This window comes from Neopusillimonas maritima (assembly GCF_003576595.1).
Taxonomy (GTDB): Bacteria; Pseudomonadota; Gammaproteobacteria; order Burkholderiales; family Burkholderiaceae_B; genus Neopusillimonas; species Neopusillimonas maritima.
In genome coordinates, this window is the sequence record NZ_NQOU01000005.1 from 55,289 (window position 1) to 112,959 (window position 57,671).

At 53.6% G+C, this 57,671-nt stretch carries 51 protein-coding genes (2 of these 51 running past the window's edge); 37 read left to right on the forward strand and 14 right to left on the reverse strand.

The genetic code is table 11. The features are described from left to right. From CJO09_RS12410 to CJO09_RS12435, 6 genes are all read left to right on the forward strand, one after another. Nucleotides 1–130, forward strand: the 3' end of a protein-coding gene (locus CJO09_RS12410; RefSeq protein WP_119442627.1) for an efflux RND transporter periplasmic adaptor subunit. Its footprint begins 1,121 nt before the window's first position; only the last 130 of its 1,251 coding nucleotides appear in the window; its start codon lies off the left edge, out of view; it ends in the stop codon at nucleotides 128–130. Between the two features lie 63 nt (nucleotides 131–193). Then, nucleotides 194–3,364 (forward strand): efflux RND transporter permease subunit, encoded by a 3,171-nt coding sequence (locus CJO09_RS12415; RefSeq protein WP_119442628.1) that lies wholly within the window; start codon nucleotides 194–196, stop codon nucleotides 3,362–3,364. Next, nucleotides 3,361–4,815 (forward strand): efflux transporter outer membrane subunit, encoded by a 1,455-nt coding sequence (locus CJO09_RS12420; RefSeq protein WP_119442629.1) that lies wholly within the window; start codon nucleotides 3,361–3,363, stop codon nucleotides 4,813–4,815. The genes CJO09_RS12415 and CJO09_RS12420 overlap by 4 nt, the downstream gene beginning before the upstream one ends. Further along, complete coding sequence (locus CJO09_RS12425) at nucleotides 4,812–5,543, forward strand: pyridoxine 5'-phosphate synthase (protein ID WP_119442630.1); 732 nt, start codon at nucleotides 4,812–4,814, stop codon at nucleotides 5,541–5,543. The genes CJO09_RS12420 and CJO09_RS12425 overlap by 4 nt, the downstream gene beginning before the upstream one ends. Before the next feature lie 36 nt (nucleotides 5,544–5,579). Continuing rightward, the gene (locus CJO09_RS12430; protein WP_114421668.1) at nucleotides 5,580–6,152 is read left to right on the forward strand and encodes a nitroreductase family protein; all 573 of its coding nucleotides are present in this window, start codon (nucleotides 5,580–5,582) and stop codon (nucleotides 6,150–6,152) included. After that, nucleotides 6,149–7,567, forward strand: a complete 1,419-nt coding sequence (locus tag CJO09_RS12435; RefSeq protein WP_119442631.1) for a dihydrolipoyl dehydrogenase — start codon at nucleotides 6,149–6,151, stop codon at nucleotides 7,565–7,567. Before CJO09_RS12430 ends, CJO09_RS12435 begins: the two co-directional genes overlap by 4 nt. A 5-nt stretch (nucleotides 7,568–7,572) precedes the next feature. Here the strand turns inward: CJO09_RS12435 and CJO09_RS12440 are convergent, their stop codons facing one another. Genes CJO09_RS12440 through CJO09_RS12460 form a run of 5 tightly spaced genes read right to left on the reverse strand, consistent with a single transcriptional unit; the run spans nucleotide 7,573 to nucleotide 13,562 of the window. Beyond that, a complete protein-coding gene (locus CJO09_RS12440; RefSeq protein WP_119442632.1) occupies nucleotides 7,573–8,232 on the reverse strand; it encodes an SCO family protein in 660 nt (219 codons plus the stop codon). 2 nt (nucleotides 8,233–8,234) lie between these two features. Next, a complete protein-coding gene (locus CJO09_RS12445; protein WP_119442633.1) occupies nucleotides 8,235–10,304 on the reverse strand; it encodes a M3 family metallopeptidase in 2,070 nt (689 codons plus the stop codon). Beyond that, on the reverse strand, nucleotides 10,304–11,176 hold the full coding sequence (gene folD, locus CJO09_RS12450; RefSeq protein WP_119442634.1) for a bifunctional methylenetetrahydrofolate dehydrogenase/methenyltetrahydrofolate cyclohydrolase FolD: 873 nt from the start codon (nucleotides 11,174–11,176) through the stop codon (nucleotides 10,304–10,306). Before folD ends, CJO09_RS12445 begins: the two co-directional genes overlap by 1 nt. Further along, nucleotides 11,173–11,802 (reverse strand): response regulator transcription factor, encoded by a 630-nt coding sequence (locus CJO09_RS12455; RefSeq protein ID WP_114421673.1) that lies wholly within the window; start codon nucleotides 11,800–11,802, stop codon nucleotides 11,173–11,175. Before CJO09_RS12455 ends, folD begins: the two co-directional genes overlap by 4 nt. Beyond that, the gene (locus tag CJO09_RS12460; protein ID WP_119442741.1) at nucleotides 11,799–13,562 is read right to left on the reverse strand and encodes a PAS domain-containing sensor histidine kinase; all 1,764 of its coding nucleotides are present in this window, start codon (nucleotides 13,560–13,562) and stop codon (nucleotides 11,799–11,801) included. The genes CJO09_RS12455 and CJO09_RS12460 overlap by 4 nt, the downstream gene beginning before the upstream one ends. A gap of 272 nt (nucleotides 13,563–13,834) precedes the next feature. On the opposite strand from CJO09_RS12460, the gene aceE reads away from it, so the two are divergent. The 9 genes from aceE to CJO09_RS12505 all read left to right on the forward strand — a co-directional run bounded on the left by aceE (nucleotide 13,835) and on the right by CJO09_RS12505 (nucleotide 26,463). Then, nucleotides 13,835–16,549 (forward strand): pyruvate dehydrogenase (acetyl-transferring), homodimeric type, encoded by a 2,715-nt coding sequence (aceE, locus tag CJO09_RS12465; RefSeq protein ID WP_119442635.1) that lies wholly within the window; start codon nucleotides 13,835–13,837, stop codon nucleotides 16,547–16,549. A 14-nt stretch (nucleotides 16,550–16,563) separates the two neighbouring features. After that, nucleotides 16,564–18,294: a dihydrolipoyllysine-residue acetyltransferase gene (aceF, locus tag CJO09_RS12470; protein WP_119442636.1), complete on the forward strand. Its 1,731-nt coding sequence runs from the start codon at nucleotides 16,564–16,566 to the stop codon at nucleotides 18,292–18,294. A 9-nt stretch (nucleotides 18,295–18,303) separates the two neighbouring features. Then, on the forward strand, nucleotides 18,304–20,133 hold the full coding sequence (lpdA, locus tag CJO09_RS12475; protein ID WP_119442637.1) for a dihydrolipoyl dehydrogenase: 1,830 nt from the start codon (nucleotides 18,304–18,306) through the stop codon (nucleotides 20,131–20,133). A 12-nt stretch (nucleotides 20,134–20,145) separates the two neighbouring features. Beyond that, nucleotides 20,146–21,453, forward strand: coding sequence for a bifunctional tetrahydrofolate synthase/dihydrofolate synthase (gene folC / locus CJO09_RS12480; RefSeq protein WP_119442638.1), 1,308 nt, complete (start codon nucleotides 20,146–20,148; stop codon nucleotides 21,451–21,453). Between the two features lie 47 nt (nucleotides 21,454–21,500). Continuing rightward, a complete protein-coding gene (locus tag CJO09_RS12485) occupies nucleotides 21,501–22,352 on the forward strand; it encodes an SPOR domain-containing protein (protein WP_119442639.1) in 852 nt (283 codons plus the stop codon). Continuing rightward, on the forward strand, nucleotides 22,349–22,837 hold the full coding sequence (locus CJO09_RS12490) for a CvpA family protein (RefSeq protein ID WP_114421679.1): 489 nt from the start codon (nucleotides 22,349–22,351) through the stop codon (nucleotides 22,835–22,837). The genes CJO09_RS12485 and CJO09_RS12490 overlap by 4 nt, the downstream gene beginning before the upstream one ends. Nucleotides 22,838–22,861: 24 nt before the next feature. Further along, nucleotides 22,862–24,364: an amidophosphoribosyltransferase gene (gene purF, locus CJO09_RS12495; protein WP_119442640.1), complete on the forward strand. Its 1,503-nt coding sequence runs from the start codon at nucleotides 22,862–22,864 to the stop codon at nucleotides 24,362–24,364. A 158-nt stretch (nucleotides 24,365–24,522) separates the two neighbouring features. Further along, a complete protein-coding gene (locus tag CJO09_RS12500; protein ID WP_119442641.1) occupies nucleotides 24,523–25,656 on the forward strand; it encodes an FAD-dependent monooxygenase in 1,134 nt (377 codons plus the stop codon). A gap of 6 nt (nucleotides 25,657–25,662) precedes the next feature. After that, nucleotides 25,663–26,463 (forward strand): IclR family transcriptional regulator, encoded by an 801-nt coding sequence (locus CJO09_RS12505; protein ID WP_119442642.1) that lies wholly within the window; start codon nucleotides 25,663–25,665, stop codon nucleotides 26,461–26,463. Between the two features lie 16 nt (nucleotides 26,464–26,479). On the opposite strand, the gene CJO09_RS12510 is transcribed toward CJO09_RS12505, so the two are convergent. From CJO09_RS12510 to CJO09_RS12530, 5 genes are read right to left on the reverse strand one after another with little or no spacing between them, the layout of a single operon-like run. Beyond that, entirely contained in the window at nucleotides 26,480–27,268 is a 789-nt protein-coding gene (locus tag CJO09_RS12510) for an IclR family transcriptional regulator (RefSeq protein ID WP_119442643.1), read from the reverse strand. Between the two features lie 28 nt (nucleotides 27,269–27,296). Beyond that, complete coding sequence (locus CJO09_RS12515) at nucleotides 27,297–27,731, reverse strand: RidA family protein (protein WP_119442742.1); 435 nt, start codon at nucleotides 27,729–27,731, stop codon at nucleotides 27,297–27,299. Nucleotides 27,732–27,736: 5 nt separating this feature from the next. Further along, nucleotides 27,737–28,771 (reverse strand): aromatic ring-hydroxylating oxygenase subunit alpha, encoded by a 1,035-nt coding sequence (locus tag CJO09_RS12520; protein ID WP_119442644.1) that lies wholly within the window; start codon nucleotides 28,769–28,771, stop codon nucleotides 27,737–27,739. A 21-nt stretch (nucleotides 28,772–28,792) separates the two neighbouring features. Continuing rightward, entirely contained in the window at nucleotides 28,793–29,029 is a 237-nt protein-coding gene (locus CJO09_RS12525; RefSeq protein ID WP_114421685.1) for a recombinase-like helix-turn-helix domain-containing protein, read from the reverse strand. Continuing rightward, nucleotides 29,029–29,349: a hypothetical protein gene (locus CJO09_RS12530; protein ID WP_119442645.1), complete on the reverse strand. Its 321-nt coding sequence runs from the start codon at nucleotides 29,347–29,349 to the stop codon at nucleotides 29,029–29,031. Before CJO09_RS12530 ends, CJO09_RS12525 begins: the two co-directional genes overlap by 1 nt. A 358-nt stretch (nucleotides 29,350–29,707) precedes the next feature. Here CJO09_RS12530 and CJO09_RS12535 point away from each other — a divergent pair, with 358 nt between their 5' ends. The 12 genes from CJO09_RS12535 to CJO09_RS12590 all read left to right on the forward strand — a co-directional run bounded on the left by CJO09_RS12535 (nucleotide 29,708) and on the right by CJO09_RS12590 (nucleotide 41,311). Further along, nucleotides 29,708–30,490 carry an ABC transporter ATP-binding protein gene (locus CJO09_RS12535; RefSeq protein WP_119442646.1) on the forward strand — a complete coding sequence of 261 codons (783 nt, stop codon included), beginning with the start codon at nucleotides 29,708–29,710 and terminating at the stop codon, nucleotides 30,488–30,490. Between the two features lie 66 nt (nucleotides 30,491–30,556). Further along, nucleotides 30,557–31,552: an ABC transporter substrate-binding protein gene (locus tag CJO09_RS12540; protein ID WP_114421688.1), complete on the forward strand. Its 996-nt coding sequence runs from the start codon at nucleotides 30,557–30,559 to the stop codon at nucleotides 31,550–31,552. Between the two features lie 104 nt (nucleotides 31,553–31,656). Then, nucleotides 31,657–32,433, forward strand: coding sequence for an ABC transporter permease (locus CJO09_RS12545; RefSeq protein WP_370523855.1), 777 nt, complete (start codon nucleotides 31,657–31,659; stop codon nucleotides 32,431–32,433). Between the two features lie 11 nt (nucleotides 32,434–32,444). Continuing rightward, entirely contained in the window at nucleotides 32,445–33,227 is a 783-nt protein-coding gene (locus tag CJO09_RS12550; protein ID WP_119442647.1) for an SDR family oxidoreductase, read from the forward strand. A gap of 17 nt (nucleotides 33,228–33,244) precedes the next feature. Beyond that, the gene (locus tag CJO09_RS12555; protein WP_114421690.1) at nucleotides 33,245–33,775 is read left to right on the forward strand and encodes a cupin domain-containing protein; all 531 of its coding nucleotides are present in this window, start codon (nucleotides 33,245–33,247) and stop codon (nucleotides 33,773–33,775) included. A gap of 25 nt (nucleotides 33,776–33,800) precedes the next feature. Beyond that, nucleotides 33,801–34,655 (forward strand): alpha/beta fold hydrolase, encoded by an 855-nt coding sequence (locus CJO09_RS12560; protein ID WP_119442648.1) that lies wholly within the window; start codon nucleotides 33,801–33,803, stop codon nucleotides 34,653–34,655. Nucleotides 34,656–34,657: 2 nt separating this feature from the next. Next, on the forward strand, nucleotides 34,658–35,461 hold the full coding sequence (locus CJO09_RS12565; RefSeq protein WP_119442649.1) for an IclR family transcriptional regulator: 804 nt from the start codon (nucleotides 34,658–34,660) through the stop codon (nucleotides 35,459–35,461). 32 nt (nucleotides 35,462–35,493) lie between these two features. Continuing rightward, on the forward strand, nucleotides 35,494–36,285 hold the full coding sequence (locus CJO09_RS12570) for an SDR family oxidoreductase (protein WP_119442650.1): 792 nt from the start codon (nucleotides 35,494–35,496) through the stop codon (nucleotides 36,283–36,285). Further along, nucleotides 36,278–37,963, forward strand: coding sequence for a thiamine pyrophosphate-binding protein (locus CJO09_RS12575; protein ID WP_119442651.1), 1,686 nt, complete (start codon nucleotides 36,278–36,280; stop codon nucleotides 37,961–37,963). The genes CJO09_RS12570 and CJO09_RS12575 overlap by 8 nt, the downstream gene beginning before the upstream one ends. A gap of 13 nt (nucleotides 37,964–37,976) precedes the next feature. Then, on the forward strand, nucleotides 37,977–38,792 hold the full coding sequence (locus CJO09_RS12580) for an aspartate dehydrogenase (RefSeq protein WP_119442652.1): 816 nt from the start codon (nucleotides 37,977–37,979) through the stop codon (nucleotides 38,790–38,792). Between the two features lie 68 nt (nucleotides 38,793–38,860). Then, nucleotides 38,861–40,336, forward strand: coding sequence for an aldehyde dehydrogenase (locus CJO09_RS12585; RefSeq protein WP_119442653.1), 1,476 nt, complete (start codon nucleotides 38,861–38,863; stop codon nucleotides 40,334–40,336). Nucleotides 40,337–40,348: 12 nt separating this feature from the next. Beyond that, complete coding sequence (locus tag CJO09_RS12590) at nucleotides 40,349–41,311, forward strand: VOC family protein (RefSeq protein ID WP_119442654.1); 963 nt, start codon at nucleotides 40,349–40,351, stop codon at nucleotides 41,309–41,311. Nucleotides 41,312–41,587: 276 nt separating this feature from the next. Here the strand turns inward: CJO09_RS12590 and CJO09_RS12595 are convergent, their stop codons facing one another. The 4 genes from CJO09_RS12595 to map form a co-directional block, all read right to left on the reverse strand. After that, entirely contained in the window at nucleotides 41,588–42,739 is a 1,152-nt protein-coding gene (locus CJO09_RS12595; protein WP_119442655.1) for a porin, read from the reverse strand. Nucleotides 42,740–43,171: 432 nt separating this feature from the next. Beyond that, nucleotides 43,172–43,648, reverse strand: coding sequence for a disulfide bond formation protein B (locus tag CJO09_RS12600; protein WP_119442656.1), 477 nt, complete (start codon nucleotides 43,646–43,648; stop codon nucleotides 43,172–43,174). 15 nt (nucleotides 43,649–43,663) lie between these two features. Further along, nucleotides 43,664–46,264 carry a [protein-PII] uridylyltransferase gene (locus CJO09_RS12605; RefSeq protein ID WP_119442657.1) on the reverse strand — a complete coding sequence of 867 codons (2,601 nt, stop codon included), beginning with the start codon at nucleotides 46,262–46,264 and terminating at the stop codon, nucleotides 43,664–43,666. Between the two features lie 24 nt (nucleotides 46,265–46,288). Further along, complete coding sequence (map, locus tag CJO09_RS12610; protein ID WP_119442744.1) at nucleotides 46,289–47,110, reverse strand: type I methionyl aminopeptidase; 822 nt, start codon at nucleotides 47,108–47,110, stop codon at nucleotides 46,289–46,291. Between the two features lie 224 nt (nucleotides 47,111–47,334). Between map and rpsB the strand changes: the two genes are divergently transcribed. The 10 genes from rpsB to CJO09_RS12660 all read left to right on the forward strand — a co-directional run. Then, nucleotides 47,335–48,090: a 30S ribosomal protein S2 gene (rpsB, locus tag CJO09_RS12615; protein WP_114421702.1), complete on the forward strand. Its 756-nt coding sequence runs from the start codon at nucleotides 47,335–47,337 to the stop codon at nucleotides 48,088–48,090. Nucleotides 48,091–48,185: 95 nt separating this feature from the next. Next, on the forward strand, nucleotides 48,186–49,061 hold the full coding sequence (tsf, locus tag CJO09_RS12620) for a translation elongation factor Ts (protein ID WP_119442658.1): 876 nt from the start codon (nucleotides 48,186–48,188) through the stop codon (nucleotides 49,059–49,061). Nucleotides 49,062–49,182: 121 nt separating this feature from the next. Then, entirely contained in the window at nucleotides 49,183–49,905 is a 723-nt protein-coding gene (gene pyrH / locus CJO09_RS12625) for a UMP kinase (protein ID WP_119442659.1), read from the forward strand. Nucleotides 49,906–49,925: 20 nt separating this feature from the next. Then, the gene (gene frr / locus CJO09_RS12630) at nucleotides 49,926–50,486 is read left to right on the forward strand and encodes a ribosome recycling factor (RefSeq protein ID WP_114421705.1); all 561 of its coding nucleotides are present in this window, start codon (nucleotides 49,926–49,928) and stop codon (nucleotides 50,484–50,486) included. 27 nt (nucleotides 50,487–50,513) lie between these two features. Then, entirely contained in the window at nucleotides 50,514–51,275 is a 762-nt protein-coding gene (uppS, locus tag CJO09_RS12635) for a polyprenyl diphosphate synthase (protein ID WP_119442660.1), read from the forward strand. Between the two features lie 14 nt (nucleotides 51,276–51,289). Further along, nucleotides 51,290–52,141: a phosphatidate cytidylyltransferase gene (locus CJO09_RS12640; RefSeq protein ID WP_119442661.1), complete on the forward strand. Its 852-nt coding sequence runs from the start codon at nucleotides 51,290–51,292 to the stop codon at nucleotides 52,139–52,141. A gap of 8 nt (nucleotides 52,142–52,149) precedes the next feature. After that, nucleotides 52,150–53,367: a 1-deoxy-D-xylulose-5-phosphate reductoisomerase gene (gene ispC, locus CJO09_RS12645; protein ID WP_119442745.1), complete on the forward strand. Its 1,218-nt coding sequence runs from the start codon at nucleotides 52,150–52,152 to the stop codon at nucleotides 53,365–53,367. Nucleotides 53,368–53,412: 45 nt separating this feature from the next. Further along, nucleotides 53,413–54,747, forward strand: coding sequence for an RIP metalloprotease RseP (rseP, locus tag CJO09_RS12650; RefSeq protein WP_119442662.1), 1,335 nt, complete (start codon nucleotides 53,413–53,415; stop codon nucleotides 54,745–54,747). 53 nt (nucleotides 54,748–54,800) lie between these two features. Next, nucleotides 54,801–57,137, forward strand: a complete 2,337-nt coding sequence (bamA, locus tag CJO09_RS12655; protein WP_119442663.1) for an outer membrane protein assembly factor BamA — start codon at nucleotides 54,801–54,803, stop codon at nucleotides 57,135–57,137. Nucleotides 57,138–57,199: 62 nt separating this feature from the next. Then, nucleotides 57,200–57,671, forward strand: partial view of an OmpH/Skp family outer membrane protein gene (locus tag CJO09_RS12660; protein WP_114421711.1) — the 5' portion only. Its footprint extends 86 nt past the window's final position; the window shows 472 of its 558 coding nt (coding positions 1–472); it begins with the start codon at nucleotides 57,200–57,202; its stop codon lies beyond the right edge, outside the window.

The following is a 57,671-nucleotide window of genomic DNA, read 5'->3' on the forward strand; positions in this document are numbered from 1 at the left end:
GCAGCCGATTCCCTGGAATCCTGATCAACCGGCGGGTGCGGCGGCAGGGCAACAGGCTAATGGCGCGGCCAAGGCCACCCCTAAAGAGGGTGGCGGGCCTTCCGGTACCCCGGGCGAGTCCTCCAAATAACGCACAGCAACCCATGCGGGCGTCTTAGTATCGGCGCTCGGCGGACAGACAGAGATCCAGCAAATGCCTCAGTTTTTTATTGAAAGACCTATTTTTGCGTGGGTGGTTGCGTTGGCCATCACCCTGGCCGGCCTGGTCGCGATTCCGAATATGGCGGTTTCGCAATACCCGGAAGTGGCGCCACCTGAAATTAGCATCCGTGCAACCTATCCAGGGGCATCGGCTGAAGATGTGTCAACCACGGTTGCCAGCGTTATTGAAGATGAGCTTAACGGCGCCACCGGGCTGATTTATTACGAGTCAGTTAGTGATTCTTACGGTTCTGCTGAAATTACCGCCACGTTTGCTCCTGGTACTGATCCTGACATGGCGCAGGTTGATGTACAGAATCGTATCTCTAATGTTACGGCGCAGTTACCCGGGGCGGTAACGCAACAGGGTTTGCAGATTCGCAAAAGTAACTCTAACTTTTTGCTGGTGGTGGCGCTGTCGTCCGATGATGGCTCCATGAGTCAGGTTGAGTTGGCTGATTACATCACCCGCAATATCCAGAATCCCATTTCAAGGGTGCCGGGCGTAGGTGATTTCCGCTTGTTTGCGGCGCCCCGTGCGATGCGCATTTGGGTCGATCCCCACAAACTCGTGGGCTTTAATTTAAGCATGGCTGAAGTGAATGCCGCTGTGGCTTCGCAGAATACGCTTGTTTCGGCGGGTATTCTGGGTGCGCCACCCAACCCTAATTCACAGAGGGTGTCTGCTCCAATTGTCGTGAACGGTGAGTTGAAATCGGTTGAGCAGTTTGAAAATATTGTGTTGCGCTCAACTCTGGATGGTGCAACCGTCAAGCTCAAAGACGTTGCGCGCGTTGAGATTGGTGAAGATAACTATCAGTTCGGTGCGCGTTTGAACGGCAAGCCAACAGCCGCCTTTGCTATTTCGTTGGCCACCAACGCCAACGCTTTGTCGACTGCGGAAGGCATTAAACAAACGATGAAAGAGCTCGAGCAGTTCTTTCCTGTCGGGGTGTCCTATTCCATTCCTTACGACACGACGCCCTATGTCCAGCTTTCCATTGAACAGGTCGTGTATACCTTGTTCGAAGCCATGGTGCTTGTGTTTCTTGTGATGTTCCTGTTCCTGCAGAACGTGCGTTACACGCTGATTCCGGCACTGGTGGTGCCGGTGGCCGTGCTGGGCGCGTTTGCAGTTATGCTGGCGCTGGGCTTCTCAATTAATGTTCTGACCATGTTTGCCATGGTGCTGGCAATCGGTATTCTCGTTGACGACGCCATTGTGGTGGTCGAAAACGTTGAAAGGGTGATGGTGGAGACCGGCAAGTCACCCAAAGAGGCAACGCGTCTTGCTATGCCTCAAATTAGCGGGGCTGTGGTCGGCATGACGCTGGTATTGTCCACGGTCTTTTTCCCACTCGCTTTCATGAGTGGTTCCGTCGGCATTATTTATCGGCAGTTCGCTATCGCCATGGCGGTATCCATTTTGTTTTCCGGTTTTCTGGCACTCAGTTTTACGCCGGCTTTATGCGGCACCATTTTAAAGCCCGTTGCCAAGGGTTCACACCAGGAAAAGAAAGGGTTTTTCGGCTGGTTTAATCGATCGTTCGACCGCGTAACGCACCGCTATGAAGGTTGGGTTGGGCGCAGCTTAAAACGCACCGGCCGCCTCATGATTGTGTACCTTGTCCTCCTCGGCGCGCTGGGCTTTATGTACGATAAATTGCCAACGTCGTTTTTGCCTGATGAAGACCAGGGTTACTTGATTACGAATATCGAACTGCCATCGGGTGCCACGGCCAACCGCTCAATGGACATCATTGAAAAAGTTGAAAAATATTTCAGTGAACAGCCGCAAGTGGCAAATATCGTTACAGTTCAGGGGTTCAGCTTTAACGGTAACGGTTTGAATGCCGCGTTGGCGTTCGTTCCGCTCAAGCCGTTCGATGAGCGTCCCGGGCCGGAGAACTCGGCCCAGGCGGTGGCTGGGAAAGCCACCCAGTCGCTCTTGTTCGGCTTGCCCGATTCCATGGTGTTTTCGTTGGTTCCCCCGGCAATTTCGTCATTGGGCAACGCAACGGGTTTCGACTTGCGTTTGCAGGACCGGGGCGGCTTAGGGCAGGCAACGTTAATGCAGTCGGCACAGCAACTATTGCAACTCGCCAACGAAAGTTCGATATTAACGGACACCCGCATTACGGGGCTGAGTCCCGGTCCGCAATTGAAGATTTCAATCGATCGGGATAAGGCAGCGGCGTTAGGGGTCAGTTTCAGCGAGGTTTCGACGATGCTCAGCACCGCGTTGGGCTCGTCTTATGTGTCCAAATTCCCGAATCAGGGGCGCATGCAGAATGTTTGGGTTCAGGCAGAGGCTGATCACCGCATGAATATTAACGACATCATGACGCTGAATGTGAAGAATGCCCAGGGCGGCATGGTTCCGATGTCGGCACTGGTTGATGTCGAGTGGGACCAAGGGCCCGTGCAGGTGGTGCGCTATAACAGTTATGAGTCCGTGCGAATCGGTGGGGGTGCCGCGGCGGGTTACTCCACGGGTGAGGCCATGGCGGAGGTGGAACGCTTGATTCAACAATTGCCGCCGGGTATTGGCTTTGAGTGGACGGGTCTGTCTTATCAGGAAAGGCAGGCAGGCGCACAATCATTGATTTTGATGGGCTTGGCCATGCTGGTTGTATTCCTTTTGCTGGCTGCGCTCTATGAAAGCTGGGCAATTCCGTTGTCGGTGATGATGATGGTGCCTTTGGGCATGTTGGGTGCGGTGACGCTGGTTAGTTTGTTGGGCATGTCGAACGATGTTTACTTCCAGGTCGGCATGATTACGGTCATGGGCTTGGCTGCCAAGAATGCAATTCTTATTGTTGAGTTCGCCAAAGACGCCTATGCAGATGGGAAAGGGCTGGTTGAGTCAACGATTGAGGCGGCCAAATTACGTTTCCGACCTATTCTCATGACGTCATTCGCATTCATGTTGGGCGTTGTGCCGTTGGCAATTGCAACCGGGCCGAGCTCCGCCAGTCAGAATGCGGTGGGTCTAGGCGTACTGGGGGGGATGTTGGCGGCAACGCCGCTGGCAATGGTATTTGTACCCACGTTCTTCGTCGTTATTATGACGCTGTTCAAAACCCGTCCCAAGAAACTGGGTAAAACCGGGGGTGCGTCGCATTCGGAATCAGAAGCAGCTACATCGCAGGGGCAGTCATGATCAAGCGTAATTTTCACTATCGGCTTTTACCAATCGCCGTTGCTCTCGTTCTGGCGGGTTGCTCCCTTTCGCCTGACTACAACCGACCCGCCGCACCCGTGCCGGAAACGTACCCCAACGCCTCTGAAGGGATGCAAGCAGAAAATGCCGTTCCTGCCGCCGACTTGGGCTGGCGACAGTTTTTTCACGATCCGCAGTTAAAGGCGCTGATTGAAATCGCGCTCAATAACAATCGCGATTTGCGTGTGGCGATTGAAAGGGTCGAGGAGTCGCGCGCGTTGTACGGCATTCAGCAAAGTGATCGCTTTCCCACCATTGGTGCCGGTGCCAATGCGTCAATTCAGCGGATGCCCGAGGAGTTGCGTGCCGGTTGGGCGTCTGCTCCCATCGTAAGCCGTATGTATCAGGCGGGTGTTGGGGTTACGGCGTTTGAGCTGGATTTATTCGGTCGTGTTAAAAATTTAACCGAAGCCGCTTATCAACAGTATTTGGCCAGCGAGCAGGCACGGCGCACTGTACATATTTCATTAATTGCGCAGGTTGCCGAAGCGTACTTTCGCTTGCGGGCAACCGAACTGCAGCGTCAGATCATCGAGCAAACACTTAAATCACGCAGCAATTCATACGACTTAATCAAAAAGCGTTTTGATATCGGTGTAGCCGGTTCGCTCGACTTATATCAGGCAAAAAGTCAGCTCGATCAGGTGAGGTCGGACCTACAGGAAATTCGCCGTCTGGAGCAACAAGCACAAAATGCCTTGTTATTGTTGCTGGGGGATACGCCGGGTCCAATGTTGCCTGAATCAGCACCGTTTAGTCGCGATCAATTGATGGCGCAAATCCCGGTCGGCCTGCCGTCTGATTTATTGACACGCAGGCCCGACATTATTGCGGCGGAAAATAATTTATTGGCGGCTAATGCCAATATTGGCGCGGCAAGGGCTGCATTTTTCCCTAACATTTCGCTAACGGGCTTGCTCGGTTTTGCCAGTAACGCGATGGGGGGGTTGTTCAGTGGCAGCAATCGTTTCTGGTCGTTTACGCCCCAGCTAACCATGCCGATTTTTGGTGGCGGTGTCAGCGGTAACCTTGATTTGGCAGAGGCACGCAAAAATATCGCGATAGCCCAGTACGAGAAAACGATTCAGGTGGCATTTCGTGAGGTTGCCGACGCGCTTGCCGGTGAGGCAACCTATGCTGAACAGCTTGATGCGTTGCGCGACTTGGAAGAGTCGGCTTCTGAGTCATTGCGTATCGCACAACTGCGTTACGAGAACGGTATCGACAGTTTCCTGCAAGTGCAAACCGCTGAAGTGACGCTATACAACGCTCAACGCTTGTTTCTTGATACCGGCATGAATTCGCTCATGAATCGGGTTGAGTTATACAAAGCATTGGGTGGCGGCTGGAACGAAAATACGGTTCAAACTGATCAAGAGCCTTCAGCATGATTGAGTTGGGTGTCAATATCGACCATGTAGCGACGCTGCGCCAGCAGCGGCTTACGGCGTATCCCGACCCGGTTCAGGCTGCCGTGCGCGCGGAACAGGCGGGAGCCGATTTAATTACGCTACATTTGCGCGAAGATCGTCGCCATGTTCAGGATGCCGATGTCTATGCTATTCGTCAGGTACTGCTTACGCGAATGAACCTGGAATGTGCCATTACGACTGAAATGCTTGATATCGCCTGCGCGGTGAAACCCCACGATGTTTGCCTGGTGCCCGAGAAGCGCGAAGAACTGACGACGGAAGGGGGCCTGAATGTTGTCGAGCACTTCAACCAGGTGCAGAATGCGGTAAACCAATTGCATCACCAGGGTATTCGAGTGTCGCTTTTCATCGATCCGGAGCCCGCTCAAATTGAAGCGGCTGCGAAAGCGGGCGCCCGAATTATAGAATTGCACACAGGAAATTATGCCCATGCCGACCAAGGGTCGAATGAACAAAAACAAGAGCTGGAACGTACGCGTCGCGCCATTGCACATGGTGTATCGTTGGGGTTGCGCGTGAATGCCGGGCATGGTTTGCATTACGAAAATGTGCAGGCCATAGCGGCATTACCCGGGTTGGCCGAGTTGAATATCGGCCATGCCATTGTGGCCCGCGCGGTTTTTGACGGCTGGGAGAAAGCCATACGCGATATGAAGGCGTTAATTATTCAAGGTAGTGCGGCTTAAGTCGTACGCTTGAGCGTTGAAACAAAGGAATTGAGCATGTCTACTTCTGCGGTGGATTATTTATTGTCACGGCGATCCGTTAAGTTTGTTCAAGCGCCGGCACCGTCTGAACAGCAATTGGAACAAATTTTGCAGGCGGCCATGTCAGCCCCCGATCATGGGCGTTTGCGGCCCTGGCGTTTTTCGCTTATTCAGGGCGATGCCATTATGAAATTGGCCGACTTGTCGATTGAGGCAACGCGCCGCGCCGGTAAGCCGCTTACCGATGAGAAAGAGGCGTCGATACGTAAATGGCTGTCGAAAGTCCCTTTGCTGATAGCCATTGCATGCCGGATCGACCATAGCAATACCCGTATTCCCGAGCACGAGCGGATGCTGGCGGTTGGTGCCGGCGTCATGAATATGCTTAACGCGATTCACATGCAAGGCTATGGTGCATTCTGGAGTACCGGGCTTGGAACTTATGTCGATGAAGTGAATGAAGCGTTGGGTTTCGACGGCCTCGATTATCGTTTTATGGGTTATCTGGCAGTGGGAACACCGATCGAACCCGCAACGGCTGCGCCTGAACGTCCTGATTTCAAGGAGTTCGTAACCGAGTGGAAATGAAGCATTTGAATACCGATATCGCCGTCATCGGGGCGGGAACGGCCGGTATGTCGGCCTACCGAACCGTAAAGGCGTCTGGTTTAGCGTGTTTGCTGATTGAGGGTGGCCCATACGGAACAACCTGTGCCCGTGTCGGATGCATGCCTTCAAAACTGCTTATTGCGGCGGCGGAAGCCGCACACCATGCGCGCCATACAGCAGAGTTCGGTGTTCATGTTCAAGGCGAGGTTCAGGTTAACGGACGCGAGGTCATGAGTCGTGTCCGGCGTGAGCGCGATCGATTCGTGGGGTTTGTCCTTGAGGCCGTTCAGGGTTTTGATCCGGCCGATCGTTTGCAGGGCTCTGCGCGATTCCTGTCCAACACAGAATTGCAGGTCGGCAATCATACCCGCGTTACGGCTTCACGCATTATTATCGCTACCGGCTCGTCACCCGTCATCCCGCCCATGTATCAGGGCCTGGGAGATCGTTTGGTGGTGAATGATGATGTATTCAACTGGGAAAAGCTGCCTGAAAGTGTGCTTGTTGTGGGCCCGGGCGTTATTGGTATGGAGTTGGGGCAGGCATTGTCACGTCTTGGGGTGCGTGTTCAACTTTTGGGGCGCAGCCCGTCGGTTGGCGGAATTGCCGACCCCCGGGTGTTGGAATCAGCGCTGGCGGCTTTTCACGACGAGTTGGACCTGGCACCGTGCGCTGAAGTTCATTCGGTTGAGAAGCAGACGCATGGCGTGCGTGTGTGCTTTACGCCTGAAGGCGGCGCACGGCGCGAAGCAACCTATGAGTATGTGTTGATGGCGGTAGGGCGCAGCCCCAATTTTGACGCGCTCGAACTTGCGAACACTTCAGCGCATTTCAATGACCAAAACAAACCGGTTTTTGACACCGACACTTTACAGGTTAAAAACACGCCTATTTTTCTTGCCGGCGATGTGAACGGCCAGATGCCGCTTTTGCACGAGGCGGCGGACGATGGGCGTTTTGCCGCGTTGAATGCCGTTCATTATCCGCAGGTTGAAGCGTTCAAGCGGCGTGCGCCCGTTTCCGTGGTGTTTACGGACCCGCAGCTGATGTGGGTGGGCCGGCGCTTCAATCAATTGGACCCTGCCGAAACAGTCGTGGGTGAGGTGAGTTTTGCCAACCAGGGGCGAGCTCGCGTTATTCTTAAAAATAAAGGGTTGTTGCGTGTTTATGCCGACCGTTGTTCCGGGCAATTCCTGGGCGCCGAAATGGCAGGGCCGGCCGCCGAGCATCTGGCACATCTTTTAGCCTGGTCGCATCAGCAAAAGCTCACCATCAGGCAGATGCTGGCTATGCCGTTTTATCATCCTGTTATCGAGGAAGGCTTACGCACGGCTTTGCGTGACGCCGACGGCCAAGTGTGTTGTGATCCCGCTGATCCTTCGGTAGGCGGCTAGGTTTGCTATTGCAATAAAGTACGTACGCCGTCGGTTAATACATCAACCGATTCGGAATCGGCGGCAAGGTAACGCGCTTTGCCGTTTTCATCGAAAATATAAATGCCGCGGCTATGTGCAACCTCGTAGCGTTCAGGTTCGTTGCTGCTGGGTTCTTCTATTTGATAGGCAACCCGGTAACGCCGTGCGACGTCTGCTATTTGTTTTTCAGAGCCGGTTAAACCGATGGCGTGACTGTCGAACGCCTGCACGTATGCTTGCAGTTTTTCCGCGGTGTCACGGTGAGGGTCGACACTGATGAATAAAATACGAACCTGGTCGGCGTCGGGTCCCAGCTTTTGCATAACCTGTGCCAGTTGCGCCATGGTAGTGGGGCATATGTCTGGGCAACTGGCATAGCCGAAGAACAACATAACGATATTGCCTCGGAAAGCCTGTGCGGTAACCGGTTCGTTATCTGGGCCGATCAGCTCAAACCTTAAGTCGGGCAAAAAGCCGCGAATGTTGTGTAAGCGGGTTGTTTCTTCCTTGGCGTTGACTGTTTCGACCGGGTTCGCTTGTGCACTCGTTGCCGGCGTGGTCAGGAAAATGGCGCTCGCCAGGATTGCGCCAATCAGGCCGGCTGGGTAACGCCGAGGTGAAAGCCTTAAAAATGTGCGTTTCATTATCAAACGTCCAAGGGTTGTTCCGTCATGCCATTGTGACGCAACAGGGCGTCAATTTGCGGTTCGCGGCCGCGAAAAGCCTGAAATGAGGCCTGCGCGGGGCGCGAAGCCCCTACGGCAAGAATTTCATCTACAAATTTTGTGCCTACGGGAGCGATCAGTGTGTTTCCCAGACCATGCGTTTGGGCATATTCTTCAAACGCGGCGTAGGCGTCGGCCGACAGTACCTCGGCCCATTTGTAGCTATAGTAGCCGGCAGCGTAGCCGCCTGCAAACAAATGTGAAAACGTATGAGGAAAGCGATGCCATTCCGGCGGAAACAAAACGGCCACGTCTTGGCGAACCGTACTCAATGTGTTCAGTACCTCTTCAATGGCCAACCCGGAATGGTGGTTGTGAATCTGCATATCGAAAAGCGAAAATTCAATTTGTCGCACCATTTGCATGCCACTTTGAAAGTTGCGCGCCACCACCATTTTCTTGAACAAGGTATGAGGCAAAGGTGCATTGTCATTTACATGACCGGATAATTTCTGAATCGAAGCCCATTCCCAACAGAAATTCTCCATAAATTGCGAGGGCAGTTCAATGGCGTCCCATTCCATATTCGAGAACGCCGATGCGCCGGGATCGTCGACACGTGAAAGCAGGGCATGCAAGGCGTGGCCGCTTTCGTGAAACAGCGTAATGACGTCGTCGTGGGTAAGAAGCGACGCTTGATTTTCCTGCGGAGCAGGGAAGTTGCAGGTAAGGTAAATAACCGGGGTGACCAATGTGCCGTCAACACGCTGGCGTGCCCGTTCACTGTCAACCCAGGCGCCGCTTTGCTTTCCCTGCCGCGCGTACAAATCCATTACCAAATAGCCGCACCGGTTCTCGCGAAGCAGTACTTCATAGGCCTGTGCATTGTGATGCCACAAAGGCAGTTTCACCGGTTTGAACGTGACCCCGAATAATTGCCCGACAATGTCAAAAAAACCGTCCAGTACTTTTTGTACCGGGAAATATTGACGCACCGACTCTTCGGAATAATCGTAGCGGTTTTCACGCAGGCGCTCCGACAAAAACGGAATATCCCACGGTTCCAGCGTGGCCATTTGGTAGTGCTCATGCGCAAACGCTTTCAATTGAGCAAGGTCATGCTGCGCATAAGGTTTGGCACGCTTGGCCAGATCCTGCAGGAACGACAGAACCTGCTCGGGCGATTCCGCCATGCGGGTTTCAAGGCGCAGTTGCGCGAAATTCTGATATCCCAGCAACCGGGCTTCTTCAGCCCTTAGGTTTAGCAGCTGCTCAATGGCTTGCGTGTTATCGAAACGGGTATCGCCTTGTTCCGAGGCCAAAGTCCCAAACCCGCGATAAAGGGTTTCACGTAACGTGCGGTCTTGTGCATATTGCATCACCGGCAAGTAGCAGGGCATTTTCAGGGTGAAACGCCAACCCGTTTGACCGTTCTCTTTTGCCAGGGTTGCGGCGGCACTGATCACGTCGGGCGGAATCCCCGTCAATCGGTCGGCATCCGTGACCAAGGTATGCCATTCGTCAACGGCATCCAGACAGTTCTCTGAAAACTTTTGCGAAATGCGCGCTTCTTCATCGGACAACGCCGCGTAGCGTTTGCGCGCCTCACCTTCCAATTGAACGCCACTCAGCCGGAAGTCGCGCAAGGCAAGTTCAATAATGCGCTGACGTACCGCGGGCAGTGTTTCATAGTGAGCACTGTCGCGTAGCTTCTGGTATTGGTCGTACAAGCCGCGATGTAGGCCAACCCAGGTGGAAAATTCGGTAATTTTAGGTAGACAGCGGTTATAGGCGTCGCGCAATGCGGGGGTGTTGACTACCGCGTTCAGGTGTCCTGCAACCGACCATGCACGCCAAAGTTTTGCGGATGAAACTTCATGCGGCTCAATCAGCGTGTCCCATTCAGCGGGGGTCGCGGGATCGGCAATGGTTTCAATGCATTGGCGCGTTTGCGCGATCAATTCGTCGATTGCCGGTTCGATGACGTCAGGGGTAATGTGTTCATAATCGATCAATTGATCGATTGGAACAAGCAAAGGGTTGGGCATAATCAGGCTTCTTGCGTAGCAGATAAACTGACGCAGCGTTCGGCTGCTTCAAGCGTATTAACCAATAGCATGGCAATGGTCATGGGGCCTACGCCGCCGGGAACCGGAGTAATGGCACCCGCAACTTCTTTTGCCGACTCGAACTCCACGTCGCCGACAAGGCGGCCGTCGGGGAGACGGTTGATGCCGACATCAATCACGGTGGCGCCGGGCTTGATCATGTCACCGTTTACCATGCCAGGTTTGCCGGTTGCGACAACCAGGATGTCGGCGCGGCGCGTTTGCGCGGCAAGATCACGCGTTTTGGAGTTGCAGAGGGTGACCGTGGCCCCGGCAGCCAACAGCAGCATGGCCATGGGCTTGCCCACGATATTACTGGCGCCCACAATAACGGCTTCAGCACCCCATGGTGACACATTCTCGGCTTCCAGCATCTTCATGACGCCATAGGGTGTACACGGGCGAAACAAAGGCTTGCCCGTCATGAGCAGCCCTGCATTGCTAATGTGGAAACCGTCGACGTCTTTGGCGGCGGAGATCGCTTCAATGACAATGTGCGAATTCAGGTGTGGCGGCAAGGGAAGTTGAACCAGAATACCGTGAATACGCGGGTCGTCATTCAGTTTGTGTACGACAGACAATAGCTGCGCTTGCGAGATGTCTTTGTCAAGACGGATGATCTCGGAGTGCAAACCTGCTTTCTCGCATGCGGCGGCTTTGTTTCGCACGTAAACATGCGATGCCGGATCGTCACCCACAAGCACCACTGCCAAACCAGGTGTCACGCCTTGCGTTTTCAGGGTGGCGACCTGTTGTGCGACTTCCTCGCGAATGCTTGCGGCAAGGGCTTTTCCATCGATAATTCTTGCGGTCATACAACGCCTTCGGAACGAGACAGGGCAATTTTCATGAGGTCGGCTACGGTGGTTACTTCAAGTTTTTCCATGATATTGGCGCGATGTGCTTCAACCGTTTTGATGCTGATATTGAGGTCGCCTGCAATTTGCTTGTTCAAACGCCCGGCCACAATGCGTTCCAATACCTGTTGTTCGCGTGAAGTCAGCCGGCTGAGAATAGCCTGTTGGCTTTTTTGTTCTTGCAGCTTCGCGGCATCTTCCGTGGCTTGTTCCAGCATGCGGGCCACAATGCTGCGCAGGTCGGACTCGTTGAAGGGCTTTTCCAGAAAGTCGACTGCGCCTTTCTTAATGGTGGAGACGGCCATGGGAACGTCGCCGTGGCCGGTGATGAATACGATCGGAAGTGGCGCGTTTCGGGCCAACAACTCTTCCTGGAGTTCCAAACCGCTCATGCCGGGCATTCGTACATCGGCGATTAAAACCGCAACCTGGTCAGCATCGTAAGTATTCAAAAACTCTTCTGCGCCACTGTATGCTTTAACACGATAGCCGTTGGCTTCGAGCAGCCAGCGCAATGAGTCGCGCACGGCCTCATCGTCATCGACAATGAAGACGGTATTGGAAACGGTGGTGGTTGTGGTCATGCTTGCAACTCCTGGTGATTCGGGTTGGGCCTGGTTTCGTTATTGTTGGATTCGCCTGCATTGGGCAGGGTAAAGCGGAAAATGGTTCCCCCCTCGGGATTCGCTGTGGCCCAGAGGCGCCCATGGTGGGATTCGATGATCGTGCGACAAATATTCAGCCCCATGCCGAGCCCCTCGGATTTGGTGCTGTAAAAGGGCTCGAAAAGACGTTCAGGATCTTTCAGGCCATGGCCACGGTCGATTACCGCGAACTCAAGAACGGAAGATTGATCAGTTAACACAACGTGGAGTGTACGATATTCGCTATGCTCCATCGCCTCGACACCATTTTTCAGAAGATTCAATAATACCTGTTCTATCAGGATGGGGTCGGCCAGAACGTCGGGAAGCGTGTCGGGTAATGTTTTCTCAATGAGTACTTGTCGTTTGCGCGCGTCGATATCGGCGAAGGAAATGGCGTTATCAAGGATGCGCGCAGCCGGTACACGCTGGCGGCGCGGTTCGCTTCGTTTAACGAATTCGCGAATACGGCTGATAATTTTGCCTGCGCGCTCTGCCTGTTGTGCACTTTTACCCAGTGCATCCAGCAACATTTCGGGCGTGGCCCTATCCGATTTCACCATGGCCGAAGCCGCCATGTTGTAGTTAACAATCGCGGTTAAGGGTTGGTTCAGTTCGTGCGCCAACGATGAAGCCATTTCACCCATGGTCATCAAGCGGCTGGTTAACTGAATTTTCTCTTGTTGCATGCGCGATTCCTCCTCGTGCTGACGCCGCTCGGTAATGTCGCGCGCCACCTGAAGCCGCACGCGGCGACCGTCTGTCCAGGCCAACATGCGATGCTGTACTTCGAACCAGCGTTGGGCGGAAGGGGAGTAGACTTCGATCAGTTCGTCGGTGAAACGGCCCAGGCGCCCACCCAACAGTTCACTGTGACCGCTTGACTGTGCGCCGAAAAAGCGGCGGTAGTTGCGGTTTGCAAAGAGTAGTTCGAGGCCTTCCGGCGTGTCGGCCACAACGGAAATGGCATCATCCAGACCTTCAAGAACTGTCATGAAACGCTCATGGGCTGCGGTAAGGGCCTCGCGAATGCGTTTCGGCTCGGTGATGTCGGTCATGGACGTCATCCAGCCGATTTGTTCGCCGTTTGCATCACGTAAAGGCGATACATACATACGCGCGGTAAAGCGCGAACCGTCGCGTCGCTGGGCTTCAATTTCCAAACCGCTGCTTGGGGTTCGACCCGATAACAACAGGTCGAGTGTTTCCTGGTGCTCGGCATACTTGCCGGGAACCCAATACGGGAAGGGGGTTGTACGGCCGATGAGATCGGCTTCATTCCAGCCTATCATGCGGCAAAAGGCGGGGTTCACGTAAGCGATACGGCCCTGCATGTCGAAGACGCGCATACCCGTTGACATGGAGTTCTCCATGGCACGTCGAAAGCCTGTTTCCGCAATGAGTGCTTCTTCTGCTTTGGTGCGAAAACGGGTGTAGCGCCATAAGGCCAGCAGGCTGACCACAATCACCAGCGATAAAGCCACAACCAGCATCATGAGCCGTTGTTGGCGAATTTCCTGGTCGATCGTGACGAACATGACACTGTCACTCTGGATTCTTTGCATCCAGAAGAACACGCCCATGACGCAGAGATAAAGGATTAACACCACAAACGGCGTTAACCAGTAAAGACCGCGTCGCTTTTGCGCTTGTTCGTAAAAAGTCGTTGGGATCAGAGATTTCTTGTTAGGAGCAGCCATAGACCAGACATAAAGTTCAATGCTTATTTTACCCTTGTCCTTGAAGTCATTGAAACTGCTTAGTTTCACGTCTTATTTTCATATTATGAAATATAGTGCCATAAAGTGAAATTTTGCTTGCTCAAAGCTGAACACTTTTCTAGAATGGCGTCAGCCTGGACTGACCGGCTTACCAGCCGAACACCCGTTTTCGCAGTGGGCGAGGATCATGCTACAACGGGCGAATGGGTGTGTTGGTCTATATGAAAAGCAAACTAACCAGGAGACTCCTAATGTCATCTCTTGAAAAAATAAATACCGTGGTCGACGAGTCGGATATTGATGCGGTGGAAACCCAGGAATGGCTCGAAGCCCTTGAAGCGGTATTGGAGAAGGAGGGTCCTGAACGCGCTCACTTCCTGCTCGAGCGCCTCATTGATATGGCACGACGCTCCGGCGCACATATCCCGTTTTCGCCCAACACGGCTTATGTGAATACGATTCCTCCCGGTTTGCAGCCTGCTTATCCCGGTAATGTTTCCCTTGAAGGTCGTATCCGCGCCTTTATTCGCTGGAACGCCATGGCCATGGTGGTTCGGGCCAATCGCAAAACCCCTCCTCACGACGGTGACCTGGGTGGGCACATTGCTTCTTTTGCCTCGTTAGCCACCATGATTGGTTGCGGCCAAAATCATTTTTGGCATGCTGAAACGGAAGATCACGGCGGCGACCTGGTTTATTTCCAGGGTCACAGTTCGCCCGGCATGTACGCACGGGCCTATCTGGAAGGACGTTTAACGGAAGAACAGCTCGACCGTTTCCGTCAGGAAGTCGACGGCAAAGGTTTGTCTTCATACCCGCACCCTAAATTAATGCCGGAGTTTTGGCAGTTCCCGACGGTTTCCATGGGCCTGGGGCCCATCATGGCTATATATCAGGCGCGCTTCCTGAAATACCTGCATGCGCGGGGTATTGCCGACACCAGCAAACGTAAAGTGTGGGTCTTTTGCGGCGACGGTGAAATGGACGAACCCGAATCCTTGGGCGCCATCAGCATGGCCGCCCGCGAGAACCTCGATAATCTTGTGTTTGTTGTGAATTGCAACCTGCAACGCCTCGATGGTCCTGTGCGCGGCAATGGCAAAATCATTCAAGAGCTTGAAGGCGAGTTCCGCGGTAGTGGCTGGAATGTCATCAAGCTGATTTGGGGTGGCTATTGGGATCCGCTTCTGGCGCGCGATAAAGAAGGTATTTTGCGCAAGATTATGGAAGAAACCGTCGATGGCGAGTATCAAACCTATAAAGCCAACGACGGCGCGTATGTCCGTGAGAAATTCTTCGGCAAGCATCCCAAGCTGCTCGAACTGGTAAGCCGCATGAGCGACGAAGACGTTTGGCGCCTTAACCGGGGTGGACACGATCCGTATAAGGTTTATGCCGCGTTCCAGTCGGCCTCAAGCCACAAAGGTCAGCCGTCCGTGATTCTGGCAAAAACGATTAAAGGTTATGGCATGGGGCATGTCGGCCAGGCCAAGAATCCGACTCACCAGCAGAAAAAATTGGACATCGATGCCATTCGTGAATTCCGTGATCGTTTCAATATCCCGGTTCCCGACGACAAGCTGGAAGAAGTGCCTTACGTGAAGCCGGCGGAAGACTCCCCGGAGATGAAATATTTGCACGAACGCCGTGAGGCACTGGGCGGCTACTTGCCCAAGCGCCGCATGCGCGCAGATGAGTCCTTCAAGGCGCCACAGCTCGACGCGTTCAAGGCAACGCTTGAGCCGACTACCGAGGGCCGTGAAATCTCAACGACGCAGGCATTTGTGCGTGTGTTGAATCAGGTATTGCGTGACAAGGCCTTGGGGCCGCGTGTTGTGCCCATTTTGGCCGATGAATCACGAACCTTTGGTATGGAAGGCTTGTTCCGCCAAATTGGTATTTATGCGCCGGAAGGGCAGAAGTACGAACCGGTCGATAGAGACCAGGTGATGTATTACAAAGAAGCTGCCAACGGCCAGTTATTGCAGGAAGGCATTAACGAAGCAGGCGCATTCAGTTCCTGGATTGCTGCGGCAACGTCTTATTCCACCAACAACCGCATCATGGTGCCGTTCTACGTGTACTACTCCATGTTCGGTTTCCAGCGTATCGGCGACTTGGCGTGGGCTGCGGGCGACATGCAGGCACGTGGCTTCCTGATGGGTGGTACTGCAGGCCGTACAACCTTGAATGGTGAGGGTTTGCAGCATGAAGACGGCCATAGCCACATTATGTCGTCGCTTATTCCCAACTGCGTGTCGTACGACCCCGCGTTTGGGCACGAATTGGCGGTGATTATTCAGCATGGCATGAAGCGCATGGTTGAAGACCAGGAAAACGTCTTCTACTACATTACGATCATGAACGAAAATTATGCCCACCCTGGTTTGAAGCAAGGTGATGAAGACGGCATTATTCGCGGCATGTACAAGCTTCAGAGCAACGGTAAAGAGAAAGACAAGTTGCGCGTTCAACTGATGGGGTCGGGAACGATTCTGCGCGAAGTCATGGCGGCTCAGGACATGCTTCTGGAAGATTGGGGCGTGAGCTCCGACCTTTGGAGTGTGACCAGTTTCACCGAGCTGCGTCGTAACGGTCTCGATTGCGAACGCGAGCGCCTTTTGCACCCCGAGCGCAAAGATCTGCCTGTTCCATATGTTACGCAACAACTTGAAAAAACCAGTGGCCCGATTGTGGTTTCAACGGATTATGTAAAGCTGTTCGGCGACCAGATTCGGCCGTTCGTGCCCAAAGGGCGTTCATACAATGTGTTGGGTACCGACGGCTTCGGGCGCTCCGATTTCCGTTACAAGCTGCGTGAACATTTCGAGGTGGATCGTCGATTCGTTGTGTTGGCGGCATTGCGTGCTTTGGCGGACGAGGGTGCGATTCCGCTCTCCAAAGTGTCCCAGGCCATCAAGAAGTATGAAGTCAATCCCGATAAAGCCAACCCACAATACGCCTGAGCAGGGGAGTCGTCATGAGCAATGTCGTTGAAGTCAAAGTGCCGGATATCGGAGATTTCGAGAATGTCGAAGTGATCGAGGTGCTGATATCCGAGGGAGACACCATCGAGGCGGAACAAAGTTTGATTACCGTGGAGTCGGACAAGGCCTCTATGGAAATTCCCGCGTCGGCCTCGGGCAAGGTCAAGTCACTTAAAGTCAAGGTGGGTGACAAGGTTCACGAGGGGTCGGTCATTCTTGAGTTGGAAAGCGCGCAAGCGCAGAAGCCGGCTGACAAGAAAGAAGCGGAAAACGCACCGAAAGCCGATCCTGATGAGCCGAAAGCGGATTCCGCTTCAGATTCGAATACGGCTGGCTCCGGTCAGCAGGAGCGCGAACCCGCGCCGCAAGCCTCGTCAGGGACTAGTAGGTCGGCAACTGTTGTTATCCCTGATATTGGCGACTTCGACGAGGTCGAAGTCATCGAAGTGCTGGTCAATGAAGGTGATTCCGTCGAGGCCGAACAGAGCCTGATTACCGTTGAGTCCGATAAAGCTTCAATGGAAATTCCATCGTCTGAGTCGGGTACGGTTAAATCACTGAAAGTGAAAGTGGGCGATAAGGTCAGCAAAGGAACGGAAATTCTGGAGCTTGCCGTAACAGGTTCGGGCGGTGCCAAATCGTCAGAGGCGCCAGCCAAAGCGTCGGAAGCGTCGTCAAACGAGGAAAGCAAGCCTGTTGAACAGGACGAGAAGCCTGAACCGCGTGGTGAAGCGTCAGCCGAAGAGTCAGGCCAAACACGGCGCGTATCACCTACCCAGGCTTTTGAAGAGGACAAGCGTCCGTTGCGCGATTTGCCGCATGCGTCACCTTCCGTCAGAAAGTTTGCACGCGAGCTGGGTGTGAATCTTGCGCAGGTTAAAGGTTCCGGTCCGAAAAGTCGCATTCTGGCCGATGACGTGCGCCAATTCGTGAAGCAAGCTGTAGCGGGTACCGGTGCCGGAACGGGCGTCGCGTCCGGCGCGGGCGGCGGGCTTCAGGTGCTGGCCTGGCCGAAGGTGGACTTTGCCAAATTCGGGCCGGTGGAAAGTAAACCTTTATCGCGCATCAAGAAGTTATCGGGCGCTAACTTGCATCGCAACTGGGTCATGATCCCCCACGTTACGAATAACGATGAAGCCGACATTACCGACCTTGAGTCGTTGCGCAAAGAGTTGAATAAAGAGAACGAGAAGTCTGGTGTAAAGGTCACCATGCTGGCGTTCCTTATCAAAGCCTGCGTGGCGGCTTTGAAGAAGTTTCCCGAGTTCAACGCATCGCTTGACGGCGATAACCTGGTCTTGAAGCAGTACTACCATATTGGTTTTGCCGCTGATACACCCAATGGTTTGGTGGTGCCGGTTATTCGCGATGCCGACCAGAAAGGTATTTTGGATCTTGCGCGTGAAATGTCTGACCTGGCGGCCCAGGCGCGCGACGGCAAGTTGTCGCCGGCGCAAATGCAAGGAGGAACGTTCTCGATTTCCTCGCTGGGCGGCATTGGTGGAACAGATTTCACACCCATTATTAATGCACCCGAAGTGGCCATTCTGGGGGTCTCGCGCTCGAGTATGCAGCCGGTATGGGATGGCAGCGCATTTCAGCCGCGGTTAATGTTGCCGTTGTCGCTTTCCTATGATCATCGCGTGATTGATGGTGCCGCCGCTGCACGCTTCAACGCGTATCTGGGGCAATTGTTGTCAGATTTCCGCCGTATCGCTTTATAAGGGCCGAATATGAGCAAGTATGAGCTGAAAGTGCCGGACATCGGCGACTTCGATGAAGTTGAGGTCATTGAAGTCTTGGTTAGTGAGGGCGATACCGTCGAGGCGGAACAGAGCTTGATCACGGTTGAATCCGACAAAGCATCCATGGAAATTCCGGCCGACAAAGGCGGTAAAGTGGTGAAGCTGCGGATCAAGGTAGGCGATAAAGTGGCGCAAGGTGCCGTTATTGCCGAAATAGAAGCGCAAGCGTCTGAGGAAAGCCAGGATCCGGCTTCGGGCGCCAGTGCCAAAGCAGCGCGAGGCGGTGGCGATAGTAATGAACGCAAAGAACGTTCTTCTGATGACGCTGAAAAAAGCGCATCGTCCGATTCCGCAGTACCCGCAACAGCAAGTTCGGGGCCTGCTCCCAGCGAGTTCTCAAGTTCGGCAGACCTTGACTGCGATGTCGTGGTTTTGGGTGCGGGGCCCGGCGGTTATTCCGCCGCTTTTCGCGCAGCCGACCTTGGTCTGAAGGTGGTGCTGGTTGAACGTTACAGCACACTGGGCGGGGTTTGCCTGAACGTGGGTTGCATTCCGTCGAAAGCGTTGTTGCATACCGCAGCGGTACTGGAAGAAGCACAATCTCTGGCAGCGCACGGTATTAAATTTGGTGAGCCTTCAATCGACCTGGATGCCTTGCGCGCTCATAAAGACGGTGTGGTTTCCAAGCTTACCAATGGCTTGGCCGGCATGGCCAAAGCACGAAAGGTCACGGTGGTGACAGGGTCGGGGCAGTTTGTTGATCCGCATCATTTGCAGGTGGAAACAAAAGACGGCATACAAACCATCAAGTTCGCCTCGGCCATTATTGCCGCCGGCAGCCAGTCGGTGAAATTGCCCTTTTTACCCGACGATCCACGGGTGGTCGACTCAACCGGTGCCCTGCAACTGGCGTCAGTACCAAAGCGCATGCTAATTGTGGGCGGTGGCATTATCGGTCTCGAGATGGGTACCGTTTATTCCGCCTTGGGTGCCCGTCTTGACGTCGTTGAAATGCTGTCGGGCTTAATGCCGGGAGCCGATCGTGACTTGGTGAAAGTTTGGGAGAAAATGAATGCCGAACGTTTCGACCATATTATGCTGGAGACCAAAACCGTTGATGCGAAAGCAGATAAAGACGGTATTTGGGTGACCTTCGAAGGTAAGAACGCACCTTCTGAACCCCAATGTTACGACCTTGTGCTGCAGGCCGTTGGCCGTGCGCCGAACGGAGGCCGTATCGGTGCCGAACACGCCGGTGTGCAGGTAACCGAACGTGGCTTCATTGAAGTTGACCGTCAGATGCGTACGAATGTATCGCATATTCACGCCATTGGCGACATTGTGGGTCAACCCATGTTGGCGCATAAGGCAGTGCATGAAGGGCACGTGGCGGCCGAAGTAATAGCCGGCAAAAAGAGCTTCTTTGATGCACGTGTTATTCCGTCGGTGGCCTATACCGACCCTGAAATTGCCTGGGTAGGGATCACAGAAGACGAAGCCCGCAAGGAAGGCGTTAAAGTGGATAAAGGGCTGTTTCCCTGGGCTGCATCGGGACGAGCCATTGCAAATGGCCGCGACGAGGGCTTTACCAAGTTGCTGTTTGATGCCGAAACCGGGCGAATTCTGGGTGGTGGCATCGTCGGCACCCATGCAGGCGACCTGATTGGTGAAGTGGTTTTGGCCATTGAAATGGGTGCTGATGCGGTCGATATCGGCAAAACGATTCATCCGCATCCTACGTTAGGTGAGTCAATCGGCATGGCGGCGGAAGTCGCGCATGGCAGTTGTACCGACTTACCCCCGCAAAGAAAGAAATAAAGAAATCGCAACATGTCTTCTTCTTTAACTGCAGCCAGTCCTTTACAGGACTGGCTGACGCATCTTGAAACCACTCACCCCAAGAAAATAGATCTTGGGCTCGAACGTATTACAACGGTTGCGCAGCGACTGGGTGTTCATACACTGCCGTGTGTCACCATTACGGTGGGCGGAACCAATGGAAAAGGCTCCACTTGCGCCATGCTGGAGGCAATTTTGGTTGCAGCCGGTTATAAAGTAGGGCTCTATACCTCGCCCCATTTGATCGACTTCAACGAACGAATCAGGGTGAACGGCAATATCGTCGACGATACTCAAATCGTTCAGCAGTTTGCACGTATTGAGGCCGCGCGTGCCGATGTTTCACTGAGTTACTTTGAGTTTGCAACGTTGGCCGCACTACTCACGTTCACCGATGCCAAAGTCGATGCCGCGATTCTTGAGGTTGGATTGGGTGGTCGTCTTGATGCAGTGAATATGCTCGATGCCGATTGCGCTGTCGTTACCAGTATCGATCTCGACCATATGCAATGGCTGGGCGACACACGCGACCAAATCGCGCTAGAGAAGGCACATATTTTTCGTGCAAATTGCCCGGCCATTTGTGCCGACCCTGTGCCGCCTCAAACGCTGATTGATCATGCGCAGGCAATTGGCGCAGACCTTTGGCTGTTCGGGCGCGATTTCAATTATTCCGGTGATCGTCAACAATGGGCATACGGAGGGCGTGACAAGCGCCGTCCGGGCCTGGCGTACCCGGCTTTGCGGGGAGCGAATCAACTATTGAATGCAAGCGCGGCGCTGGCGGTTATCGAAGCGTTACACCCGCGGCTGGCGGTGCCTCAACAGGCTATCCGGATCGGTCTGGCTCAGGTTTCGCTACCAGGGCGTATGCAAATATTACCGGGTTCGCCGATGGTGGTATTGGATGTAGCCCATAACCCCCATGCTGCGGCAGTGCTTGCACAGAATCTGGATAACATGCCTTTTTATCCCTATACCCATGCAGTGGTTGGCATGTTCAAAGATAAGAACATAGAAGCAACATTGCAAAAACTTGCCGATAAAGTGGATCACTGGTATTGCGCTGACATCGACGGCCCCAGAGCCGCTCCGGGTAAAGAGTTGGCGCAGATCGTTGAAAATCTAACCGCCTCGCGCCCGGCTGACGAGGTCGTCACGACTGCCGTTTTTAATGATCCGGTACAAGCATTTAAAGCAGCTCAGAATCAGGCCGCAGAGAATGATAGAATTCTTGTATTCGGGTCATTTCATACTGTTGGTCCGATACTGAGGGAACTCGGTCGCAAGGCGCATTAACACGCGCCTCCCGCCGCATTCATCGTTTGGCCAATCAGGGTTGTTACATGGGTTTATTTTCTCGTGATTCAGGGTCAGCTTCCGACCGCCGTAAATCAGGCCGTTCCACGACGGATTCCCAGGCAAACGAACTGCGCGTGCGGGCACGCCGGCGTTTGGTAGGGGCTTTGGTCTTGGTTGTGGCGGCGGTTATTGTGGTTCCCATGCTTATTGATACCAACCCGCCGGTTAACGATGCGCTGCAGCCTATTGTGCTGCCACCGGTTGCGTCGTCGCCCGAAGGGCAGCTTGCGCAGTCGGATAACAGTACCGGTTCAATCACCATCGAGCGGGTGGATATCCCCGCGCCTACGGATAGCGCCAATAATGGGGCCAATCCCGAGGCTTCTTCGGGTTCCCAACAGTTGCAGCAAACCTCTGAGCCGGCAACCGGTTCAACCTCTTCGTCCGGAAGTCAGCCTCCCGCTGCGAATAATGATGAGTCTGAAACGCGCAAACCCGAATCGGCGCCAGAAAGCGCGCAGAGCGCTACCAGTACAAACGCGCAAGCACAACAGGAGCCGGCTCGTAACACACGCTCCGACGACGGCGCGGTGGCATTGGCGCTGCTTGAAGGAAGGCAGCCACCCGGCGCAGGTGGCGGCCAGACGGCACAAAACGACACGGGCAGTTTTGTTTTGCAAATCGCTGCCTACACCACAGAGCAAGATGCCAATGCTCGACGTGACAAACTGTTCGAGGCGGGCGTGACCAATGCTTTTGTGGAGCGGGCCGTGTCCGGGGGTAAGCCCACATACCGGTTACGTGTAGGGCCTTTCCCATCGCGTGAAGCCGCCCAGGCTGCACAGACCCGTTTGCGCGCCTTGGGTTACGACAACGGCTTTATTTCCAGCAAGTGACCAGTTTCGATTACATCCTGCTCGCAATTCTGGGGGTTTCGGCCTGTTTGGGGTTGCTGCGTGGCCTGGTTAAAGAATTGCTTTCCCTTATTGCCTATCTGGCCGCCTTTATTGCAGCGGTATGGTGGGGCCCCAGGGTGTCGGTGTGGTTATCCCCTTACCTTGAAAATGATCTTCTTCGTACTGCGGTAGCTTATGCTGCGGTTTTTATCGTTGTGTTGCTTTTGGTGGGCTTGGTGAATATTACCCTGGCCACTTTTATCAAGAAAACGGGTCTGACACCGGCCGATCACGGCCTGGGTGGACTGTTCGGATTGTGTCGCGGTGTCATTATTGTGTTGGTTTTGGTGGCCCTTGGCGGCTACACCGAACTGCCGCGTGAGCCGTGGTGGCGCGATGCCCGCTTCGCGCCACTTGCAGTGCAAGGGGTTCAAGCGGTAAAGCAGGTTCTTCCACCCTCGTTGGGGTCCTGGTTGCCTTATTAAGTAGTTATTTCGGGAATTGAAAACATGTGCGGAGTTGTAGGGATTGTCGGCCGCAATCCAGTGAACCAAACCATTTACGATAGTTTGCTGCTTTTGCAGCACCGGGGCCAGGACGCTGCAGGCATTGCCACATCCTACGACCAGTTCTTCAGCATGTATAAAGCGCATGGCCTGGTACGCGATGTATTTCGCACGCGCAATATGCGTTCTTTGCCGGGTAACAGCGGTTTGGGCCAGGTACGTTATCCCACCGCCGGTTCCAGCGACAGCGTCGACGAGGCACAACCTTTTTATGTTAATGCGCCGTTTGGTATTACCTTTGTGCATAACGGCAACCTTACCAATTGGCGTGAGCTGCGCGAAGAACTGTTCCGCATTGATCGTCGCCATATTAATACCAACTCAGACTCCGAAGTCTTGTTGAATATTTTCGCCCATGAGTTGCAGCGCGCTTCAACGGGTGTGTCGCTCGACGAGTCCGCTGTATTCGAAGCGGTAGCGGCCGTACATCGGCGCACGCGCGGTGCGTACGCCGTGATTGCTCAAATCGCCAGTTTCGGCATGGTGGCGTTTCGCGATCCGTTTGGCGTGCGTCCCCTGTGTCTGGGAACCCAGGAAACGGAACAGGGTGTGGAGTGGATGGTTGCCTCGGAATCCGTGGCGCTAACCGGATGTGGTTACACGTTTGTGCGTGATGTGCAGCCCGGCGAGGCCATTATTATCGATGAAGACGGCAATTTAAGCAGTCGTCAATGTGCGGAATCACCGCGCTTAACGCCATGTCTATTCGAGTACGTTTATTTTGCTCGCCCCGACTCCTTGATGGATGGGGTTTCCATTTACGATGCGCGTTTACATATGGGTGAATACCTGGCTGATAACGTCGCCAAATCATTGCGTTTGGGTGAAATCGATGTTGTCATGCCCATTCCTGACTCCTCTCGCCCTTCGGCCATGCAATTGGCTGCGCGCCTGAACCTGAATTACCGTGAGGGGTTCATTAAAAACCGCTACGTCGGCCGCACCTTTATTATGCCCGGGCAGGCGGTGCGAAAGAAGTCGGTGCGTCAGAAACTCAGCGCAATCGATATGGAGTTCAAAGGTAAAAACGTGCTGCTTGTCGACGACTCGATCGTTCGTGGCACGACCAGCCGACAAATTGTTGATATGGCGCGCGAGGCCGGAGCGAACAAAGTGTTTTTTGCCTCTGCCGCGCCACCCGTTCGTTTTCCAAACGTGTATGGGATTGATATGCCGACGCAATCGGAACTCATCGCTTTCGAGCGCGAACCGAACGATGTTGCGCGTGAAATTGGCGCCAATGGTTTGGTTTATCAAGAGCTGGTCGATTTACAGCGTAGTTTGCGCGACCTGAATCCGGCGATGACGCAGTTCGAGTCCTCCTGTTTTAACGGAGAGTATATTACCGGCGACGTCGATGCGGCTTATCTCGATCGTTTAAGCCAAACCCGCGGAAAAGCGGCTTTGGCGCAAGCCAGTTTGAATACCGGTGCTGACGACCGCTAAAACGCTGTTTGTGTGCGCCCAATGTTGATGAAGGCAGCCGGGTTTTCCCGGCTGTTTTTTTGTCTTAAATGGTCGCTGCGTATGTTTTCGTTGACGTGCTTATTCAAGGTGAGTTAAATTATGAACATATTGTTCATTTTTGATCATAAAGGTAAAGCATGACACAACGGATTGGGGTTTCAGGTGCAGGTATTGGCGGGCTGAGTGTTGCCATAGCATTGCAGCAGGCCGGGAAAGAGGTGGTGGTGTTTGAACAGGCTAAGCAATTTGCACGCGTTGGTGCCGACATCAATTTAACGCCGAATGCCGTTCGAGCAATAGACGGCCTGGGGCGGGGGGTTGGCGAAGCGTTGCGTAAAACGGCGGCACGGCCACGTTATCGTATCAGCCGAGACGGTTATACCGGCGAAGAAACCTCGCGTATTGAAATGGCCGAGGCGGCGCAAGAGAAATACGGTGCGCCCCAGCTTACATTGCACCGCGCCGATGTCATGTCTGCGTTGGAAGAGGGCGTTCAACCCGGTACAGTGAAACTGGGCAAGAAAGTGACTCGGATCGACGACCAGGCGGGCGGTGTGACGGTTCATTTTGATGATGGCAGCCAGGAACAGGTGGATGTGCTGATTGGCGCCGACGGTATTCATTCCACCGTGCGCACCGCGATGTTTGGGCCTGAGCAGCCGGAATTTACCGGTGTGGTTGCCTACCGGGCCGTAGTGCCGGTTGCGAAGCTGGGTAATTTGCCGAATCTTGATAGCTTTACCAAGTGGTGGGGCAAACAACCCGAAGTGCAAATCGTTTCCTTCCCGCTCAATCAAGGCAAAGACTTGTTTATTTTCGCGACTACGCCACAGGAAGGTTGGCACTTGGAGTCCTGGACCGCACCGGGTGAGGTAAGCGAACTTCGGTCGCATTACGTTGATTTTCATGAAGAAGCGCGTGCATTGCTTGACGCTTGTGATTCGGTGCTGAAGTCGGCACTGTACGTGCGTGATCCATTGCCGGAGTGGCACAAAGGGCGGTTGGTATTGTTGGGCGATGCATGCCATCCCATGATGCCGTTCATGGCGCAAGGCGCAGGGCAAGCCATCGAGGATGCTGTTGTGTTGGCGCGCTGTCTCAGTTCCAACGATTTTGCCGAATCTACTGCGGCATTCGACGCTTATCAGAAAGCGCGTCACGATCGTACGGCGGAAATACAAATTGCGTCGCGCGGCAATAATTGGTTGAAATCGGGCACCAACGCTGATTGGGTTTACGGCTATGATGCGTGGTCGGTTAAATTGGGTTAGGCAGGAATGGCAAAAGAGTCAGTGGGGCGCAGCGAACAAGCGAGCCTGGAAACGGGGGCTTTGGTCACCCCCATGGTGCGTGGCTTACGGTTGCTCGAATATATTGCCCAGGGCGGCAATACCAGTAATTTAAGCGAAGTTGGGCGGCTGATCGATGTGAATCGCGTAACCGTCACGCGCTTGCTGGCCACGCTGGAGCAAGAGGGTATGATTGAACGTCTCCCTTCCGGTGGTCATCGTGTTAGCCTGCGTTTTCTGGCTTTGTCGGCCACCACATTGGGTCACAATGATTTTATGTCAGTGGTTAGGCGTTATGCGCAGTCCATTTGTCATTCCTTGGGCATCTCTGTTTATTACACAGTGTTGGATGGCGCTGATATGGTGTACTTGTTGCGCGAAATGCCGCCCGCAGGATTAGTGAGCCATATCACGCTGGGTAGCAGGGTGACGGCTTGGCAATTGGCGCCGGGAAAAGCGGTGTTGGCAAGCCGTTCCAACGATGAGTTAAACCTCATGTTCGGCCCTTCGGCATCGAAGCCCATTCCCGATTTCGATAGATGGATGCAGGAAATAGATACTATTCGCGAAACGGGCTATGTTTGGAGTCGGTCTCGGTTGGAGAAAGGGATTAATGCTTGCGCCGCTGCAATTAAGGACGCCGACGGCGATGCGGTGGGTGCATTAAGTGTCGTCGGTCCGGAACAGATTTTTATTGAAGATGAAACGCTGGAAGTACAGGCTCAAAAAGCAGTGTGCGAAGCGGCCCGGGCGTTATCGGAAATTAGATGTTGCGACGGCAGCGCCTGAAATTTGCGGGGTGTATTCAAGCGTATGCGCCGCTGTAGTTCAATGAAACCGAGAGTGATCGTGCCGCGTTTTTTACCCTTTCAATAAGCCGTTCGCGCTCGGCCTCCGGTATGCGCAAATTGGGCACCGTTAAGCCCAGTGCGGCAACCACTACGCCCGACTCATCGTGCACGGGTGCGGCAATCGTTGAAATATTGGTTTCGAAGAAACCTTCTTCCATCACATAACCCCTGGCTTTGTCTTTTTGAAGCAAAGTGTAAAGATCATGTGTGGTTGCGGGCGTGTTAGGCCCGTGCGCTTGAAGTCGCTCTTCCGGATAAAGTGCCTGTAATTGTTCAAAACTGTGATGGCTGAGCAATACCCGGCCCAAGACGGTTGCGTGTGCCGGAAGTCGCGTACCGATATGCACCGAGCTGCTGAATACCGATGCCGGTGCTACTTTCTGGATATAAACGATGTCGCGTCGGTCTCGAATGACTAAATTGGATGAGTAGCCGGTGTCGTCGCGCAGGCGCTCCAGAATAGGTCGGCTAAGCTCAGTAATGGATAAAGACGCCAGATACTCGAAGCCCAACCTAAGCACCGCTGTGCCTAATTGGTAATCGCGCCCGTTGTTCAGCCTTTCAACAAATCCCAGATTTTCCAGCGTGACCAGTAGCCGAAAAATGGTTGTACGAGGCACGCTGAGACGGCGAGCCAGTTCCGGCGCGGTGAGCGTAGGGGTTTGGCGGGAAAATTCACTGAGTATGCGTAGACCGCGCTCAAGTCCGGGCACTGCATATTTTTCTGTATCTTTAGCCGCCATATTCAGTAGAAATCATCCCTGTAAAGCATTAACGGGTTTGCGCTTGCCTTAAGTCAATATCAAGCCGGGCAAATGCGTCGATTTCAATACTGAGGCCCGGAAAAGCAAACGCACTCACCTCAACCAGCGTGGAGCACGGGAAAGTACCAGTGAAATAGTGTTTGCGCAACTCGGAAACCAGGGCTTTATCTTCTGCGTTCGTTAGATAAACAACCAGTTTGTAGATATTGTGCAAATCGCCACCGGCCGCCTGCAGCATGGCGCGGATGCGCTCCATAATACGAGTGCCCTGATCTTGCGTACTCAAGGTTTCGCCTTGGTCGTTCACCGCCGGATTGGCGGTCACGCCCGACATGACCACTTCCTGCCCGATAACCAAACAGTTCGACCAGGTTGCGTTGGGCGGTTCAGGAACAGACGGCACGTTGATGTGCCGCACGTTCCCGTTCTGATTTGGCACCATGGCCACTACAGAACACCCCGGTTCAATTGATCAGTCGCCAGTTTGCGTAGTTGCCGGCGTGCGCGGGTGACCCCGACATCATGCTGATAAAGGTGTTCGCGTTGGTTCGCGTCCGATTCCATTTGCTCGAGCACTACGCGGTCTTGCTCCAGAACCGTCCAATGACGTGCTTCCAAACGATTTTTGTAAAGGAAACGCCAGGCGTCGCGCTGCCAGCCTTCAACTTTGCGAACGCGCCAGTGGAATACCGCCGTGATATCGGGAGAAATAGGGGTGTAGCAGCCGATAATGCCGAAATTACCGCCAGGGCCGCCGGTTTTGGGGTAGGGGATTTCCAGCCGCAGCCAGATCAGCCCGGTGTCGGCCCATTCCGACCAGTCGAAGTTAACGTCACGCTGGCCGGCCTTCTCGAAAATAAAGCCCGTATCGGTATCGCGCAGTTGGAATTCGGCTGAGCGCGCGCCCACCGACATGCTGTGCGACTGCTTGTGCAGATACGTGCCGTGCATGGGATCCATGACGTTGTCGATCACGTAGCGATAGCCGCCGCGCCATTCCGTGTAGCACAGGAAGGCGGAATATTCGCCGGATGTCAGCTGTTCGGGCAATACCAGTGGAGGGGGTTCGTCGATGTTTTCAGACGAGTTGTACATGAAAATTGCACCGGCGCTTTCCTGTATATGAAAAGCACGTGTGGGACGCGAACCCTCCAGTTTACAGCCGGGGTTGCCGGGAACAGAGACGACTGTGCCGTCGCAACTGACTTCCACGCCATGGTAGCCGCAGGCAATTTTATTACCTAGCGGGATGCCGAAAGAAAGCGGGGCGCCCCGGTGGGGGCAATGGTCTTCGAGGCAGTGCACTTTGTTATCGGCATCGCGCCAAAGTACCAGTTTGCGACCCAGCCGACGCAATGATACGGGTGTGTCTTTGACAAAATGCGATGGGCAGATGGCGTGCCAGTAGTCTTTCAGACCTTCGGTGAGGATTTTTTCAACTTGCGCTTCGGTTTCAGCGCGGTTTGCTGTTGCTGTACTCATGGAATTTCCTATTGATCTCGTTTAGTCGTTGGCGAGACGCTTGAGCTCCTCAGCCAGATTATCTGTTGTCCAGTTATCTGCCGTTTGCGGCTGGGGCCCTTGGTCGTTCAAAAAGGTGACGAGTGCATCGAGTTCGGTAATACCGGAACCAAAAGCACGTTCAATACTGTCGCCCAACAGGTTTTCGTAAGCGGTGGGCTCATGACTGCGAGCCTGATGGGGATCAAGATAACAAGGGGTGAGGTAGCGGTCTTGCATTATTGGCCTCCGTTACGTACGCGTTCCTTGATTCGTTCGCGTACAGGGATAAAGTCATAAGTGGGAAAACATTCGGTGGTGAATACGCCCCACGCCGAACGTTCAAGTTCGACATTCACAACCGGAAGTAAGTGTGGCGGAACGCGTAGCGTGACGATTTGTCCAAACCCCATGGCAACCGTCCAGGAAACAATTTCAACACCGTCGGGCGGAAAGCGATCCCACCATTCGGCGGCTTTGAGCTTGCCTTGAATCGTGTCCAGGTTCTGCGACTGATCGTGTTTAAGAAATACGGTTAATAGTGTGGTGTCAGACGCCATGCCGGCTCCGTAGTATAGGTAACCCGTAGATATGGTTTGCGATAGAATTCCATATCGATGTTGTGTTCCATATATTAAACAGCGTTTTACATAAGGTTAGTGTAGGGGTGGCGGAAATAACGATCCATAAGTAAAAACCCTAGGTTTATTTTATCTGATAACAATAAACTATTGAAATAAAAGAGGTTTTATTATTTATTTTCGTCGATAAATATCGCTTTAATTGTTGATTTATGTCAATTTAAAAGCAATACAAAGGGTTATCCCTAATATATTCCCACCCGTCAAGCAGATAAAGTCTGTTTAAAGAGCAAAACGTCAGTTCATATATAAAACATCGCTAAGGAGCGCACCGCTCATGGTCGAAATTGAATTCCGTGATGTCACCAAGTCGTTCATCGATCGCCAGACATCCAAACCTATCACCGCCGTTACCGACGTCTCCCTGTCTATCAAGAAGGGGGAAGTGGTTTCGCTTATCGGGCCTTCAGGCTGTGGCAAAAGTACTTTGTTGAATATGGGCTCCGGCCTGTATCAGCCTACCGAGGGCGAGGTCTACGTGGGTGGCAAGCTGGTAACCAGGCCTGTGCGTGAAGTGGCTTTCATGTTGCAGAAAGATTTGCTCATGCAATGGCGCACCATTGAAGATAACGTGTCGTTAGGGCTTGAAATCGCCGGTGTCGGCAAAGCCGAACGCATGAAGATTGCACACGAGCTTCTGTATAAGTGCCACCTTAAAGGGTTTGAAAAGCACTACCCTTATCAACTGTCGGGTGGGATGCGTCAACGCGCTGCGCTGGCACGTACGCTTGCCGTCGATCCGCACGTTATGTTGCTCGACGAACCCTTTTCGGCGCTCGACGCCCAAACCAAAATGGTGCTTCAGCAGGATCTGGCTCAAATGTTGTACGAGAAAGAGCGTACGGCGCTTTTCATTACCCACGACCTGGTCGAAGCCATTGCCCTGTCCGACCGTCTGCTGGTAATGAGTGAGCGGCCGGGCACCATTATTGAGGAAATCGTTATCGATCTTCCGCTGCGCGAGAACCCACTCGAGCGGCGCAAGTTACCAGAAGTTGGCCCCTTGCAAGGGCGCTTAATGGACCTGCTGAAAATTGGCAAAGAAGAATTGGCTCATTAAGCAATCAGGTGGTACCCGTTGTTCCTTTTTTGAAATTCCGATACTTACTACGATCCGGAGGACATAATGAAAAAACTACTCGCCATTACCGCGCTGGGCGCATGTTCGCTTTTCTCCACAACCGCCGCGTTGGCAGCTGAAGCAGGTAAAGATCTGCAAAAGGTAACGTATTTGTTGCCTGCACCTAAAACGCTTCCCGCTTTTGCGCCTTGGCTGATCGCGCAGCATCAGGGTTATTTCGCCGACGAAGGGCTTGAAGTTGAGTTCGTGACCGGCAAAGGCGGTGTTGATGTCGCCAAGCAAGTGGGTGCCGGCAACGCCGTTATCGGTGGCGCCATTGGTGACACGTCTATTATTGTGCGTGCCAACGGTGTGCCCGTTAAGTCTGTAGCCGTATTGGGCGCAGGCTCGTTAACGCTGGTTGCCTCTCATGCCGATAAGCCGGTAAACAAGCCCGCCGAATTGAAAGGCAAAGTGATCTCGGTTATGGCCTATACCGACACCACTTACTACTCTTTGCTGGGTACGATGCGTAAAGCTGGGTTGTCGCGCGATGATGCCGATATTCAGGCCGCCGGCCCCGCTGGTGTATGGCAATTATTTGCATCCGGAAAGTCGGAAGTGATGGCCGGTGTGCCCGACTGGGTTGTAAGCGCACGCGCTGCCGGGACCAAAGTTCATATTATGCCGCGCGAAGAGGGTTTCAACAGTATGGCCCAGGCTATTCTGGCCTCTGATGAAGCAATCAAGAACAACCCTGAACTCATTCAGAAAATGGTCCGTGCCACACTGAAAGGCATGACGCTGATCATGAACGAAACCGATAAGGCCGTTGCGTCCTATGTGGAAGCAAACCCGGCGTTCAAAGGTAAGGAAGATCAGGTGCGTCAGGTGTTCGACCTGTACAACGAATACGTTTATGCAAACCAGGAAGTGCCCGGAACAATGGATCCCGAGCGCCTGGCCAACGTACAAAAGTTCTATGTATCTGAAGGTATTGTGAATACTGAAACGCCGCTCGACGAGCTGTACACCAATCAATTCGTTGGAGGCGGTCAATGAGTTTGGAGTCATCCACGGTCAGCGTTAACCAACCTGTAGGGATGTCCCGTTCGCAAAAGCTCAATCAGCCCAAACCGAAAAAGCACTCTACAGGAGGACCTGGTGTGTCTAAACAAACTTTTACCGCATTGTGCAGCCTGGCCGTTTTGATTCTGGTGCTGGCCGCCTGGGAGTGGATCCCGGTGTGGCTGGAAACACCGGCCTATATCTGGCCGGTGTTTTCCTCGGTCGTTGAAGAGGGCATCAGAATGTGGAATACCGGCAATTTGCTCGAGCATTTCGGTATCACCGCGCTTGAGGTCGTCATCGGGTTTTTTCTGGGTGCGTTGCTTGGGTTGTTTGTAGGCGTCGTACTGGGTTTGTCGCCCACCACGGAATCGGTGTTGTCACCTTACATCCTGGCACTGCAAATTGCACCGAAAGTGGCGTTTGCCCCTTTGTTCGTCATGTGGATGGGTTACACCATTTACCCGAAGATTCTGGTGGGTATCCTGATTGTGTTCTTCCCCATCATGATCAACGTGTTGTCTGCCATTCGTACGGTCGACCCCGACATGGTGAATCTGGTTCGCACGTTGAACGCAACGCGGCTGCAAATTTTCCGCCTGGTTGAGTTCCCCTCGTCTTTGCCGGCTTTGTTTTCGGGTTTGCGTATCGGTTCCACGCTGGCTGTTATTGGTGTCACCGTGGGTGAACTGGTGGGCGGCAACCAAGGCTTGGGTTTCCTTCTGGTCGACTCTGAAGGCCAAGGCAACACGGCTGGTGTGTTTGTGGCCATTATCGGGCTGACCATCATCGGGATCGTGGCCTACGCGGGTGTTGTCTGGGCCGAGCGTCGTTGCTTGCATTACATCCCGAAAATCACAACCACTACGGCTTAATGGAAACCAGGATGCAACCCGATCAAGTTTCTATCGCAACACAAGGTTTATTGAAAGGCCGCCGGGTTTTGGTTACCGGCGGTGCCCGGGGGCTTGGCCTGGAGTTCGCCCGTCATGCAGGGCGTGCCGGCGCGGCAGTGGTGATTGCCGATATTCTGGCAAATGAATTGCATGCTGCAGCGGAAGATTTACGCGCTGAAGGCATTCAGGCACAGAGTGTGGTGTTCGACCAAAGCAGCCCGGAGTCAATCACCGATTGTGTGGTGCAGGCGGCGCAATGGCTGGGTGGGCTCGACGGCCTGGTCAATAACGCCGCTATTACCAATTCCGGTGGTAAAGCTTTGAATGAGCTGGATATCGATGTTTGGGACAAGGTCATGGCGGTGAATGTGCGGGGCACTTGGTTGATGAGCCGCGCTTGCTGGCCTGCGCTGAAAGCGTCGGGGCGCGGCAGTATTGTCAATCTGGCCTCAGACACTTCGTTGTGGGGTGCGCAGAACCTGCTGGCCTATGTTGCCAGCAAAGGCGCCGTTATCGCAATGAGTCGGTCGATGGCGCGCGAAATGGGTGTCGACAATATTACGGTCAATGCCGTGGCACCCGGATTAACGCTGGTTGAAGCGACCGAATATGTCCCTAAGCATCGTCATGAGCTTTATGAAGGGCAACGGGCCATTCAGCGTCAGCAAGTCCCCGACGATGTCAGTGGTGTGGTTACTTTTCTTCTTTCTGATCTGTCACGGTTCGTGACAGGTCAAGTCATGGCCGTCAATGGCGGCTTTGTCATGCATTAACCATAAAGGTGAGTTCTATGAGCGAACAAGCAGTAAGTGAGAAACCTTCCTGGGAGCGTCCTGAAGGCGCCAGTTTCGAAGATTGGATGCAAACACGTATTGCACGTTATTCAACACGCAAATACGACTGGGACGCCTTGAAGTTCCAGGCTGATTACGACCCCAAGTATCGTCGTGCCCAAATGCGTTATGTGGGTACCGGTGGTACTGGTGTGGCGCAAGATGTGAATACCGTCCCTTCGGAAAACTTCACGTTTTCAACCATGGTTATCCCGGCCGGGCACATTGGCCCATCTCATTTGCACACCGACGTTGAAGAAGTGTTCTTCGTTATTCGCGGCAAGATGAAGCTGGTGCTTGAGAAAGATGGTGAACGTTTTGAAACCATTCTGACCGATCGCGACCTCGTTTCAGTTCCACCGGGCGTTTATCGTGAAGAGATCAATATCGGTGATGAAGATGCGTTGATGTGTGTGATGTTGGGCGCTAAAAAACCCATTATCCCCACCTATCCGCCCGAGCACCCTTTGTCGAAAATCAAGCGCTGATCTCTACAAAACAAAGGAATAACCCGTGACCCAGGCTTTTCCCAACAACGATACGTCGATTTCTTCCGATCCTTTTTTCACTTACGAGGTTGTGAAAACAGGGAAGGGGGATATCGGTTTGCGTCGCTGCGGCCAGGGGCCTCACACGGTTGTACTTTTGCATGGCATCAGTTCGGGCGCCGACTCCTGGCGGGAGTGCGCCCGATTATTGCAGAACGATATGCAGGTTGTCGCCTGGGATGCGCCCGGCTATGGTCATTCCACCCCCTTGGGGCAAGCTCAGCCGCAGGCGGTTGATTATGCTCACCAATTGCAATGTTTGTTAAACGAGTTGGGCGTTGATCACTGCCTGGTAGTGGGGCATTCGCTGGGTGCGCTCATGGCGTCGGGCTTGGCAAAACAACACGACCCTCGTGTTAAGCAATTTTTGTTAATCAGTCCGGCGCTGGGTTACGGTGGTACTGATAAAGCCGATCAGGTTCGAGCAGGCCGGTTTGCTGCGCTGGCCGAGAAAGGCGTGCAGGGCATTGCCCAAGCATTGCCGAACCGACTGCTTTCGGCGTTCGCTTCAGAGGGCCATCGGCAGGCCGTGACTGCAAACGCCATGAAGCTTAATGAAGGCGGATATAGACAAGCGGTCGAGCTCCTTTGTGGCGACGATATTTATCGTTATGCCGATGATTTTCCTCAGAACACGCTTGTTTATTGCGGTGATGCCGATATTGTGACGCCACCCGAACAATCGGCTGAATTTGCCGAGCGCATGGGTTTCCCGTTTGAGCTGATTTCACAAGCGGGGCATGCCAGTTACATTGAACAGCCGCAACAGATCGCCGATTTAATTCAGCAGGCCATGTCGAATGTTCGAGGTGTTGCGTGAACATGAATGAATTCGGCCGCCTTGAGGCGGCTCAGCGTTATACGGTCCCGGGGTTGGAGCGTGGTTTGCGTATTCTGACCGCTTTTACACGCCGGGAGCCGGTGTTGTCGGCGCCGGAGCTTGCCCGTCGCTTGTCCATTCCCCGCTCTACTGTGTTTCGTTTGCTATCGACGCTGGAGCAGTTGGGTCTGGTTGAGCGCGACGAAAGCGGGCGTGATTATCGTTTGGGTACCGGCGCGCTTCGTTTGGGGTTCGAATGCCTGGCCTCGAAAGAGCTTACTGAACTGGGGCGTCCGATTCTTGAACGCTTGCGCGATATCACCGGTTGTTCATGCAATCTGGTGGTGCGCGACGGTCGTTCCGTGGTGTATGTTGCCCGGGCGGTGGTGCAAACCCCCTATGCAAATACGGTTCACCTGGGAACCCGTTTACCCGCACACGCCACCTTGTTCGGCCGTGTTTTATTGCGTGACCTCTCGTTCGAAAAACTGCAGCAGCTTTATCCCGAAGAGCAGTTGCAGGCGGCCACACCGAAAACACCAGCAACGGTTGCGCAACTGTATCGCCTGATTCAAACCGATCGGGCACACGACTACGTGTTTGATCAAGGCTATTTTGAACCGAATATTTCCACCCTGGCTGTACCCGTTTTCGGGCAGGCGGGGAAAGTGGTTGCCGCTTTAGGCATCACGGTTTCCGGGAATAAACATACTCCTGAAAACATCACTGAATTAGCGCGCAGCGCGTGTGAGGCGGCCGACGACTTGTCGGGCCTGCTCGATCACGTGGCCGCATCCCGTCATTAAGCGTGTAAAAGTTTAAGAATGAAGAGGTATCAATGATTAACCTGGAAGGAAAAGTGGCGGTGGTTACCGGCGGCAGTTCCGGTATTGGTCTGGCAACAGTAAAGCTGTTGCTCGAGCAAGGCGCCCACGTTGCCTTTTGCGGGCGCAGTGCTGAACGTCTTGAGTCGGTTGCCGCTCAATTGCGTAAAGATTTTCCGCAGAGCCGTTTCTTGACACAAATATGCGATGTTTTGAATCCGGACGATGTTCACGCGTTTGCGCAGGCTGTACGCGATCAATTGGGCAAGCCCGCGATGTTGATCAACAACGCCGGGCAAGGGCGTTTGTCTACGTTTGCCGATACGGATGATCAGGCCTGGGAACAAGAGTTGCGTTTGAAGTTCTTCTCGGTGATTCATCCAACGCGTACGTTTCTGCCCGATCTGGAAACGCAGGACGAGGCCGCTGTTGTGTGCGTGAACTCATTGCTGGCGGCACAGCCTGAGCCACATATGGTCGCAACCTCGGCCGCGCGCGCCGGGGTAATGAACCTGGTTCGATCATTGGCTACGGAGTTTGCGCCCAAAGGTATTCGTGTGAACGGTATCTTGCTGGGCCTGGTTGATTCCGGCCAATGGCGCCGCCGCTTTGAGGCGCGCGAAGATAAAAGCCAGACTTGGGAGCAATGGTCTCTTGAGCTGGCACAACGTAAACATATTCAATTAGGGCGATTAGGGCGGCCTGAAGAAGCCGCCCGCGCCATTGTTTTTCTTGCGACGCCGTTGTCCTCTTACACAACAGGCTCACATATCGACGTTTCCGGAGGAGTGTCCCGCCATGCATAAAAAGAATGTTGAAGTAACTGTCGGCTCGGCGATAGCCGCCTTTCTTGAGGAATGCGGGGTGAAAACGGCATTCGGCGTCATCTCCATTCACAATATGCCCATTCTCGACGCATTCGGCGAGCGCGGTGTTGTGCGATTTGTTCCCGCACGCGGCGAGGCCGGTGGAACCAATATGGCCGATTCGTATGCTCGTACCACAGGTGAGTTGGGCGTTTGCCTGACCAGCACAGGTACGGCTGCCGGCAATGCGGCGGGTGCCATGGTGGAAGCCTTAACGGCGGGGACCCCGATGTTGCATATTACGGGTCAAATCGAGAGCCAGTATCTAGACCAAGGCCTTTCGTATATTCACGAGGCACCCGATCAACTAACCATGCTAGAGGCCGTGTCCAAAGCCGCTTTCCGGGTGCGCAGCGCGGAAACGGCGCTCAGTACCATCAAGCACGCAGTACAAATTGCCATGACGGCACCAACCGGCCCGGTAAGCGTCGAAATTCCCATCGATATTCAAGGTGCGCTCATTAGTATGCCCACCGACCTTCGCCCTCTGGAGGTGCCGGTTTATCAACCCTCGGAAGCCTCGTTGGATCGTTTGGCCGAGCGTTTGTTGCAGGCCAAGCGTCCCTTGTTGTGGCTGGGTGGCGGCGCGCGTCATGCCGGCCAGGCAGTTCAGCGTCTGATGAAGATGGGTTTTTGTGTGGTGACCAGTACACAGGGGCGCGGTATTGTTCCCGAAAATGATCCGCAATCGCTGGGGGCCTTTAATTTGCATAAGCCGATTGAGGCGTTTTATCAAACCTGCGACGCCATGGTGGTGGTCGGTTCACGCTTGCGTGGTAATGAAACACTGAAGTATCAGTTGAAACTGCCACGCCCGTTGTATCGCGTTGATGCCGATCCCGGCAGTGAAGGGCGTTGCTACGAAACCGACGCCTTCGTACATGGCGATTCGCGTTTGGTGCTGGAAGGCCTGGCCGATCGTCTGGAAGGAAAAATGCGCGTTGACGCCCAGTTCCAAAGCGATTTACAAGCGGCCAAAAGCGCTGCCGTGGCCAGTTTGGTTGATGGTTTGGGGCCGTATTCCACGTTGGTCGAGGCATTGCAAGCCGCCGTCGGCCAGAACTTCAATTGGGTACGCGACGTTACGGTGTCCAACAGTACATGGGGCAACCGTTATTTGTATTTGTTCGACCCCAAAGCGGGTGTACATGCCTTAGGTGGGGGCATTGGCCAGGGTTTGGCCATGGGCATTGGCGCGGCAATTGGTTCGGCGCAAGCTCACACGGGCAAGAAAACGTATTGTCTGGCCGGCGACGGCGGTTTCATTCTGAATTTGGGTGAATTGGCCACGGCTGTGCAAGAGAAAGCCAATATGGTCATTATTCTGATGAACGATAAAGGCTATGGCGTAATCAAGAACATTCAAGATGCGCAATATGGCGGGCGGCGCCATTATGTCGATCTGCATACCCCCGATTATGCTGGACTGTGTGAGTCGCTTAGCATTCCGCATGCCCGGGTCAGCAATCTGGAGAGCATTGGCGAGGTGTTGCAAACGGCTATTGCAACAGAAGGCCCGTTTATGGTGGAGATCGACATGCTGTCCATCGGTCAATTCAAGACGGCATTTGCGGGGCCTCCGGTGAACCAGCCGGAACCGATGACAATGAATTCGTAATCGAAGGTAGAAAATGACAGTAGAACGTATCGCTTTGGTTGGTTTCGGTGCTATTGGTCGTGCCGTGTTCGATTTGATTGCAGACGACAACCGTTTGGAAATTGACCAAATCGTGGTGCCCGCCGAGTTGGTTCAGCCGATAAAAGAGGAATTGGCGCAACGCCCCAATGCCGCCTTGTTGACCGTATCCGATCATGTTTCCTATGACGACCGCCCTGATCTCATCGTTGAGTGTGCCGGTCATAGCGCCATTGAAACGCACGTGCTGCCGGGCCTGAAGGCTGGGATTCCTTGCATGGTGGTCTCTATCGGCGCGTTATCGGAACCGGGTTTGCCCGAACAACTGGAAGCCGCCGCGCAGGCCGGCAATACGCAGGTGCATTTGCTGTCGGGCGCCATTGGCGGTATTGATGCTCTGGCGGCGGCACGCGTGGCCGGGCTGGATGAAGTCACTTATGTTGGCCGCAAGCCGCCTTTGGGTTGGTTGGGCACACCTGCCGAAGAAAAGCTTGATTTGCATAACCTGAAAGAGAAAGAGATTTTCTTTGAAGGGTCCGCCCGCGACGCGGCGCGCTTGTTTCCCAAGAACGCGAACGTGGCGGCTACTTTGTCATTAGCCGGAATCGGACTGGATAAAACCAAGGTGAAGCTGTATGCGGATCCAACCGTGTCGGAAAATATTCACTATTACGAAGCACAAGGTGCATTCGGCTTTATGGGTGTCACCTTGAAAGGCAAACCGTTGGCAAGCAACCCGAAAACCTCTGCGTTAACGGTGTATAGCGTGGTGCGTGCCCTTAAAAACCGTGTTCAATCTGTGGCGATTTGAAACGTTTCAGCGCAAAGCTCAATGGCATGGATAAATTGAGTGCGCACGAATGGATGAAAGGATAAGTAATGAGCAAAGAATTACTGCCAATTTGCATTGCCGGAAAATGGCGATTGGGGCAGGGGCCCGAGTACACCACGTACTATCCGGCTACCGGCGAAGCCGTGGCGTCATTGAATGCGGCCGGCCCCGACGACGTGGAAGAGGCCATTCAAGGCGCGCAGACAGCGTTTGAGCAAAGTGGCTGGCCGCAACGAAAGCCGCACGAGCGTGCCGCGGTGCTGTATCGCATTGCCGAGCGAATTCGCGCTGAAGCGGAAGACCTCGCGCAACTGCAACGTTTGGATAACGGCAAACCCATTAGTGAAACGCGGGCACTGGTGGCGAGTGCGGCCGGTACGTTCCAGTTCTTTGCTTCGGCTTGCGAAACCCTGGAAGAAACCTTAACGCCGTCGCGCGGCGACTACTTAACTTTAAGCGTTTACGAGCCCATGGGCGTGGTGGCGGCCATTACGCCCTGGAACTCACCCATTGCCAGCGAAGCGCAGAAAATTGCTCCTGCATTGGCCGGGGGCAATGCCGTGGTTGTTAAGCCCGCTGAAATCACGCCTTTACTGGCGTTGGAACTGGCGCGTATCTGCGAAGAAGCTGGCTTACCTAAAGGTTTGATCAGCGTACTGCCCGGTAAAGGCTCGGTGATTGGTGATCTTATCACCCGTCATCCGTTGGTACGCCGCGTTTCCTTCACCGGCGGTACCTCGGTAGGGCGTCATATCGCCGGTATTGCGGCTGATAAATTCATGCCGGCCTCGCTGGAGTTAGGGGGCAAATCGCCCACCATGGTGCTGGAAGACGCCGACCTGGACCACGCCGTTTCCGGTGTGTTGTACGGCATTTTCAGTTCTTCAGGTGAGTCGTGCATTGCCGGTTCGCGCCTTTTTGTGGCCGAGTCGCTATACGACACGTTTATGGAGCGTCTGGTAAAGGGGGCTGAACAATTACGCGTGGGCGACCCTTCCAGTGAGCAAACACAAATGGGCCCGCTTATCAGCGAAAGCCATCGTGCCTCTATCGAGCGCTATGTTCAAAAAGGTCTGGATGAAGGCGGTCGCTTGTTAACGGGCGGCAAACGCCCTGAGGGTGATCTGTACGACAAAGGCAGTTACTACCTGCCCACCATTATCGATGGGCTGAATAATTCAGCCACCATTTGTCAGGAAGAGATTTTCGGGCCGGTATTGGTGGCGATGCCGTTCAAGAATATGGAAGACCTGATCGAGCAGGCCAATGACAGCGTGTATGCTTTGGCTGCCGGCATCTGGACCAAAGATTACAAAAAAGCCTGGAATCTGGCCCGTGCGGTAAAAGCCGGTAATGTATGGATTAACACCTACAAACTGTTTTCCATTGCTACGCCCTTTGGCGGCTGGCGCGACAGCGGCCTGGGCCGCGAAAAAGGGCGCCAGGGTATTCTTCAGTACATGGAACAGAAAAGCATTTACCTTGGCATGAATGAAAACCCCATGCCCTGGGCCGGCTTGTAAGCGAAAGGAGTCATGATGAAAGTAATAGGCATCGACGAAATCACCTACGGGGCTAATGATTTCGATACCTGCAAAAAGTTTTTCAGCGATTGGGGCCTATCGTTAACAAACGAGTCGGCATCAAAGCTGGTGTTTTCCACGCTTAACGGCTGCCGCGTCAATGTGGTGCGTGAAGATGACACTGCTTATCCCGAACCCATTGAGAGCGGGCCCACACTGCGTGAGGTGGTTTGGGGTGTGTCTTCCCCCGATGTTGTGGCGGAGTTTGCCCAACGTCTGGCGACAGTTGCGGGCTACAGGAACGAGAACGGTCGTGTGTCATGTATTGACCCCACGGGTATGCTGGTGAGTTTTCAGCTGACGCAAAAGAAAGATGTGGAAGTCGAGTGCGGCGAGTCCAACACTTGGAATAGCAAACCGCGCCGCAATGCTCCCAGCCCCATTTACGACCGTGCTTATCCCATTGAAGTTGGGCATGTGGTCTTTTTTGTGAAAGACTTGGAAGCGGTGGAAAAATTCTATGTGGAGAATTTCGGTTTCGTGCCGTCCGATCGTTACCCCGGCCGTGGCGTATTCCTGCGCTGCGATCCCGACGGCGGCCACCACGATTTGTTTTTGTTGCAAACACCCGATAAAAAAGTAGGATTGAATCACGTGGCCTTTGCGGTGCGTGACATTCACGAAGTATTCGGCGGCGGCCTGCATTTCGACCGCTGCGGCTGGAAAACGCAATTGGGCCCAGGGCGCCATCCCATTTCATCAGCTTATTTCTGGTATTTCGTAAACCCCGCCGGTGGGTTAATTGAGTACTATGCCGACGAAGACCAATTGGATGAAAACTGGGAACCGCGTGAATTTGAACCAGCACCTACGCGTTTTGCGGAATGGGCGGTAGACGGCGGGTTGGATGGTCACACCCGACGGCAAAAAAATACAGAAGCCCCCGAAGGGAAGTTTCTGACGGATAGAAAATAATAAAGTATCCATAGATCTGAAACCGTAGCGCCCTGGAAATGGAGTAGAAATCCAGTTACCGGGGCGTTTTTATTGCTGTGCTTTGCGTGCGAAGTGAATCATAAAAAGCGTTGACGTCATATTCCGGACGTAAAAAAACCGGGCTCGTTTTCACATAGCCCGGTTTAAACTCAAATCTACGTATTGCATTTCTGCGCTAGCGTAGAAATTACTACTAACGACTTCAGATAAACAGATCGGGCTTAAAGCCCGATCTGTTAAAGCATCATGCTTCGATTAGAAGCTGTGACGCAGACCTGCCATTACAGCAGTTTGGCTTTGACCCACGTTGGGGTTGATACCAGCAGTACCGCCTGCAGCGGACAAGCGTGTTGCATCGTCGTTGTCCATGTAGGCAGCGGATGCATAAACGGATGTGCGCTTGGACAGCGAGTACTTCACGCGAGCAACGTAGTACCATACTTTCTGGCTACCGGCTGTTGCGTCTTTGTAGTTCACGTAGTTAACCGAACCATCAAGCGTAACAGCGGGAGTTACACCATAAGATGCACCCAATGACCACAGGTCGGAACGCTCACCCAGACCGGCACCGATGCCGTTGACACCGTCATTCTTACGGTTCAGGTAAGTAAGAGCCACTTTCAGTGCGTCGAACTTAACATAAGCGTTAGCCAGAATACGGCGGTCTTTGTCGCCGGCACCCAAGCCGTAGAAATTACCAGCGGCAGGATCGTTGCCCTTGATGACGTCATAAGCTGCATTCACACCCCAGCCAGCTGTGTTGTAGCCAGCCATGAACGAGTAGGCACCGCAAGCACCGTTGTTGTCGTAGTCGACACCACAGTTTGTGCCACTAGGTGTGCCTGTACCAGCAGCACCACCAGCATTGACGTTGTCACGACCACGCGCCCAGGCTGCACCGAAAGTGAAGCCGTCGAAGCTGCCGCGGTAAGTAACGGAGTTATCCATACGGGTGTTGGGGAAGTAGGGGTCGATTGCAGCCAGGCCATAGGCGTTGGGGCCCATGATGTCACCGTGGATGTTCGCCCAGAACATCATGTTGTATTGACGACCGAAAGCCAATTGACCCCAGTCACCCTTCAGACCAACCCAAGCCTGACGACCGAACAAACGGCCACCTTGCTGGGATGTGCCGGTACCAGGATTGAAACCGGATTCCAGGTTGAAGACGGCGCTAAGGTTGTCGGAGAGTTTTTCCGTACCACGCAGACCCCAGTATGAAGTCCAGGAGGAAGTCAGGTTAGTGAAGTGAACGGAGCTGTTGCTGCCGCCGGTGCCGTCGGCGATGTTGTTGACGTATTCAACAGCTGTGTCGATGTTACCGTAAAGGGTAACGCTAGTTCCCTGGGCGGATGCCAGCATCGGGAACGAGAGGGCCAGGCCCACTGTAAGTGCTTTTAACTTCATTGGTTAGTTCTCCAACGTTGATGAAAATTATGCCGTTTGGCGGCACTGTTTTAGTAATGCAACCAACTGCGTCACTTTACTACTAACTGTAAATTTGTTACACCAGGAAACTCGGTTAACTGCGCCGCAAGGTTTTCAGTTGGTGTGACCAGTTTGGCACATTTTCACTGTTTTGCCCTACGTTGTTTTTCATGCGTAATCGCTTGATAACTGTACGTTTCCTGAGCGTTGAAGTGAGTGTAAAGAGGGTGTCATATGAGCACGATAAGGGTTAACCCTTCGTTAGGCCGTTGTGTATTAAAAAAACAACGTAATTATGACGATTTGATGAAGCCACAAGGAAAAGTGTGGTTTTTATACCGCAGTTTTAAGCGTACTGAACGTTGTAAAAATATGACGCTTAACTAGACGGAAGGGCGAATTTTATGGGTTTCAGCGTTTGCGGATTAGAACCAGGGCACTTAAAAAGGCCACCACGGCAAACAAGCCCATGCTCCACAGTGCGTATTCAATGCCGATCAGGTTCACCCGTGCGTCCATACATGTAGCGTAAATGCCGAACAGCCAGGGAAAGCCGGCATCCAGACCCGACGCCACCATGAAACGGTCGGCAAAAGTTTGTGCGCATGAAAACATTTGTGCCGCCACGGTGTATTGATACCAGGCAGCCATGACACCCAGCAATCCCAGAATCAATGTTGTGCCGCCAACGATACGGTGCCCCAGGCCGGGGCGTAACACCAGCACGCCAACCCAGCACACAAGTGCAATGACTATATAGATAAGCCGTTGCAATACACACCAGGCACAAGGTTGCATATCGAATACGTGCTGCGACACCAGGGCGACGCCCACAGCAGCAATACAAACAAGCGCGATGGTATGAAGCAGTTTGGTTGTGATCGACATAGAAAGCTTTGTTGGTTAAAGACTATGCGCAAGCGCTGGGTTGGGGGTGTCGCTTAAGCGGGCCAATAAATTACGTTCGAATTGTAACTGTGCCCGGGGGTGTTCCAGCGCATCGCCTTGAATAATAAATACATCTTCAACGCGGTCGCCCAAGGTGAGTACTTTGGCCATTTGCAGGTTAATGTCGTGGCGGGCAAATACTTGCGCCAGACTGTACAACAAACCGGGGCGGTCGGACGCGGTAACGGCGAGGCGCCACGACTTGGAATTTTCGTCGGGCTGCAATTCAACATTTGGCACGATCGGAAATACACGCGACCGTCGCGACATACGACCAACAACAGGGCGTGGTACTTCGGCATTGTTGGGTAGCGCTTTTTGAAGGGCGTCGGTTAACTCGTGCTCAACCAGGCTGGCCCAGGAACGGTAGTCGGTGTCACGGCTGGGTAGTAAGACAATGAAGCTGTCGAGCGCCCAGCCATGATGTGTGGTGTGAATGCGGGCATCCTGAATGCTTAGGGTGTGTTGATCGAAGTAGGCGCAAATGGCAACGAAAAGGTCGGGACGATCTTTGGCGTAAACCATAATCTGTAAACCTTGATTCTGTCCGATCACACGCGCTTTTACTATCGGCGTTTCCGCATTGACGCGGTAATACAAATGGCGCGTATGCCAGGCTATTTCGGAGGCATCGTGGCGCAGAAAATATGCCACATCAAGCACTTTCCAGAATGTGTCGCGTGCGTCGTCGCGTAAGCCCATTAAGCGAATTTCAGAGCTGGCCGCTTGTTTGCGTTGAGCCAGCACCGTGCCGGTGTCGGGCTGTGCACCACCCAGTGCCTCAAGGGTCAGGTGGTACAAGTCTTCAAGCAATTTGCCTTTCCAGGAATTCCATACTTTTGGGCTGGTACCGCGAATGTCGGCTACCGTTAGCAGATATAAAGCAGCCAGCTGTCTTTCGGTTTTCACATAGCGGGCGAACTCGTGTACCGATTGCGCGTCGGTGAGGTCGCGTTTTTGCGCAAACTTCGACATGGTCAGGTGCTCGCGTACCAGAAACTCCACCAGTGCCGTATCGTCTTTATCCAGGTTGTGGTTTTTGCAGAAGCGACGCACGTCGCGCGCGCCCAGCTCAGAGTGATCGCCGCCCCGGCCTTTCGCGATATCGTGGTAAAGCGCAGCAATATAGAGCAACCATGGTCGCTCCATGTCGGCAATCAGTTGACTGGCCAAAGGATATTCCTGGGCGTGCTCCGGCATAGTGAAGCGTCGGATGTTACGAATAACGCGCAGAATGTGTTGATCAACTGTATAGGCGTGGAACAGATCATGTTGCATTTGGCCCACGATTTTGCGGAATTCCGGCAGGTAGCGCGGCAATATATTCAGCAGAGTCATGCGCCGCAACGCGTGCACAATGCCACGTGGTTGTTGCAGTATTTGAATAAACAGATAACGGTTGATGGGGTTGCGCCGGAATTGAGTGTCAATTAAGCGCCGCGCATGCCACATGGCCCGCATGACTTGTGCCGACAAACCGGTGAGCTCGGCATGTTCCTGCATTACCAGAAAAGCGCGCAACAGCAGGGTGGGGTTACGTTCGAAGGCGTCGGGTAATTGGGTGTCGAGCCGGTTGTAAGCCACACAGAAATCGTCATCCAGCGCGCGCCATTCGCCGCGCGTTTCAGGGAACAGGCGCTCCTCGAAGGTTTGCATCAAAATGGTGTTTAGCTGGTTCACCACACGCGCAGCCCAGTAATAACGCTGCATTAATAGCTCGCTAGGCCGGCGCGTGCGTGTGGCTTCAAACCCGTAAACTTTAGCCAATGAGGGTTGCAGGTCGAACAACAGGCGGTCTTCGCGGCGCCCGGCTAAAAGATGCAGTTCAATACGCAGCCGTTTGAAGGCCAGTTCCGCCCGACGCAGAGCCCGGTACTCGGAAGGGGTCACCAAATCGGTTTGTCCGATTTCGCGCCAGGTTTGCCCGATACCCGAGGCCTGAGCGATCCATAACAACACCATCAAGTCGCGCAATCCGCCAGGCGCCTCTTTGCAGTTTGGTTCTAATGCGTAGGGGGTGTCCTGGTGGCGGGCGTGCCGTTGCTGCATTTCCGACCGCTTGGCCTGGAAAAAAGCACGTGGGTCGCGTTGTGAGGCCATGGTATCGGCCAATTGCGCCGGCAGCGCTTTACTGCCCGCCAGCCAGCGGCACTCCATTAACGCCGTTTCTACAGTAATGTCGTTTGAGGCTTCACGCCGACAGTCTTCAATAGTGCGAACGCTGTGACCCACCTCAAACCCCAGATCCCATAGCGCCGCAACCAGTTTTTCCAGACGCACTTGATCTTCGCTATCAGGCTCGTGCGCCAAAAGAATCAGAACATCAATATCGGAATAAGGATAGAGCTCCCCGCGACCATAGCCACCCACAGCAGCGAGCGCTGCGTCTCGGGGCAACGGTGCAGTTTTGAGGATTTCGCGCAAGGTTTGGTCAGTTACGCGCCGCAAGGCTGTTAATAAAGCTTCCGGGCGTAAATGACGTCGATAGCTTTCAATGACGTTGTGCCGCTTTTGGGTGTATGTGTCGCGAAGCGAATGCAGGTGAGCGAACGTCATTGAAACTAAGTATTGGTGCGTGAGTTAAGAAAGATTAAGTAGCCCATACCCCTTCGCGAAGGCGGGTGGGGTTGGCATGTTTGGCGAAACAGTAAGCACTTCGTATGCCGACTCTGTGACCAGTACGCTGTGCTCCCATTGTGCCGACAAGCTGTGGTCTCGCGTGACGACTGTCCAGCCGTCAGCCAGCTGGCGAATGTCTTTACGGCCGGCGTTAATCATGGGTTCGACCGTAAAAATCATGCCGGGTTCCAACTCAATGCCGGTACCTGCTTTACCGTAATGCAGAATTTGCGGGTCTTGATGAAATTTTTGCCCAACACCATGGCCGCAATATTCGCGAACAACCGAAAAACCCTGTTTTTCGGCATGTTTTTGAATAGCCGAGCCAATGTCGCCCAACCGCGCGCCGGGTTTCACCTGCTCAATGCCCAGCCACATGCATTCATAGGTGGCCTCTACCAGGCGACGGGCAAGAATGGAGGGTTCACCAATATAGAACATACGGCTGGTGTCGCCGAACCAGCCGTCTTTAATGACGGTTACGTCGATGTTCAGAATATCGCCGTTTTTCAGTACCTTTTCGCCAGGAATGCCGTGGCAGATAACGTGGTTCACCGAAGCGCAGATAGCGCCGGGGAACGGTGGATACCCTGGTGGCGCGTAACCCACCGTCGCCGATTCGACGTTGAGTTCGTTGGTAATGTAGTCGAGGCACAGTCGGTCGAGCTCACCCGTGGTGATGCCGGCGCGCACGTGGGTTGCCAGGTAGTCCAGGGTTTGTGCCGCCGCCTGACAGGCAGCGCGCATTTTGTCGAGATCGTGTGGGTCGGTTACCAAAGGAATCATAGGAGCTTGAGCAATTTAAAGAAAAGATAGTAGAATTATAGGCTTTCCTGAATTTGGCGAACATTTAAGCCAACAGGAAAAAATCGCGTGCCCGGTCGAACAGGGTGTTTGATGATGCCGAACTGATTGAAGCTGAAGTTGGGGTTTAAACCAATACAGTAGCAGATTGGCGCAATCAAATCATACGAACCGGGTACAAGACCTAACCCTTGGAGAATATTATGTCTTTAATGCGTGAAATGCTGGAAGCCGGTGTGCACTTTGGCCACCAAACCCGTTTCTGGAACCCCAAAATGGCACCATATATTTTTGGTGCCCGTAACAAAATCCATATCGTCAACCTCGAGCGCACGGTTGAAAAATACCTTGAGGCTGCCAAGTTCATGCGCCAGACGGCTGCGCGTGGCGGCAACATTCTTTTCGTCGGCACCAAGCGCGCCGCTCGTGAAATTGTGGCTGAAGAGGCAACGCGCTGCGGTATGCCTTATGTTGACGCCCGTTGGCTCGGCGGCATGATGACCAACTTCAAAACGGTCAAAACATCCATTAAACGCCTGAAAGACATGGAAGCTCAGAAAGCGGAAGGCACGACTGAGCTGAAAATCAAAAAAGAAGCACTCATGTTCGAACGTGAGCTCGAGAAGCTGAATAAAGCTCTGGGCGGCATTAAAGACATGAACACCTTGCCCGACGCTTTGTTCGTAATCGACGTCGGCTTTCACAAAATCGCCATTGCCGAAGCGCGTACCCTGGGTATTCCCGTTGTGGGCGTGGTTGATACCAACCATTCACCTGACGGTATCGACTACGTCATTCCCGGCAACGATGACTCCACCAAAGCGATTACGCTTTATGCAAAAGGCATGGCGGATGCAGTTCTGGAAGGGCGTGAGCAAAGCCTGAATGGCCTGGTTGAGGAATTGGCCGAAGGCGAAGAAGAGTTTGTCGAGGTTGAAGAAGAAGCGCGCGGCGAGTAATTCCCGATGCGAAACGTCTAATCAGGCGTTTCATTCAACCGTTTACCCGCGCCCCGGTTTTACCCGGGGCGCGTCTTAATGAACTGGAGAATATTGTGGCCCAAATTACCGCATCAATGGTTAAAGAACTGCGCGAAAAAACCGACGCGCCCATGATGGAATGCAAGAAAGCGCTAACCGAAGCTGAAGGCGATCTGGCACGCGCCGAAGAAATTCTACGTGTAAAGCTGGGCAATAAAGCCAGCAAGGCGGCCAGCCGTGTTACCGCTGAAGGCCTCATTACCGTTAACATTGCCGCCGACAGCAAGAAAGGCTCGGTTGTTGAAGTGAACTGCGAAACCGACTTCGTTGCCAAGAACGATGATTTCATTGCTTTTGTAAACGACGTTGCCGCACTCGTTACTGAAAAGAATCCTGCCGACGTTGCCGCGTTGTCGGAATTGGCTTTCCGCGATGGTACGGTTGAATCCGTGCGCACCGGCCTGGTTGGCAAAATCGGTGAAAACATTTCGGTTCGTCGTTTCAAGCGTTTCGAAACCGAAAATAAACTTGCCAGCTATGTTCATGGCGGCAAAATCGGCGTACTGGTCGATTTCAGTGGTGACGACGAGGTGGGTAAAGATCTGGCCATGCACATTGCCGCCACCAAGCCTAAAGCCCTCGATGCCAACGGCGTACCCGCTGAAGACATTGAGAAAGAACGTTCTGTTGCCCAGCAAAAAGCGACAGAATCGGGCAAGCCTGCCGATATCGTCACTAAAATGGTTGAAGGCTCGGTTGCCAAGTTCCTGAAAGAAGTCACCCTGTTGTCGCAACCGTTCGTAAAGAACGACAAGCAAACCGTCGAGCAAATGCTGAAAGCCAACGACGCCGGGATCGCCGGTTTTGCCTTGTATGTTGTCGGCGAAGGGATCGAGAAAAAGTCTGAAGATTTTGCCGCTGAAGTTGCCGCAGCAGCCGGCAAAGCATAAAGTACGGTTACGCGTACTTCGCTTAGCGTATCATTAAGTGTAATAATGCCCGGGCACACTGTGCTTGGGCATTGTTACGCACCTGCGGCTCGGCCGGACTATTTTCTCGGGAAAATTATCTATGACCTCCAGATCGTACAAGCGTGTTCTTCTTAAACTGTCCGGCGAAGCGCTGATGGGTGAAGACGCCTTTGGGATCAACAGAACCACCATTTTGCGAATGACAGAGGAAATTGCCGATGTTGTAGCGCGCCATGGGGTTGAACTTGCCATCGTTATTGGCGGCGGCAATATTTTCAGGGGCGTGGCCCCCGGTGCACAAGGCATGGATCGCGCTACGGCCGACTACATGGGCATGATGGCCACAGTGATGAATGCGCTGGCGCTGCAAGACGCATTGAAGAATCGCGGCGTCGATGCGCGTGTTCAGTCTGCATTGAATATTGATCAGGTGGTTGAACCTTATATTCGACCCAAGGCTTTGCGCTATCTTGAAGAGGGTAAAGTTGTCATTTTCGCGGCCGGCACGGGAAATCCTTTTTTCACCACCGATACCGCGGCTGCGCTGCGAGGTGCTGAAATTGGTGCTGAAGTGGTCTTGAAAGCGACCAAGGTCGACGGCATTTATAGTGCGGATCCCAACAAGGATTCCGACGCCACACGTTATACCCGCATCAGCTTTGATGAAGCAATTGTGCGTCGTCTGGAAGTCATGGACGCAACGGCATTTGCCTTGTGTCGCGATCAAAAATTGCCAATCAAGGTTTTTTCCATCAATAAGCCGGGCGCTCTGGAACGCGTGGTGTCGGGTGATGAAGATGAAGGAACGTTGGTACACGTTTAATCGGAAACAAGGATTGAAGAATGAGCTTGTCTGAAATTAAGAAAAATACCCAGGAGCGCATGGGTAAAAGTATTGAGGCTTTGAAGACCAATCTGGCCAAAATCCGAACGGGTCGCGCTCACGCGGGCATCCTGGATCATGTTCAGGTTGAATACTACGGTTCATTGGTGCCGGTTGGGCAGGTTGCCAACGTTAGTGTGGTCGATGCCCGCACACTGAATGTGCAGCCGTATGAAAAAACACTGGTAGGCCCCATCGATAAAGCCATCCGCGACTCCGACCTGGGTTTGAACCCTTCGGCCATGGGTGAAAGCATTCGTGTTCCAATGCCTGCGCTTACAGAAGAGCGTCGTCGGGAACTGACCAAGGTCGTTAAGGCCGAGGGGGAAGATGCAAAAGTGGCGATTCGTAATCTGCGTCGTGACGCCAACGATGGGGCGAAAAAACTGGTGAAAGACAAAGAAATTTCTGAAGACGACGAACGCCGTATGCAGGATGAGGTTCAAAAACTCACCGACAAGCATGTTGCTGAGATCGATAAAATTATTGCTCAGAAAGAAGCTGAAATCATGACGGTTTAATCCGTTATTCGCTGTTACCCAATTCGCATGACCAAGAGCTCAACGCAAACCATTCCCGAGGCAACAGACACGCCGCAGCATGTGGTGATGATCATGGACGGGAATGGGCGTTGGGCAACCGACCGCTTCCTGCCCCGCACCGCAGGCCATGTGCGCGGGGTGCAGTCGGTTAGGCGGGTGGTTGAGGCCTGTGGTCGAAAAGGCGTTCGATACCTGACCCTTTTTGCATTCAGCTCAGAAAACTGGCGCCGCCCGCAGGAAGAGGTTTCTCTTTTAATGCGTTTGTTTGTACAAACGCTTGAAAAGGAAGTCGACAAACTGGAAGAGCAGGGCGTTCGTTTGCGTGTGGTGGGTGATTTGTCTGCGTTTGAGCCGCGACTTCAAGAGCTCATTAAGGCGGCTGAAAAACGCACAGAGCATAACAACACGCTTCATCTGACGATTGCAGCCAATTATGGCGGGCGTTGGGATATTCTTCAGGCCACTCGCCAAGCTTTGCGCGATTTGCCTGAACTTGCCGCGCATCCCGAAAACTTCACCGAATCGATATTGGCTGAGCGTTTGTCTATGGCTTGGGCGCCTGAACCGGATTTGTTCATTCGAACGGGCGGCGAACAGCGCATTTCAAATTTTCTGATCTGGCAGCTTGCCTATACGGAAATGTATTTTACGTCGGTATATTGGCCCGACTTCGACGCGAATGCGCTTGAAGAGGCTTTTGCGTGGTACCGAGGTCGAGAGCGCCGGTTTGGGCGCACCAGCGCGCAACTGGCTGAAAAGCAATCCTGAGGGAAAGGTCATTCATGCTTTTGCAACGCACGCTCACTGCTATTGTATTAATCGTTGTGTTGCTGGCAGCCGGACTATCGCCGGTGAACTGGCCGTTGCTGGTTTTTTTCGGTGTGGCGGCATCGGCGTGCTTGTGGGAGTGGATGCGCATGACGCTGGGCGGCGGGCGCATGGGCGTACCTGCTGTCGTGGCGCTGGCATTTTTATGTTTAACCCTGTTGGTCAGTTTTCAGGGTGCCGGTGCAGTTGTAAACACTTTCCCGGTCACTGATCGTCTGCGCGGCTTTATGGCGGTGGTTTTGCTGGCCTGGGTCATTATTGCGGGCGCGGGCCTTTATGGTGGCAACGCCACCAAGCCATCCCGCTCACTCGGCTTAAGTCTGTTCGGTTTGCTGTCTGTTTTTGCCGCCTGGCTGGCACTGGTTTATGTGTACGAGCAGGCTGGTGTGGTGTTTCTCGTATCGTTTATGGGGCTGGTTTGGGTTGCCGATATTGCAGCCTATTTTGGCGGCAAAGCGCTGGGGCGTCGCAAGCTTGCACCCTCCATCAGTCCCGGAAAAACATGGGAAGGGGCTTTTTTCGGCGTATTGGGAAGCGTGGTTTGGGTCATTGCCACCCAAGCGTGGCCGGGCAGTTTTGCCGCTTATCTTTTCGGTGAGTTTTCCTGGTGGTTCGTGGTGGTGCTCACCATTGCGCTGGCCGTGCTTTCCATTATGGGAGACCTGTTCGAATCATTGCTTAAGCGCCGTGCCAACATGAAAGATTCCAGCCGTTTGTTACCGGGGCACGGGGGGGCTTTTGACCGTCTCGACGCGTTGCTTCCCATCGCGCCGCTGGCGTATCTGTTACTGACTCGCCCCTTGTGAATATTGCGATGCAACATATTTGTATTCTTGGATCAACCGGGTCAATTGGCGAAAACACTATCGATGTTGTTTTGCGCCATCCCGAGCGCCTGTCAGTTTACGCCCTTAGTGCACATTCTCGAATCGAAAAACTGGTGGCGCAAGCGCTTCAAACGCACGCCAAAGTTGTCGTGGTACCCGATAACGCCGCACGGCGGCGGTTTATTGAAGTCTGGCCTGCCAAAACATCCAACATCCGCCCCGAAATTCGTGTCGGTGCTCAGGCGCTGGCAGACACCGCTGCCGATTCGGCTGTGAGCACCGTCATGGCGGCAATTGTGGGTGCGGCCGGATTGCCTTCTGCGTTGGCTGCCGCCAAAGCCGGCAAGCGCATTCTTTTGGCGAACAAAGAGGCGTTGGTTGCTGCGGGTAGCGTATTTATGCAGGCGGTACACGATAATAAGGCTGAACTTTTGCCTATCGACAGTGAGCATAACGCGATCTTTCAGTGTTTGCCGCAGGAGGGGAAAGCCGATGGCGCGCATCAGGCCGCTCATGGTGTTCGACGCTTGCTTTTAACCGCATCGGGTGGGCCTTTTCGTGAGACACCGATCGAGGCGCTGGCAAGCGTAACGCCTGAACAAGCTTGTGCGCATCCCAACTGGAGCATGGGCCGCAAAATATCGGTGGATTCTGCGACTATGCTGAACAAGGGGTTGGAGGTGATTGAGGCACACTGGTTATTTGCCATGCCGCCCGAACGCATACAAGTGCTGATTCATCCGCAAAGCGTGGTGCACTCCATGGTTGAATATCACGACGGTTCTGTGCTGGCGCAATTGGGGCAACCCGATATGCGTACCCCTATTGCTTATGGTCTGGGCTACCCCGAACGGCTGCAAAGCGGTGTCGGCATGCTTGATCTGGCCGCCTTGGGCCGGCTTGATTTCTATATGCCCGACATGCAGCGGTTCCCATGCTTAAAACTGGCGCTAGACGCGCTTGAGGCGGGGCAGCATGCATGCATTGCGTTGAATGCCGCCAATGAAATAGCGGTGGCTGCCTTTCTTGAGGGCAAAGTGGCGTTCAGTGCGATTGCGCAAATTATTGAGATCGCGTTGAATAAAAGCCAGCCTTTAGGTGGCGGTGATCTACCCGATAGTCTCGATGCAGTATTGGCGTTTGATTCGCTGGCGCGTCGTCATGCAGAACAGGCTTGCCAACATATAATGGCGACTGCCCGTTAAAATGTCGCACCGCGTGTATTCCCGTTTGTTATTTATTGGGTATTTATGATTTTCACTTTGTTGGCGTTTGCCGTTGCGCTTGGCCTGCTTATTACCTTTCATGAGCTAGGTCATTATTGGGTCGCGCGCTGGTGCAACGTCAAGGTTTTGCGTTTTTCCGTGGGTTTTGGCCGGGTGTTGTTACGCAGAACGGACCGCAACGGCACCGAGTGGGCGCTGTCGGCCATTCCGCTGGGCGGCTACGTAAAAATGCAAGATGAGCCCGAGGTGGGGGCAAACGCACAAGAACAATCTCAGGCGTTTAACCGCAAGCCTGTGAGCCGGCGATTTGCTATTGTTGCTGCGGGGCCGGTTGCGAATCTTTTGCTCGCGGCCTTGCTTTATGCCGGTTTAAGTTGGGTGGGAACACAAGAGCCTGCCCCTATTATCGGAGCGCCCGCTGCGCAAACTCAAGCTGCTCAGGCGGGCTTCCAGGCCGGCGATCGTTTGCTTGAAGTCAACGGCACCCCTGTCGAGTCCTGGGGTCAGGCCCGTTGGGCCTTACTTGATGTCCTAACCAGCGGCGGATCCGCCGAAATTCGAGTACAGGGTGAGCACGGCGGCACGGCAACGCGAACATTGCAGGTTGCCGCCTCGAATATGGGTGTGGACGAAGCCGATCCGCTGGCATTGGCCGGGTTGGCCCTGGCCGCGCCGCGTGCCAGGGTAGGCGAGGTGATTGAGAGCGGGGCGGCGGAGGCGGCCGGCTTTCAACCGGGCGACATCATTATGGGCGTGGATAATCAACCCGTTAGTGACGCCAATGCGTTTGTTACCGCCATTCAAGCACATCCTGGTGAGCGTGTACCGGTTACCGTTCTGCGCCAGGGAGCGCAAATTACATTAAATGTGACGCCTCAGGCGGAACAGGGCCCGGACGGGACAACAATCGGACGTATCGGTGTCATGCTGACCGCCGACTTCCCCATGGTGACGGTGCGTTACGGCTTGCTGGGCAGTATTACGCACGGCGTTGAGCGCACATTTGAAACCGCATGGTATTCGTTGAAAATGATGGGGCGCATGCTTACCGGTGAAGTTTCAGTCAAGAATATCAGCGGGCCTGTCACCATTGCCGATTATGCGGGGCAAACCGCACGTATCGGAGTTGCAGCCTATATCAGCTTTCTGGCACTCATTAGTGTTAGTATCGGCATTTTGAACTTGCTGCCTATCCCTATGTTGGACGGGGGCCATTTGATGTACTATTTGCTGGAAATGGCAAGGGGCAAGCCTGTGCCGGATGCCTGGCTCGAAACAGGGCAGCGCATTGGTCTGGGTTTGCTGGTGGCGTTAATGAGTCTGGCTTTTTTCAATGACTTCACGCGCCTTTTCAGTTAACCCTGTTGTACTTTACAATCCACCACCATTTGATCACCTGAGGACTCGCCAGGATGTCGTTTCGTCGTAAGTTTTCGCTCGCTCGCCGCATTATGCCTTTGGTATTCACGGCGTTGCTGGTACCCGGTCTGGCCAATGCATTTGATCCATTTGTTGTTCAGGATATTCGTGTAGAAGGCGTACAGCGCGTTGACCCCGGCACCATTTTTACTTATTTGCCGGTCAAGGTGGGCGAACAATTTACGCAGGAGCAAGCAGCCGAGGCAATCCAGCGTTTGTATGCCACCGGATTTTTCAGCGACGTGACCATCGATACGCAGAATGATGTGTTGGTGGTTCAGGTGAAAGAGCGCCCCACTATTGCGTCGGTTACGTTTAACGGCATGCGTGCTTTTGATACGGAAGTGTTGAACAGCGCGCTGGCGGGTGTGGGTTTCGGCCCTGGCCGGGTGTTCGACAAGGCATTGCTTGAGCAAGCCGAATTTCAGCTCAAGCAGCAGTATTTGTCGGAAGGTAAATACGGCGTGGAAATTACGCCTATTATTACGCCGCTGCCCCGCAACCGTGTGGGTATCAGTTTCGATATTTTTGAGGGCGACGTCGCCACGATCAGTCGTATCAATTTTGTCGGTAATAAGGTCTTTTCGTCGAGTGATCTGCGCGATGAAATGGAGTTGACCACCTCCGGCCTCATGACCTGGTACACAGGCACCGATAAATACTCCAGGGAAAAACTGGAAGGCGATCTCGAAACCATCCGTTCCTTTTATCTGGATCGCGGCTATCTTGAGTTCAGCATGGAGCCGCCGCAGGTCACGATTTCGCCCGATCGGGAAAGCATTTACATCACCATTACCATCAACGAGGGCGAACCCTACAAAGTGCGCAGTGTGAAGCTGGCGGGCGACTTGCTCGGCCTGGACGCACAAATGCAGGAGATGGTTCAGGTAAAAGAAGGCGAAACCTTTTCGGCTGCGAATGCCAATGCCACCGTTGAAGCCATTACCGATTATCTGGGCGGGCTGGGGTACGCATTCGCCAATGTGAACCCTAACCCGGTGCTCGATCGCGAAAACAAAGAAGCGGATTTAACGTTTTATGTTGATCCCGGCCGTCGCGTTTATGTGCGTCGCATTCAAATTGGCGGTAACACACGTACACGCGACGTCGTCGTACGCCGTGAGATGCTTCAGGAAGAAGCTGCCTGGTATGACGCAAACAGTATCAAGGAATCGCGTGATCGCATTGATCGTCTGGGATACTTCAATGAACTGAATGTCGAGACGGCACCGGTGCCGGGTTCACCCGACCAGGTTGACATCAATGTTGACGTTAAAGAAAAGCCCACCGGCCTGATCAATCTGGGCGTGGGTTATGGTTCAACCGAGAAAGTGATTTTGTCGTTCGGTATCAGTCAGGACAATATTTTCGGTAGCGGCAATAGTTTGTCGTTAGACGTCAACACCAGTAAAATCAACCGTACACTGGTTGTTGCCCACACCGACCCTTACTGGACCAAAGACGGCATCAGCAAAACCACGTCGCTCTACTATCGCCGTACGAGGCCATACGACACGCGTTACCGCAACCAGGGTGATTACCGTGTTACCGCCTATGGCGGCGGTCTTAACTTCGGCGTTCCTATTTCCAAGTACGATCGGGTGTTCGCCGGTTTCACATACGAGCACAATAAACTCGAGCTTTACGATCCGCCACAGGCCTATACCGACTTCGTCAACGAATATGGTGAGTCGACCAACGCGCTTATTTTCAACGTAGGTTGGTCAAAGGATACGCGTGACAGCGCCATCGCTCCACGCCGGGGTAGCTTCACCCGTTTGGCAGCCGACTTTTCCACTGGCGATCTGCGCTACTACATGCTGAAAGCGCAACAACAGTACTATTTGCCTCTGGGCCGCAATTTTACGCTTGCATTGAATGCTTCGGCTGACTGGGGCCATACCTATGGCGATAAAACCTTCCCGATCATTAAGAACCTGTATGCCGGTGGTCTAGGGTCCGTTCGTGGTTATGAGGGGGCCTCGCTTGGGCCACGTGACCCGCGTACAGGTAATTACCTGGGCGGTTCGCGCCGCTTCGTCGGCAACGTGCAACTTTACCTGCCGTTCCCAGGAGCCTCTCGCGATCGCACTTTGCGTTGGTTTATCTTTGCCGATGCGGGGCAGGTTTCAACAACCGGAAGTTCACCGTGCTACACCGGTATTGGCGGCAACGTGCAAGACCCATGCGGTTGGCGCTATTCCGCAGGTGTCGGCTTCTCTTGGGAATCACCCATGGGGCCATTGGAAATTTCCTGGGGTAAGGCACTTAACTCGAAACCGGGTGACGATCTGCAGGCATTCCAGTTCCAGATTGGCACCGGTTTTTAATGAAACCTAATTAATGGCACAATAGCTCTTTATTTTCGGCTAATTCGCAAGGTAGATTGTTCATGAAGTCTAAATCTGTATCGACCCTCATTTCCGTCGTTAATCGTTTGGCACGTGCACATCGTGCAATCGCCGTGGCGGCGGTTTTAGGTGCTGTAACACTGGTTTCCGTGCCGTCCGTTCAGGCTCAGGGAACAAAAATTGGCTTTGTCAGCACAGAGCGCATCCTGCGCGACTCCAAACCTGCAAAAGCAGCCCAGGCCAAAATCGAGTCGGAATTCAAAGCACGCGACCAGGAGCTGCAAAACCTGGCAAACCGCTTGCGTAATATGGCCCAGGAGTTCGACAAAGACGCTCCGGTCATGTCTGAGTCCGATCGTATTCGTCGTCAGCGTGAACTGGCTGATCTCGATTCCGACCTGCAGCGCAAGCGTCGTGAATTTCAGGAAGACTTCAATCGTCGTCGCAACGAGGAATTTTCGAATATTGTTGAGCAGGCTGACAAAGCCATTCAGCAGATTGCAGAGAGCCAGG

Coding starts and splice junctions, on each gene's coding strand:
- CJO09_RS12415 (WP_119442628.1), top strand. CDS start 194: ATGCCTCAGTTTTTTATTGAAAGACCTATTTTTGCGTGGGTGGTTGCG.
- CJO09_RS12420 (WP_119442629.1), top strand. CDS start 3,361: ATGATCAAGCGTAATTTTCACTATCGGCTTTTACCAATCGCCGTTGCT.
- CJO09_RS12425 (WP_119442630.1), top strand. CDS start 4,812: ATGATTGAGTTGGGTGTCAATATCGACCATGTAGCGACGCTGCGCCAG.
- CJO09_RS12430 (WP_114421668.1), top strand. CDS start 5,580: ATGTCTACTTCTGCGGTGGATTATTTATTGTCACGGCGATCCGTTAAG.
- CJO09_RS12435 (WP_119442631.1), top strand. CDS start 6,149: ATGAAGCATTTGAATACCGATATCGCCGTCATCGGGGCGGGAACGGCC.
- CJO09_RS12440 (WP_119442632.1), bottom strand. CDS start 8,232: ATGAAACGCACATTTTTAAGGCTTTCACCTCGGCGTTACCCAGCCGGC.
- folD (WP_119442634.1), bottom strand. CDS start 11,176: ATGACCGCAAGAATTATCGATGGAAAAGCCCTTGCCGCAAGCATTCGC.
- CJO09_RS12455 (WP_114421673.1), bottom strand. CDS start 11,802: ATGACCACAACCACCACCGTTTCCAATACCGTCTTCATTGTCGATGAC.
- CJO09_RS12460 (WP_119442741.1), bottom strand. CDS start 13,562: ATGGCTGCTCCTAACAAGAAATCTCTGATCCCAACGACTTTTTACGAA.
- aceE (WP_119442635.1), top strand. CDS start 13,835: ATGTCATCTCTTGAAAAAATAAATACCGTGGTCGACGAGTCGGATATT.
- aceF (WP_119442636.1), top strand. CDS start 16,564: ATGAGCAATGTCGTTGAAGTCAAAGTGCCGGATATCGGAGATTTCGAG.
- lpdA (WP_119442637.1), top strand. CDS start 18,304: ATGAGCAAGTATGAGCTGAAAGTGCCGGACATCGGCGACTTCGATGAA.
- folC (WP_119442638.1), top strand. CDS start 20,146: ATGTCTTCTTCTTTAACTGCAGCCAGTCCTTTACAGGACTGGCTGACG.
- CJO09_RS12485 (WP_119442639.1), top strand. CDS start 21,501: ATGGGTTTATTTTCTCGTGATTCAGGGTCAGCTTCCGACCGCCGTAAA.
- purF (WP_119442640.1), top strand. CDS start 22,862: ATGTGCGGAGTTGTAGGGATTGTCGGCCGCAATCCAGTGAACCAAACC.
- CJO09_RS12500 (WP_119442641.1), top strand. CDS start 24,523: ATGACACAACGGATTGGGGTTTCAGGTGCAGGTATTGGCGGGCTGAGT.
- CJO09_RS12505 (WP_119442642.1), top strand. CDS start 25,663: ATGGCAAAAGAGTCAGTGGGGCGCAGCGAACAAGCGAGCCTGGAAACG.
- CJO09_RS12510 (WP_119442643.1), bottom strand. CDS start 27,268: ATGGCGGCTAAAGATACAGAAAAATATGCAGTGCCCGGACTTGAGCGC.
- CJO09_RS12515 (WP_119442742.1), bottom strand. CDS start 27,731: ATGGTGCCAAATCAGAACGGGAACGTGCGGCACATCAACGTGCCGTCT.
- CJO09_RS12520 (WP_119442644.1), bottom strand. CDS start 28,771: ATGAGTACAGCAACAGCAAACCGCGCTGAAACCGAAGCGCAAGTTGAA.
- CJO09_RS12525 (WP_114421685.1), bottom strand. CDS start 29,029: ATGCAAGACCGCTACCTCACCCCTTGTTATCTTGATCCCCATCAGGCT.
- CJO09_RS12530 (WP_119442645.1), bottom strand. CDS start 29,349: ATGGCGTCTGACACCACACTATTAACCGTATTTCTTAAACACGATCAG.
- CJO09_RS12535 (WP_119442646.1), top strand. CDS start 29,708: ATGGTCGAAATTGAATTCCGTGATGTCACCAAGTCGTTCATCGATCGC.
- CJO09_RS12540 (WP_114421688.1), top strand. CDS start 30,557: ATGAAAAAACTACTCGCCATTACCGCGCTGGGCGCATGTTCGCTTTTC.
- CJO09_RS12550 (WP_119442647.1), top strand. CDS start 32,445: ATGCAACCCGATCAAGTTTCTATCGCAACACAAGGTTTATTGAAAGGC.
- CJO09_RS12555 (WP_114421690.1), top strand. CDS start 33,245: ATGAGCGAACAAGCAGTAAGTGAGAAACCTTCCTGGGAGCGTCCTGAA.
- CJO09_RS12565 (WP_119442649.1), top strand. CDS start 34,658: ATGAATGAATTCGGCCGCCTTGAGGCGGCTCAGCGTTATACGGTCCCG.
- CJO09_RS12570 (WP_119442650.1), top strand. CDS start 35,494: ATGATTAACCTGGAAGGAAAAGTGGCGGTGGTTACCGGCGGCAGTTCC.
- CJO09_RS12575 (WP_119442651.1), top strand. CDS start 36,278: ATGCATAAAAAGAATGTTGAAGTAACTGTCGGCTCGGCGATAGCCGCC.
- CJO09_RS12580 (WP_119442652.1), top strand. CDS start 37,977: ATGACAGTAGAACGTATCGCTTTGGTTGGTTTCGGTGCTATTGGTCGT.
- CJO09_RS12585 (WP_119442653.1), top strand. CDS start 38,861: ATGAGCAAAGAATTACTGCCAATTTGCATTGCCGGAAAATGGCGATTG.
- CJO09_RS12590 (WP_119442654.1), top strand. CDS start 40,349: ATGATGAAAGTAATAGGCATCGACGAAATCACCTACGGGGCTAATGAT.
- CJO09_RS12595 (WP_119442655.1), bottom strand. CDS start 42,739: ATGAAGTTAAAAGCACTTACAGTGGGCCTGGCCCTCTCGTTCCCGATG.
- CJO09_RS12600 (WP_119442656.1), bottom strand. CDS start 43,648: ATGTCGATCACAACCAAACTGCTTCATACCATCGCGCTTGTTTGTATT.
- CJO09_RS12605 (WP_119442657.1), bottom strand. CDS start 46,264: ATGACGTTCGCTCACCTGCATTCGCTTCGCGACACATACACCCAAAAG.
- rpsB (WP_114421702.1), top strand. CDS start 47,335: ATGTCTTTAATGCGTGAAATGCTGGAAGCCGGTGTGCACTTTGGCCAC.
- pyrH (WP_119442659.1), top strand. CDS start 49,183: ATGACCTCCAGATCGTACAAGCGTGTTCTTCTTAAACTGTCCGGCGAA.
- frr (WP_114421705.1), top strand. CDS start 49,926: ATGAGCTTGTCTGAAATTAAGAAAAATACCCAGGAGCGCATGGGTAAA.
- uppS (WP_119442660.1), top strand. CDS start 50,514: ATGACCAAGAGCTCAACGCAAACCATTCCCGAGGCAACAGACACGCCG.
- CJO09_RS12640 (WP_119442661.1), top strand. CDS start 51,290: ATGCTTTTGCAACGCACGCTCACTGCTATTGTATTAATCGTTGTGTTG.
- ispC (WP_119442745.1), top strand. CDS start 52,150: ATGCAACATATTTGTATTCTTGGATCAACCGGGTCAATTGGCGAAAAC.
- rseP (WP_119442662.1), top strand. CDS start 53,413: ATGATTTTCACTTTGTTGGCGTTTGCCGTTGCGCTTGGCCTGCTTATT.
- bamA (WP_119442663.1), top strand. CDS start 54,801: ATGTCGTTTCGTCGTAAGTTTTCGCTCGCTCGCCGCATTATGCCTTTG.